Below are 57,671 nucleotides of genomic sequence, written 5' to 3' on the forward strand. Positions count from 1 at the left end.
AACCGCCTGCCCGCGCCCCTGGATGCGCGCGCAGCCGGCCCCTCCAGCGCCGAGCGCCAGGACTGGGCGCGGCAGGTGCGCGAGAACCTGCACGATGCGGACTTCGACCTGCTGCGCGCGGGCGACGGTCCCGGCGAGGGCGCAGGCCCGGTCAAGCGCTGGCCGGGCAACCGCATCGGGTGGAACACGCCCGAGCCGGATGCCGATGGAGCCGGCAGCAATGGCAGCAATGGCAGCGACGGCAAGGGCATCCTGATCCGCTACCGCTACGACGCCTTCGGCAACCGGGTGCAGGCGCTGCATGCCGACGGCCGGGCGCAGCGGTTGCGCTACGACGCGCTGCACCAATTGCGCGAGGTCTGGCAGCGCGAAGCCGGGGCGGCCGGATGGCGAAGGGTGGCCTGCTACCGCTACGACCCCTTCGGGCGTCGGCTGGCCAAGACCGTCTTCAGGCATGGCAACGACAACAGCAACGCAGCTGCGGAGCCTTCGACCACCACCTACGCCGGCTGGGACGGCGACCGCCTCGTGCACGCCGAAGGCCCGCAGGGACTGCAGCACGTGCTCTATGAGCCTGGCTCCTTCGCGCCGCTGCTGCGCCTGGAGCGTGAGCAAGCCATCCCTACGGCCATGCAGGCCCTGCTCGCCATGGAGGGTAGCGAAGGAAAGGACGATGTGGGCCACATCCATGGCCCGGGCGAAGCGCAGGCGTTCTTCGCGGCGCTGCCACCATCGCAGCGCGACATGCTGCAGGACGCCCTGCAGGGCGCCATGGGGCCGGACCGAGAGGGGCTGATCGCGTGCATGCAGGGCGTGCTGCCCGCCGAGGTGGCCAGGCTGCTGGCATCCGGACTGCAGGAGGTCGGCAGGCGGCGGCAGTCCGCCGCCCGGTCCGCATCCACGCGCATCCGCCATTTCCTGTGCGACCACCTGGGCACGCCCATCGCCCTGGTAGATGCCAACGGCCCGCAGGCGGGCCTGGTCACCTGGGCCGCCACGTACCACGCCTGGGGTGCCGTGCGCGAGGAATACGACCCGCATGGCATCGGCCAGCCGATCCGCTTCCAGGGCCAGCAGTTCGATGCCGAGACGGGACTGCACTACAACCGTCACCGATATTACGACCCCCTGTTGGGGCAGTATGTGACGCAGGATCCGATCGGGCTGGAAGGTGGATTGCATTCGTCGATCTACCCGCTGTCTCCGACAACGGAAGTCGATCCGCTCGGCTTGTTGGCATCGTCAACGGTCGACATGAATTTCTTTCCACACAATGAACCCATCCGGGCCGCCGCGAACAAGCTCCGTGGTTCCGACACCCTGTACCTCATCGCTGGACACGGAAACAGGCATGGTCTCCATGACGAACATGGCAAACTCATCCCGGTTGACAAGCTGGCTCAGATGATCCGCCGCGATCCGAATTACAAGCCTGGCATACCCATCGCATTGCTTTCCTGCAATACCGGATGGAAGAACAGTGCCTACGCGCAGGGGCTGGCCAACGCCATGAAGGCGATTGTCGTGGCGCCAGACCAATACGTCTGGTACGACCTCCAAACGGGGCGCATGACGGAAATGGGGGGAAACATCATCACCACGCATAGTTTCGGCTTCGAATTCCAGAAGCTGGTGAAAGATCCGTCCCGGCCAGGCAAATACAACGCATTCTTCCCGGAGCGCCCCTCACAGCCCCAGCTTTGACGGCGCCACACCAATGCGCCCGCGCCAACCTTCGTTGATGCCCGCCGATATTCACCGCTATTCATCCAAGGAATAGCGAATGCCTCCCTCCTCCGCCTCCCGCCCGGCCACCCTCAGCCTCGCCCACATCTGTGCCCTGCTGGCCGCCGCGGTCCTCGCACTGGCCTGCGCCACCGCCCGCGCGGGCGAGGTACCGGTAGCCGCCGCGTTCGAGCAGGACAGTGGCCACAAGGCGGTGCTGTCGTTCGGCTCCACCGGCAAGTTCTACGCCCAGATCCTCAACGGTGCGCCGTTCCAGGTCTTCCTGGCGGCGGACGACACCACGCCCCGGCGCATGGAGAGCGAAGGCCTGGGCGTGCAGGGCTCGCGCTGCACCGATACCGTCGGCAGGCATGCGATGCACGAACCCATCCGCCAGGACGCGGTCCTGCTCGCCACCGGCAAGGACAACGCGGCTGCCGCGGCGCTGATGCAGTACCTGCGCGGCGACAAGGCGCGCGAGATCATCCGCCGGTACGGCTGCGGCTTCTGACGCCGGGGCGTGCCGCTGTCGTCCAAAGACCTCGCCGCCCTCGGGCTGACGCTGCGGCTGGCGGGGCTCACCACGCTGCTGCTGCTCGTGCTCTGCAAGCCCCCTGCGCGGCGGCGGGTGCCGCTGGAGTAGGCGGTGGAGTTGCTGGGCATCGGCCACCTGCCCGGGCGGCGCACCCATGCGCTGTCGGGCGGCGAGCGCCAGTGCGTGGCGATCGCGCGCGCCCTGGCCGCCAGCCCCCGGTGCTGTTCATGGACGAGCCCCAGGCCGACGGCTACGCCGCCGCCGACCGCATCGCGACCGTGCGACTGCCGGGCGGCCAGGCCCTGCTGCTGGCAGTCGGGCGTGCACTGCCCCCGGGCACGCCGGTGCGGTTGCGCGTGCAGGCGCGCGACGTGAGCCTGGCGCTGGCGCCACCGGCGGCGGCCAGCGTGCTCAACCTGCTGCCCGCCCGCGTGCTGGCCCTGCACGGCGAGCCTGCGGGCCAGGTGCTGGTGGCCCTGGACGCCACGGGTATGCCGCTGCTGGCGCGCATCACCGGGCCGGTCCGCCCGCACGCTCCGGCCTGGCGCCGGGCCTGGAGGGGGTGGCACGGGTCAAGGGCGTGGCCCTGCTGGGCTGAAAAACGCCCCGCAGCCGGTACCCAGGCAATCGGGATTCAGGTGACCGGGATTCATGGCAGGAATAAATGGAAGCAGCGGCGGCAATGCCCGCAAAGCCCGGTTGCGCCATGAGAATTTCGCGCTTCGCCATCGCCGAGAATTCGCTCCATGCCCGTTTCCGTTTTCGACATGCAGTCGCTCCAGCATCTCTGGTGCACGGACGAAGTCCGCACCATCTTTGGCGAGGAGAACCGCGTGCAGAAGTGGCTCGACGTCGAGGCCGCGCTGGCGTCGGCCCAGGCCGACATGGGGATCATTCCCCAGGACGCGGCCCGCGAGATCGCCGACAAGGCCAGGGTCCGGCATATCGACATCGGCAGGATGTCTGCCGATATCCGGCGCATCAAGCATTCGCTGGTGCCGGCGCTGCGGCAGTTGCAGGCCGCATGCTCCGGCGACCACGGCGAGTGGATCCACTACGGTGCCACGACCCAGGACGTGATCGATACCGGCGTCGCGCTGCAGCTCAAGGAATTCCACGCGGTCGCGCTGCGCGACATGCGGGCCGTGGGACGGGAACTGGCCCGCCTGGCGGTGGAGCACCGAGACACGCCGATGGCCGGCCGCACGCATGGCGTGCAGGCGCTGCCGATCACCTTCGGCCACAAGTGCGCCGTGTGGCTCGACGAACTCGGCCGCCACCACGAGCGCCTCGTCCAGGCCGCGCCGCGCGTGCTGGTGGGCATGCTGGCCGGCGCGGTGGGAAGCCAGGCCGCCTTCGGCCCGAAGGCCGCGGAGCTCGAGGAGCGCATGCTGCGCAGGCTGGGCCTGGGCGTGCCATCGATCAGCTGGGCGCCGGCGCGCGACCGCTTCGCGGAGTACGCCAACCTGCTGGCGCTGATCGGCAGCACGCTGTCGAAGATCGGCAACGAGCTGTTCAACATGCAGCGCGACGAGTGCGCCGAAGTGGAGGAAGGCTTCCCCGAGGGCAAGCTGGGCTCGTCCACGATGCCCCACAAGCGCAACCCCGTCTCGGCCGAGAACCTCGCCGGACTCTCGCGGCCGCTGCGCTACAGCGCCGCCATGATGGTCGAGGGCATGGTGCAGGAAAGCGAGCGCGACGGCATCGCCTGGAAGGTCGAATGGAAGGCGCTTCCCGAGGCCTGCATGATCGCCGGGGCCATGCTGCTCCAGGCCAGGCACCTGCTGGCGGGTCTGAAGGTGAACGCCGCCGCGATGGCGGCCAACCTCGACCGGATGCACGGCTATCTGCTCTCCGAACGGGTGATGCTCGAACTCTCCAGCCGCGTGGGCAAGCAGACCGCCCACGAGTGGATCTACGAGGCATCGATGCACGGCATCACCCACAAGCTCGGCTTTGCCGAAGCGATGCGCCACCACGAAAGCCTGGGCCGGCTCCTGACGGAGGACGAGATCCACGACATGACCGATCCCGCCGGCTACCTGGGCCAGTGCGGGCCCTCGGTGGACCGTGTGGTGGCGGCGCACGGGGCGTGGTTGCAGGGCTGAATTCCCGCCCGGGCCTGGCGCCCCCGGGCTCATCCGTTTCCGGCTTCGGCTGACAGACCGGGGGCCTGCCGTCGCACACACTGCGCAGATGCACTCCTCATCCGTGCCACCGCCGCCGCCAGGGCGCTCCTCACCGCTCGTGCGCGCCCGGAACGCGGCGCTCGGCAACCTCCAGCTCACGGTCTCGGCCGGGGTGATCGCGGCCGTGGTGCTCTGGGGGCTGGCGTCCCCTGCCAGCCTTGGCGCCTTCTTCGGCATGCTGCTGTCGGACATCACGCGGAACTTCGGATGGCTGTACCTGTGGGTGGTGCTGGGGCTGGTCGTGCCGGCCCTCTTCCTGGCCCTGAGCCGCTACGGTGATCTGAGGCTGCGCGACGAGGACGGCGAGCCCGGGTTTTCCACCCCCACGTGGTTCGAGATGCTGTTCGCCGCCGGTGGGGATCGGCCTGGTGTTCTGGGGCGTGGCGGAGCCGGTCTCGCACTACGGCCTGCCGCCACCCGGCATCCAGCCGCAGACGCCCGAGGCCGCGGGCGCCGCCATGCGCTATGCCTTCTTCCACTGGGGGCTGCACCCCTGGGCCATCTACGGCATCGTCGGGCTGGCGATAGCCTTCTTCCAGTTCCGCCGGCAGGCGCCGGCGCTGGTGAGTTCCGCCACCGAATCGCTGCCCTGGCGCGGCATGCGCCGGCTCTCGCCGGTGGTCAACGTGCTGGCGGTGGTCGCCACCGCCTTCGGCGTGGCGGCCTCGCTCGGCATGGGCGCGGCGCAGATCAACGGCGGCCTGCAGGCGGTGTTCGGCGTTCCCGTCGGTCCGTGGTCGCAGGCAGCGATCATCGTGGTGACCACGGCGCTGTTCATCACCTCCGCCGTCAGCGGCGTGGACCGGGGCATCAAGTGGCTCTCCAGCGTCAACGTGCTGCTCGCGGCCTTTCTGGCGCTGGTGGTGTTCCTGCTGGGGCCCACGGTATCGCTGGTGAACACCTTTACCAACACGCTGGGCGCCTACCTGAGCGAATTCGTGCGCACCAGCCTGCGCATGTCGCCGTTCCGGGACAGCAGCTGGGTGGGCGGCCGGACCATCTTCTACTGGTCGTGGTGGATCGCATGGTCGCCATTCGTGGGCCTTTTCATCGCGCGCGTCTCGCGCGGGCGCACCATCCGCCCGTTCGTGCCCGGCACAGTGGTCGCCCCCACGCTCCCGGGCTTCCTGTGGTTCTCCATCTTCGGCGGCACCGCGCTGCACCTGGAGATCTTCCAGCAGTTGCCCCTGGCGGCGGCCGCGCAGGCCGATCCGGCCACCGCGATGTTCACGATGTTCGACACCATGCCGCTGGGGCTGGCGATGACCATCATGGCCACGGTGCTGGTGGTGGTGTTCTTCGTCACCTCGGGCGACCCGGCCACACTGGTGCTGGGCACCATGAGCACGCGCGGCGATCCCGATCCCTCCGCGCGCGTGAAGATCGTCTGGGGCCTGCTAGCGGCGCTGCTGCGCGCTGTGCGCGAAGACTGCGAGGCGGAACGCCAGCGCGAGCGTGCCCTGCGCCGCCGCATGCGCGAGATGGTGATGCGCGATTGACGGGCACGGTGGGCGGGCCGCCGCCATGCGGCCCCGTCCTACAGCTCCAATCGCCGCCGCCGCGCGAGCTCGACCGGGCAGGCCGTGCGCCAATGGCTTTCAGCCGACGCGGTCATGCGGAAGCCATGCCGTTGCCCCTTCTTTCCCTCCACGACCTATCCAGGATTCCACCGTGCCGTCCAACGATTCCACCCTGCTGACCGCCCATGATGCCTACCTGCTGCGCGAAGGAACGCATGCGCGGCTCTACCAATCCCTCGGCTGCCACCTGCGGCGCGAGGCAGGCACCGCGGCCCGCGACGCGCGCGGCGCCGATTTCTCGGTCTGGGCGCCCAACGCCGCCTCGGTCTCGGTGATCGGCGACTGGAACGGCTGGAACGGCGATGCCGACACGCTGGCCGCACGCAACGACGGCAGCGGCGTGTGGGAAGGCTTCGTGCCCCATGCCGCGCACGGACAGGCCTACAAGTTCCGCATCGTCTCGCGCAACGGCGGCCGCGTGCTGGAGAAGGCCGACCCGCTGGCCATCTGCTCCGAACTGCCGCCGCGCACCGCATCCCGCGTCTGGGACCTCGACTACACCTGGAACGACGGCGAATGGATGGCGTCGCGCGGTCCGCACAACGCGCTCGATGCACCGATGTCGATCTACGAGGTGCACGCGGGCTCCTGGCGCCGCAAGGACGGACAGTTCATGGACTACCGCGAACTCGCCCACGCGCTGGGCGAGTACGTGCAGTCGATGGGCTTCACGCACGTCGAGCTGATGCCCGTCACCGAGCACCCGTTCTACGGCTCCTGGGGCTACCAGACCACGGGCTATTTCGCGCCGACCGCTCGCTACGGCACGCCGCAGGATTTCATGTATTTCGTAGACCACCTGCACCAGCTGGGCATCGGCGTGCTATTGGACTGGGTGCCCTCGCACTTTCCCATGGACGGCCACGGGCTCGCCGAATTCGACGGCACGCACCTCTACGAGCATTCGGACCCGCGCCAGGGCTTCCACCCCGAATGGAACTCGGCCATCTTCAACTACGGCCGGCACGAAGTGCGCAGCTTCCTCATCTCGTCGGGCCTGTTCTGGCTCGACAAATACCACCTGGACGGCCTGCGCGTGGACGCGGTGGCTTCCATGCTCTACCTCGACTACGCGCGCAAGCACGGCGAGTGGATTCCCAACCGGCACGGCGGGCGCGAGAACCTGGAGGCGATCGAGTTCATGCGCCTGCTGAACCGCTCGCTCTACCGCGACCATCCCGACACCGTGAGCATCGCGGAAGAATCCACCGCCTGGCCGATGGTCTCGCGGCCGCTGGAGATGAACGGCCTCGGGTTCGGCATGAAGTGGAACATGGGCTGGATGCACGACACGCTGGCCTACTTCAAGGAAGACCCGGTCAACCGCCGCTACCACCACCACAAGCTCACGTTCTCGCTGGTGTATGCCTTCAACGAGAACTTCGTTCTGCCGCTCTCGCACGACGAGGTGGTGTACGGCAAGGGCTCGCTGATCAACAAGATGCCCGGCGACGACTGGCAGCAGTTCGCCAACCTGCGCGCGCTCTTCGGCCTGATGTGGGCCCACCCCGGCAAGAAGCTGCTCTTCATGGGCGGCGAATTCGGCCAGCGCCGCGAATGGACGCACGAGGGCGAGCTCGAATGGTGGGTGTGCGACGGCCCGCTGCACGGTGGCCTGCAGCGCATGGTGCGCGAGCTCAACCGCGTCTACCGCAGCGAGCGGGCCCTGCACGATCTCGACTTCTCGCCCGAGGGCTTCCAGTGGGTCGAGGCCGACGATGCCGACCGCAGCGTGTTCGCCTTCCTGCGCAAGCCGGGGCCCGAGGCCCAGCGCCAGGGCGCCGGCCCGGTGCTGGTGGTCTGCAACCTGACGCCCGTGCCGCGCGAGAACTACCTCGTCGGCGTGCCCACCGCCGGCTACTGGCAGGAGCTGTTCAACAGCGATGCCCGCGAATTCGGCGGCGCCGGCTGGGGCAACCTGGGCGGCCTGCAAGCCGCGCCGGTGCGTTCGCACCACTGGGAGCAGTCGATCTGCCTCACGCTGCCGCCGCTGTCCACCCTCATCCTTCGACAGGAGCCCGCACGCCATGCCCTCACCCCGTGAATCCGCGCCCTCGTCCTCGCCGCCTTCCTCCCGCGCCCCGGCTTCTGTGGCTCCTGCGCCATCGGCACTGCAGCGCGCCGCGGCGGCTCCTTCCGGGCAGAGCGCGGAGAGCCGCCAGCCCGCGGTGACGGCATCCGCCACCGCACCGCAAGCCGGCTCCCGGGGGGATTCCGGCGCCATGCCGCCCGGTGACGAAGGCCGCGGCCGCGCCGTGATCGATGCGGTGCTGCCGGCCGTGAACGGCGGGCGCTTCCCCGTCAAGCGCGTGGCCGGCGAGCCGGTGCGCATCACCGCCCACTGCTTCACCGACGGGCACGACGTGCCGCGCGCGATGCTGCAGTGGTGGAAGGATCCCGAGGACGGATCGCCAGCCCCGGAGGCGCCTGCCGAGGTGCCGATGCAGCCGGAGGTGAACGACGAGTGGTGGGCCGAGTTCACGCCCGAAGAGCCGGGCCTATACCGCTACACCGTGGCGGCCTGGGTGGACACCTTCGAATCCTGGCGGCACGACATGGAGCGCCGCGTGGATGCGGCCGACATCCGCGTGGCGGGCCGCGTGGGCGCCGCCGAGGCGCGAGCCGCCGCCATGCGCGCGGCGTCGCACACCGCCCCCGCCGACGCCCGGCTGCTGGAGGCCTGGGCCGCGGACCTGGAACAGGGCGCGCAGGGCCCGGACAACGGCGCGGAGGCGCTCAAGGCGCTGGCGCTGCAGGACGATGCCGCCGAGGCGATGCGCCGCCACCCGGACCGCAGCCTGCAGACCGTCCACCCCGTGTCCCTGCCGCTGCGCGCGGACCGGGAGCGTGCCCGCTTCGGCAGCTGGTACGAGCTCTTTCCGCGTTCGGCCTCGCCCGTGCCCGGCATGCACGGCACCTTCCTCGACGTGGAGGAGCGCCTTCCCGGCATCGCCGAAATGGGCTTCGACGTGCTGTACCTGCCGCCCATCCACCCGATCGGCCGCGTGCAGCGCAAGGGCCCCAACAACGCGCTCACCGCCGGCCCCGACGACGTGGGCAGCCCCTGGGCGATCGGCGCCGACGAGGGCGGCCACAAGTCGATCCACCCGGATTTGGGCACGGCGGAGGACTTCCGCCGGCTGGTGGCCCGCGCGCGCGAACACGGCATCGAAGTCGCGATGGACATCGCCTTCCAGTGCGCGCCCGACCACCCCTACGTGCGCGAGCACCCGGACTGGTTCCGATGGCGCCCCGACGGCACGGTGCAGTACGCCGAGAACCCGCCCAAGAAGTACCAGGACATCTACCCCTTCCACTTCGAGTGCGAGGACTGGCGCGGACTCTGGCAGGAACTGCGCAGCGTGTTCGCGCACTGGATCGGCCAGGGCGTGCAAATCTTCCGGGTGGACAACCCGCACACCAAGGCGTTCGCGTTCTGGGAATGGGTGATCCAGGACATCCAGCGCGAATACCCGGGCACGATCTTCCTGGCCGAGGCGTTCACGCGACCCAAGGTGATGCACGGCCTCGCCAAGCGCGGGTTCACGCAGTCGTACACCTACTTCACCTGGCGCACCACGCGGCAGGAACTCACCGACTACTTCACGGAACTCAACACCGCGCCGGGCTGCGACTACTTCCGGCCCAACGCCTGGCCCAACACGCCCGACATCCTGCCGGCCCACCTGCAGGGCGGCGAGCCCGCCGTGTTCGCGTACCGCCTGGTGCTGGCCGCCACGCTCTCGGCCAACTACGGCATCTACGGCCCGGCCTACGAGTTGCTGGAGCACGAGCCGCGCGCTCCCGGCGGCGAGGAATACCGCGATTCCGAGAAGTACCAGCTGCGCCACTGGGACCTGGACCGGCCCGGCAGCCTGCGCCCGCTGATCGCCTGCGTGAACCGCATCCGCCGCGAGCATGCCGCGCTGCAGTCCGACCACAGCCTGCGCTTCCTGCCCGTCGACAACGAGATGCTGCTGGCCTACATGAAGCGCTCGCCCGACGGCCGCGAGGTGATCGTGACGGTGGTCAACCTCGATCCGCACCATGCGCAATCGGGCTGGATGCGCCTCTCGCCCGCGGACATCGCCATCGCGGAAGGCGATCCGCCCGCGGCCGACTGGCAGATGCACGACCTGCTGAGCCAGCAGCGCTTCGTCTGGCAGGGCGAGCACCACTACATCCTGCTCGACCCGCGCCGCGCGCCGGCCCACATCTTCGCCGTGCGGCGCCGCGTTGCGGACGCCGGAAGCCTCGACCCTTTCCAGTGATGCCATGAACGCCCCATTGCTGCACACCTCCCCTTCCGGCACGAACGCCACCACGGCGCCCGCCGCTGCCGAGCCGCTGCCCGAACCGGGCCCCGTGGTCATGCCCGAAACCCCGGAGATCGACACCCAGGGCGATCCCCAGTGGTACCGCGACGCCGTCATCTACCAGCTGAACGTGAAAGCGTTCTACGACAGCAACAACGACGGCTACGGCGATTTCAAGGGCGTGACCGCCAAGCTGGACTACGTGAAGGACCTGGGCGTCAACACGATCTGGCTGATGCCCTTCTACCCTTCGCCGCTGCGCGACGACGGCTACGACATCTCCGACTACGAAAGCGTGCACCCGCAGTACGGCACGCTGGAAGACTTCAAGGAGATGCTGGACGCGGCTCACGCGCGCGGACTGCGCGTGATCACCGAGCTGGTCATCAACCACACCTCGTCCGAGCACCCCTGGTTCCAGCGCGCGCGGCACGCCCCGCCGGGCTCGCCCGAGCGCGACTTCTACGTCTGGAGCGACACCGACCAGATCTACCGGGGCACGCGCATCATCTTCACGGATACCGAAACCTCCAACTGGGCCTGGGACCCGGTCGCCAAGCAGTACTACTGGCACCGCTTCTTCAGCCACCAGCCGGACCTGAATTTCGACAACCCGGCGGTGCTGGAGGCCGTGTTCAAGACGATGCGCTTCTGGCTGGACATGGGCGTGGACGGCTTCCGGCTCGACGCCATCCCCTACCTGGTGGAGCGCGACGGCACGAGCAACGAGAACCTGCCCGAGACGCACGCGGTGATCAAGCAGCTGCGCGCGGCGATCGACGCCGAGTACAAGAACCGCTTCCTGCTCGCCGAGGCCAACATGTGGCCCGAGGACGTGCGCGAATACTTCGGCGACGGCGACGAGTGCCACATGGCCTACCACTTCCCGCTGATGCCGCGCATGTACATGGCGATCGCCCAGGAGGACCGGCACCCGATCGTCGAGATCATGCAGCAGACGCCGGACATCCCCGACGGCTGCCAGTGGGCGATCTTCCTGCGCAACCACGACGAGCTCACGCTCGAGATGGTGACCAGCAAGGAGCGCGACTACATGTACAGCATGTACGCGGCCGACATGCGCGCGCGCATCAACCTCGGCATCCGCCGGCGGCTCTCGCCGCTGATGGAGAACGACGTCGACCGCGTGAAGCTCATGAACGGCATGCTGCTGTCGATGCCGGGCTCGCCCATCATCTACTACGGCGACGAGATCGGCATGGGCGACAACGTGTTCGTGGGCGACCGCAACGGCGTGCGCACGCCCATGCAGTGGTCACCCGACCGCAACGGCGGCTTCTCGCGCGCCGATCCACAGCGGCTCTACCTGCAGCCCATCATGGATGCGGTGTACGGTTACGAGGCGCTGAACGTCGAGGCCCAGTCGGGCGACCAGAGTTCGCTGCTGCACTGGACGCGGCGCATGCTGGCCGTGCGCAAGACCAGCCGCGCCTTCGGCCGCGGCCGCCGCACCTTCCTGAAGCCCGGCAACCGCAAGATCCTGGCCTACGTGAGCGAGCACGAGGACGACATCATCCTCACCGTGTTCAACCTCTCGCGCGCCGCGCAGCCCGTGGAGCTGGACCTGTCCGCCTACCGGGGCCGCACGCCGATCGAGATGCTGGGCCGCGTCACCTTCCCGCCGATCGGCGACCTGCCCTACCTGCTCACGCTGCACTCCTTCGGGTTCTACTGGTTCCGCCTCTCCAACGAAGCGCCCGTGCCCTCCTGGCACCAGGAAGGGCTGGATCTGCAGGAGCGCCCGGTGCTGGTGCTGTTCGACGGCTGGACCAGCTTCTTCCGCGAACGCGTCATGCCCTGGCGCATCGGCATGGCCGAGCGCATGCGTGCGCAGTTCGAGGGCGACACCCTGCCGCGCTTCATCGAACTGCAGCGCTGGTATGCCGACAAGGGCGCGGCCATCACCGGCGCGCGCATCGTCGATCACACCGTGTGGAAGGCCGGCGATGCCTGCGAATGGATGCTGCCCCTGGTCGCCGTGGACACGAACGCGGGCGCCGGCAGGACCGCCGAGGCCCAGGACGGCGCGGCGGCCGGCGTGCCGTACTTCGTGCCGCTGGCGCTCGCCTGGGAGGAAGGCAGCGAGGAACGCATGCGACGCATCTCCCCGGCCGGCGTGGCGCGCGTGCGCCAGCAGGCGCAGGTCGGCGTGATGGGCGACGCGTTCCACGACGAGTCCTTCTGCCGCGCCGTGGTGCGCGCACTGGGCGAGAACACCGCCCTGCCGACGGACCGCGGCGGCAGCGTACGCTTCTCGCACACGTCGGCCTTCGCTGCGCTGGCCGAGGGCCTGGACGCCCTGCCCGTGGCACGCCCCGGCGCGCAGAGCAGCAACACGGTGGTGTCGCTCGGCGAGACGCTGTTCCTCAAGGGCTACCGCCGGCTGCGCGAGGGCATCAACCCCGAACTGGAGGTGGGCCGCTTCCTGACCGAGGTGGCGCACTTCCCGCACTGCGTGCCGGTGCTCGGTGCCGTGGAGTACATGGCCCCCGGCGGTGGCACCATGACGCTGGCGCTGGTGCAGGCCTACGTCTCCAACCAGGGCGACGGCTGGGAATACACGCTCGGCTACCTGGAGCGCTTCCTGGAGAACACCCGCACCGTGCCCGATGCGGTGCTGCCCGAAGCGCACGGCGGCTTCCTCGCGCTGATCCGCACGCTCGGCCGGCGCACCGCGGAGCTGCACCAGGCGCTCGGCCTGCGCACGGGCGACGCGGCCTTCGACCCCGAGCCGATCACCGCGCAGGACGTCACGGCCTTCCGCGACCGGGCCCGCGCCGAGGCGGAAGAGACGCTCGCGCTGCTGGAGCGGCGCCTGCACGACCTGCCGCCCGCCACGCAGAACGACGCACAGGCGGTGCTGGCGCGGCGCAGCGCGATCCTGGAGCGCCTCGCCGCCGACCGCGGGCAGGCGCCCACGGGCCACAAGAGCCGCTACCATGGCGACTACCACCTGGGCCAGGTGCTGGTGACGGGCAACGACTTCGTGCTCATCGACTTCGAGGGCGAGCCGGGCCGCAGCTTCGGGCAGCGCCGCGCCAAGGGATCGCCGCTGCGCGACGTGGCCGGCATGCTGCGCTCGTTCAACTACGCCCGCTGGGCGGCGCTGCGGCACATGACGCAGTCCACCGAAGAGATGGTCCGCCTGGACGAGGCAGCACGCGACTGGGAGCACCATGCCCGCGACGCGTTCCTGGAGGCGTATGCCACCGCCGGCACCCACCCGGACCTCGACCTGGTGGCGCTGTTCGAGCTGGAAAAGGCCCTCTACGAACTGCGCTACGAGCTGGGCAACCGCGTGGACTGGGCGCAGGTACCGCTGCAGGGCATCCTCGCGCTGATCGGCGCGGCCGCCGCCCCGACGCCCCGCCCCGCCGTGCCCACCCTGCCGCCCCCACCCGGAGGTTCCACGGAAGCGCCCTGACCGCACGGGGGCCGGCCTCCCGGCGGTCCCCCGTTTCTGCCGCCTTCCCACCCGATAGCCCCCTTGCGGGCCCCACTCCTTTCGCCGAGGCTTCATCCATGGAACATTTCGCCTTTCCCCTCGAGCCCGTCCGCGCCATGCTGTTCCAGCTCGGCGCCTTCCTGCCACGCCTGCTGGTGGCCCTGGTCGTCGTCGCGGTGGGCTGGCTGGTCGCCAAGGCCGCGCGCTTCGCGGTGACGCGCGGCCTGCGCGCCATCAACGTCCAGGTGCTCGCCGAGCGCGCGGGCCTCGACGGCTTCCTGCGGCAGGCCGGCTCCAAGACCGACACCATCGGCCTCTTCGGTTTGCTGGCCTACGGCATCGTGCTGCTCGCCGCGCTGCTGATCGCCTTCAACGGCATGGGCCTGAGCTACGTCACGGCCCTGCTCAGCCGGGTGCTCTGGTTCATCCCGAACCTGTTCATCGCGCTGCTGATCCTTGCGCTGGGCGCATACTTCGCGCGCTTCGTGGGCGACATGGTGTCGGCCTACTGCCGGCGCGCGGGCATGGCGGACACCGTGCTGCTCGGCAAGGTCGCGCAGTACGCGATCGTCATCTTCTCGGTGCTGATCGCGCTCGACCAGCTCGGCATCGGCGGCGACATCGTGCGCCAGAGCTTCCTGATCCTGCTGGGCGGCATTGTCTTCGGCCTGGCGCTCGCCTTCGGCCTGGGCGGGCGCGAACGCGCCGCCGAATGCATCGAACAGTGGTGGCCGCGCCGCCGCGGCGATGCGCCCGCCAGCCGGGAGCCGCTGGTTCCGCCGCGCGATCCCCGTGATCCGCGCGATCCGGGGTTCTGACGGCTGCGCTGCCCCTTTCCTTTTTTCTGCGCTTTCCCTGCCTGAACGGCCCGTGTCTTCGGACGGCACGGGCCGTTTCCTTTTCTCTCACGCACTTCCACGCACGGGAAAACCCCAGGCCCCCGCGTCAGCCTTTTCTCAGCCCGGGCGCCGTACGATCCGCTCTAATGCCGGGCGGACGCGGCGCCAGGTTTTTTGTCGCGCGCGTCTACCCACAACACCAACGAACGACAGGAGACAGCAAGCGTGACAGGACTCCTCCAACTGGCCCGGGGCATGGACTGGGTTTCCACCAAGCTCAGCAAGGTCGCGGGCTGGGCCGTGCTCGCCGCCGCCCTGATTTCCGCCGGCAACGCCCTCGTGCGCTACGGGCTCGACATGAGCTCGAACGCGTGGCTCGAGATCCAGTGGTACCTCTTCGGCACCACCGTGATGCTCGGCGCGCCCGTGGTGCTGAAGCTCAACGAACACGTGCGCGTGGACATCATCTACGGCAAGCTGCGCGGCCGCGGCCCGGTGTTCGTCGATCTCTTCGGCCTCATCTTCTTCCTGCTGCCCGTGATGGGCCTGCTCACCTGGCTCACCTGGCCCTTCTTCTGGAACATGTATGTCACCAAGGAGATGTCCGGCAACATCGGCGGCCTGATCCGCTGGCCCGCGGCGCTGCTGCTGCCCGTGGGCTTCGGCGCGGTCTTCCTGCAGGGCCTGGCCGAGATCGTCAAGCGCGTGGCCTACCTGACGGGCCACCTGCAGATCAGCACGCATTACGAGAAGCCGGTGCAGTAAACGCATCGACAAAAAAGCGCCGACCGACCCGACTTCTCCAGGAAGACTCTCCCCATGCACATGGAAAACTTCGCCCCGATCATGTTCGCGGGGCTGATCGTGATCATGCTGATCGGCTTTCCGGTCGCGTTCTCGCTCGCGGCCCTGGGCCTGTTCAGCGGCTTCTTCGCCATCGAGATGGGCTGGTTCCCGGCCAACTTCATGGCCAACCTGCCGATCAACATGTTCGGCATCCTGTCGAACGATCTGCTGCTGGCCATTCCGTTCTTCACGCTGATGGGCGCGGTGCTCGAGAAATGCGGCCTCGCCGAGGACATGCTCGACTCCATGGGCCAGCTGTTCGGCCCCGTGCGTGGCGGCCTGGGCTACTCGGTCATCATCGTGGGCTTCATCCTCGGCGCCATCACCGGCACCGTGGCCGGCCAGGTGATCGCCATGGCCATGATCTCGCTGCCGGTGATGATGCGCTACGGCTACAACATGCGCTATTCCACCGGCGTGCTGGCCGCCTCGGGCACCATCACGCAGCTCGTGCCGCCTTCGCTGGTGCTGATCGTCATGGCCGACCAGCTCGGCCGCTCGGTGGGCGATATGTACAAGGGCGCCTGGGGCCCGGCCATCCTGCAGGTGCTGATCTTCGCGATCTACACTTTCATCCTGGGCCGCATCCGCCCGGAATACGTGCCCGGCCTGCCCCGCACGGCGCGCACGCTGCACGGCTGGGCCCTGTGGGGCAAGTGCCTGCGCGGCATCATCCCCTCTGCCATCCTGATCTTCGCGGTGCTCGGCTCCATGGGCGGCCTGCCGTTCATGGACCACGCCATCGCCACGCCCACCGAGGCCGGCGCCATGGGGGCCGTCGGCTCGCTGATCCTCGCGGCCATCCACAAGCGCCTGACGTGGCAGCTCATCAAGGAAGCCATGGACGGCACCATGCGCCTCACGGCAATGGTGGTGTTCATCCTGATCGGCTCGCGCGTGTTCTCGCTGGTGTTCCAGGGCGTCGATGGCGCCATCTGGATCGAGCACATGCTCACCGACCTGCCGGGCGGCCAGATCGGCTTCCTGATCGTGGTGAACATCTTCATCTTCTTCCTGGCGTTCTTCCTCGACTTCTTCGAGATCGCCTTCATCATCCTGCCGCTGCTGGGCCCCGTGGCGCACAAGCTGGGCATCGACCTCGTGTGGTTCGGCGTGCTGCTGTGCGTGAACATGCAGACCAGCTTCATGCACCCGCCCTTCGGCTTCGCCCTCTTCTACCTGCGCGGCATCGCCGACACGCTCTTCAAGGAAAAGCGCATCGACCGCCCGGTGAAATCGAGCGACATCTACCTGGGCTCCATCCCCTGGGTGGTGATGCAGCTCATCCTCGTGGCGATCGTGATTTTCTTCCCGCAGACCGTGACCGTGTTCCTCGACAAGGAAAAAGTGGTCGACCTCGACAAGGTGCAGCTCGACATGCCCGCGGACAGCTCGGCCGAGCCCTCCATCAACATGGACGATCCCTTCGGCACCGGCAAGCCCGCGGACGGTGCCTCCGCCGCCCCGGGCGCGGAGCCCGCCATGCCGATGCCGGAACCGATGCCCGAGCCGGCGATGCCTGAACCCGCACCGGAAGGCGCGGCCAGCACGCCGCAATGAAGGACCATGGACTGCTCCCGCCCGAGGCCGGCGGGGCCGCCATCGACATCGAAAGCGCCGCCTTCCCGCCCCTGGTGCGGCTGCTCGCCGTGGCCATCGTGGGCGGGCTGGCGGCCTTCGCGCTCTGGTCCATTCCCGCACTGCGCGGCGCGCAATGGACCTTTCCTGCCCTGGCGACCTTCGGCCTTGCGGCCGTGCTCATCGGCTGGGTGGGCTGGTGGATGGTCTTCAGCCGCACGCGCTTCTCGGACGCGGAGGGCGGCGTGATCGTGCAGACCTGGCTCTGGGACAAGCGCGTGCGCGCGGCCGACGTGGCCAGCTTCAAGATCGTGCACTGGCCATGGTTCCAGGCCGTCATCGCGCCGCGGATCCTGCTGCGGCGCAGGGGCGGCGGAATCACGTGGGTGCATGCGGCGGATGCGGGGTTGCTGGTGGCGTTCGGGGAGAGTGTGGTGAGGGCGGGGGCTGTGAATGGGCTTTCACGGGAGCCTTCTTCTGCATCTGCATCTGCACCTGCACCTGCTTCCATGCACTGATTCATTGGCGGGTTGGGTTTGCTTTCCGGAGCCGGGATTTCGCCCCGGCGGGCGAGTCACTTTCTTTCGCTTCGCCGAAAGAAAGTAACCAAAGAAAGGGCGACCCTGCTGTCTGCGACCCCGTTCGCCCGCGGGGCGAACGGGGCAACCTGGGGTGCTCGGGGACGGGGTGTGCCGTGGAACTCACTGCGCGCTTGCGCGCTACGTTCGGACAGCCACGGCAGATCAGTTCACGATGCAGGCGTGTCCTGCGGCACGCCCGCCACCCCGCCCCCTGCGCGCCCCAGGCGCATCCAGAAGGGAGTGACTCGGGCCATTGCTTCGCTCGGCCTTAGGGAAGACAGGCCGTCGCTGCGCTCGGCCAAAGACCAGCAGCGCTCCGCCCACCAGTCGGGTGCGCGGTGCGAAGCACTCGCGCACCAAAGGCCGAGCAAAGCAATGGCCCGTCTGCTGCCCCCCGCCCTTGTGTCTGCGCCGAGGAGCGCAGGGCGCGGGGCGGGCAGGCGTGCCGCAGGACACGCCTGCTTCGTGATCTGACTCGCCGGGGATGTCAGAGCGCAGCGCACACCGTGCGCGAAGCGAGTTCCACGGCGCCGCCCCGCGACCGAGCACCACAGGCTGCCCCCTTCGCCCCACAGGGGCGAAGGGGGACGCAGACACCAGGGCTCGCCTTTTCTTTGCCTACTTTCTTTTGGCGAAGCAAAAGAAAGTAGGTGCGCCGCCGGGCGCACATCCCGGCCCCGGGAAACAAACCCACCCCGCCCCAAAAAACAAAAAGGGAACGGCCCCAAAGGACCGTCCCCCAACCAAAACGCAGCTTCTTCTTATGCCAAAGAAAAGCCCATACCAGACATCACAGCTTCTGCGCCTGCATGAACCGATCGAACGTCCCTTCCGTGAACCGGAACCACGCGTTCTCGTCCGCCAGGAACTTCGCGTAATCCGTATAGACCTTCTTCCACTCCGGATTGGTATTGTTCAGGTCCGCATAGATCTGCTGCGCGGACTTGAACGCCGCATTCATCACGTCCTGCGTGAACGGCCGCAGCTTGGTGCCCGAGCCCACGAGCTGCTTGATCGCCACGGGGTTGCGCGCGTCGTACTTGGACAGCATCGTGACGTGGGCGTGCGAGGCGGCAGCCTCCACCACGGCCTTGTACTCGGCCGGCAGGCCTTCCCAGGCCTTGGTGTTGATGTAGAAGTCCAGCTGCGGGCCGCCTTCCCACCAGCCGGGGTAGTAGTAGAACGGCGCGACCTTGTTGAAGCCCAGCTTCTGGTCGTCGTAGGGGCCCACCCATTCCAGCGCGTCGATCGTGCCCTTCTCCAGCGCGGGATACAGGTCGGCTCCGGGGATGGATTGCGGGATCACGCCGAAGGGCTCGAGCACCTTGCCGGCGAACGGGTTGGTGCGGAACTTCAGGCCCTTGAGGTCGGCGACGGACTTGATCTCCTTGCGGAACCAGCCGCCCATCTGCGCGCCCGTGTTGCCGCCGGGGAAGCTGATGATGTTGTACTTGGCGTAGAACTCGCGCATGAGCTTCAGGCCGTTACCCTCATACATCCATGCGTTCATCTGGCGTGCGTTCAGGCCGAAGGGCACGGCGCAGCCGAGGCAGAACGTGGGGTCCTTGCCGTAGAAGTAGTAGGGCGCCGTGTGCGCCATCTCGACGGAGGCGTTCTGCACGCCGTCCACCACGCCGAAAGCAGGCATCAGCTCACCGCCGGCATGCACCGAGATCTGGAACTTGCCGCTGGTGGCTTCGCTGACCTTCTTGGAGAACACTTCCGCCGTGCCATAGATGGTGTCCAGCGATTTCGGGAAGCTGGACGCAAGGCGCCAGCGGATGCTGGCCTGGGCATGCACAGCGGGGGCTGCGCCGGCCGCCAGCACGCCGGCGATGCCTGCGTGCCTGAGGATGGAACGACGATCCATGGGTGGTCTCCGGTAATTGATTGCGAGCGAACGGCCGCGGGGCTCCGGATCACGGGGCGCCGGGACGGACTGTTTCAGCCGGAAACGATTGTAGGAATGGGCCACTCCGGGCCGTTGGGGGTTTTCCCGCGAAAGAAAAACGCCGTACGCGCAGCCCTCAGCCTTCTGCAAGCTTGCCGCGCGGTCCGGGCCCGGCCGTGCGGCCGGGCGCCCTGCGTCAGCCTGCGGCGGGACCGAAGCGCGCGGTGATGGACCGCACGAGGCCCTCTGCGTCGAGGCCCTGCAGCGCGAGCAGGCGGGCAGGGTCGCCGTGTTCGATGAACATGTCGGGCAGGCCGAGCTGCAGCACGGGTTTCTGGATGCCCGCGGCGTTCAGTGCCTCGCACACGGCGCTGCCGGCACCGCCCAGCACGGCGCCCTCTTCCACCGTCACCAGGGCGTCGTGCCCGGCCGCGATTTCCAGCAGCAGCGCGGTGTCCAGCGGCTTGGCCCAGCGCATGTTGGCCACCGTGGCGTCCAGCGTGTCGCCGGCCTGCAGCGCGGGGTACAGCAGCGTGCCGAACGCCAGGATCGCGATGCGCTGCCCGGTGCGGCGCACTTCGCCCTTGCCGAAGGGAAGCCCCTCCAGCCCCGGCAGGGGCGCCACGCCCGCGCCGCTGCCGCGCGGATAGCGCACGGCCACGGGATGGTCCTGCCCGAAGGCGGTGGACAGCAGCTGCCGGCACTCGCGCTCGTCCGCCGGACAGGCGATGCTCATGTTGGGAATGCAGCGCACGAAGGGGATGTCGTAGGCACCCGCATGCGTGGCGCCGTCGGCACCGACAAGGCCCGCGCGGTCCAGCGCGAACACCACCGGCAGGTTCTGCAGCGCCACGTCGTGGATCAGCTGGTCGTAGGCGCGCTGCAGGAAGGTGGAATAGATCGCCACCACGGGCTTCACGCCCTCGCAGGCCATCCCTGCGGCGAAGGTCACGGCATGCTGCTCGGCGATGCCCACGTCGTAGTAGCGGCCGGGAAAGCGCTTTTCGAACTCCACCATGCCCGAACCCTCGCGCATGGCCGGCGTGATGCCCACGAGCCGGTCGTCCTGCGCGGCCATGTCGCAGAGCCACTGGCCGAACACTTGCGTGAAGGTCTGCTTCGGCGGCGTGGCGGGAGGGGTGATGCCGACGCTGGGGTCGAACTTGCCCGGGCCGTGGTAGGCGACGGGATCGGCCTCGGCCAGCTTGTAGCCCTGCCCCTTCTTCGTGACCACGTGCAGGAACTGCGGCCCTTTCAGGCCCTTGATGTTCTCCAGCGTGGGAATGAGCGAATCGAGGTCGTGCCCGTCGATCGGGCCGATGTAGTTGAAGCCGAACTTCTCGAACAGCGTGGCGGGCACCACCATGCCCTTGGCCTGCTGCTCGAAGCGCTTGGCGAGTTCGAGCAGCGGCGGCACGGGTTTGAGCACCGTCTTGCCGACGTTCTTCGCGGCGGCGTAGAAGTGCCCGCTCATGAGCTGCGCCAGGTAGCGGTTGAGCGCGCCCACGGGCGGGCTGATGCTCATGTCGTTGTCGTTGAGGATGACCAGCAGGTCGGCATCGGCCACGCCCGCGTTGTTCAGCGCCTCGAAGGCCATGCCGGCGGTCATGGCGCCGTCGCCGATGATGGCCACGGCGCGGCGGTCCTCGCCCCGCTGGCGTGCGGCCAGCGCCATGCCCAGGGCCGCAGAGATGCTGGTGCTCGAATGCGCGGTGCCGAACGTGTCGTATTCGCTCTCCGTGCGCAGGGGAAAGCCCGAGAGGCCGCCCAGCTGGCGCAGCGTGGGCATGCGGTCGCGCCGGCCGGTGAGTATCTTGTGGGGATAGGTCTGGTGGCCGACGTCCCACACGAGCCGGTCGCGCGGGGTGTCGAACACGGCATGCAGCGCCACCGTGAGCTCCACCGTCCCGAGGTTGGAACTGAGATGTCCCCCCGTCTTGGACACACTGTCCAGCACGAACGCGCGCAGTTCCGCGGCCAGCTCTTTCAGCTGGGCGCGCGACATGCGGCGCAGGTCGGCCGGGTCGTTCACGGTCTGCAGGAGAGGGAAGGAATTCGTGGACATATTGCTCTTGGTTGGGTGGCGCCGGCACGCATGCGCCGGGGAACGGGGCGGGACACGGCGCGGTCCGGCCCCAGTCTCAGCGGGATCGGTCGATCACCATGTCGGCCAGCGCCGCCAGCACGCGCGTGCCTGCCAGGCCGCTGACCTGCAGGGCGGCATGCGCCTCGTCGCGCAGCGCGGCCGCGTAGGCGCGTGCGCGGCCCAGCCCCAGCAGCGAGACGTAGGTGGGCTTGTCGCTGGCCGCGTCCTTGCCGGCCGTCTTGCCCAGCGTGGCGGAATCGGCCACCACGTCGAGCACGTCGTCCACCACCTGGAAGGCGAGCCCCAGGGCCGCGCCGTAGCGCGACAGGGCATCCCGGGCGGCGGGCGCCACCGCCCCGCAGGCCGCGCCCATCAGCACGCTGGACTGCAGCAGTGCCCCGGTCTTGAGGCGGTGCATGCGGCGCAACTCTTCTTCCGAGAGGGCAACGCCCACGCTGGCCAGGTCGATCGCCTGGCCGCCCGCCATGCCGTCGGCGCCCGCGGCCCGTGCCAGCAAGCGGCACAGCCGGGCCTGCATCGCCTCGGGTACGTCGTCCTCGGGCGTGAGCAGTTCGAAGGCCAGGGCCTGCAGCGCATCGCCCGCGAGCAGGGCCTGGGCCTGGCCGAACTGCACGTGCACCGTGGGCTTGCCGCGGCGCAGCACGTCGTTGTCCATGCAGGGCATGTCGTCGTGCACCAGCGAATAGGCGTGGATCAGCTCCACCGAGCAGGCGGCACGCAGGGCCGCGCCGGCATGGCCCGACACGGCCTCGGCCGCGGCGAGCAGCAGCAGCGGGCGCAGGCGCTTGCCGGCGCCCAGCACCGCGTAGCGCATGGCATCGCCCAGGCCGCCCGGCGCATCGGCGGGCACCCAGGCCTCCAGGGCCTCCTCCACGCGCTGCAGCGCCTGTGCGCTCCAGGCGGAAAGGTCGAAGCCGGCGTCGCCGACGTGCGGGGAAAGCGCAGCGGTGCCCATCAGTCTTGCGTCCACGGTTGCAGCGTGCCGTTCTCCAGCACCTTGATCTGGTCCTGCACGGCCTCCAGGCGGCCGCGGCAGAACGCCAGCAGCTCCGCACCGCGCTGGTAGCCGGCCAGCATCTGCTCGAGCGGCAGCTGGCCCGACTCGATGCGGCCCACCAGCTGTTCCAGTTCCTCGAGCGCGGCTTCGTAGCTTGCGGGCTCGGCGGACGGGGGGGCGGAAGCGGGAGGGGAGGCCTTGGGCATGGAAAGCAGCCGCGCCGGCGGGCGCGGGTAAAACAGGCCATTTTAGGCGCATGGCCGCGACGGCAGCGTCGCGCATGCGGCCGTCACGCGCCGGCCACGGAAACCCAATACACGCACGCGGGGCGCGGAAATAACCCCATTGGCTACAATCCCATTTCTTCGTCGAACCGGCTGTGGGTACTTTGCTCGGCCGGTTTCGTTTTTTCCACGTCCCCGCGCACGCGCGCACCCTCCCTGTGGGGAGTCTTTAGGTCAGGTCACCCATGTCTGATTTAAGTCTTCAACTGCAGCAGGCCGCAAGCCAACTACCAGTTTCAAGCTACTTCGATGATGCGCTGTTCCGGCGCGAGCTGGACACCATCTTTCAGCGCGGGCCCCGCTATGTGGGGCACCAGCTGAGCGTGCCCGAGCCGGGCGATTATTACGCGCTGCCGCAGGAAGGACAGGGCCGTGCCCTGGTGCGCAACGCGCAGGGCGGCATCGAACTGGTCTCCAACGTGTGCCGCCACCGCCAGGCGGTGATGCTGCAGGGCCGGGGCAACCTGCGCACGAACGGCAAGGGCCACGCCGCGGGGAACATCGTCTGCCCGCTGCACCGCTGGACTTACTCGCCCCAGGGCGAGCTGCTGGGCGCGCCGCACTTCTCGCACGATCCCTGCCTGAACCTGAACAACTACGTGCTGCGCGAGTGGAACGGCCTGCTCTTCGAGGACAACGGCCGCGACATCGCCGCCGACCTCGCCGGCATGGGCCCGCTCGCGGAGCTGTCGTTCGACGGCTACGTGCTCGACAAGGTCGAGCTGCACGAGTGCAACTACAACTGGAAGACCTTCATCGAGGTCTATCTGGAGGACTACCACGTGGGCCCGTTCCACCCGGGGCTGGGCAACTTCGTCACCTGCGACGACCTGCGCTGGGAGTTCCAGAAGCACTATTCCGTGCAGACCGTGGGCGTGGCCTCCACCTTCGGCAAGCCCGGCTCGGATGTGTACCGCAAGTGGCACGAGGTGCTGCTGAACTACCGCGAGGGCCGCATGCCCGAGCGCGGCGCGATCTGGCTCACCTACTACCCGCACATCATGGTCGAGTGGTACCCGCACGTGCTGACGGTGTCCACGCTGCACCCCGTGAGCCCGACGAAGACGCTCAACGTGGTGGAGTTCTACTACCCCGAGGAGATCGCCGCCTTCGAGCGCGAGTTCGTCGATGCGCAGCAGGCCGCCTACATGGAGACCTGCATCGAGGACGACGAGATCGGCGAGCGCATGGATGCGGGCCGCCGGGCGCTGTTCGACCGCGGCGACAACGAGGTCGGCCCCTACCAGAGCCCGATGGAAGACGGCATGCAGCACTTCCACGAGTGGTACCGCGACGCCATGGGCGCCGCCGTGCCGCGCGGCTGACCGGCACGGCGGCGGCACGGGCGCCCGGAGTCCGGCCGCCGCGAATCCCGGAAGGTGGGCTTTCGCGGCCCATCTTTCCGGACCGGGCCCTGCGGCCTGGCCTAACATCGGCGGGACTCCCCGCCCGCCCCTCATCTTCCGCCCTCACGCCCCATGCAAGCCCTCTGGATGGTCCTCGCCGCATTCCTCTTCGCGAGCATGGGGGTCTGCGTGAAGCTGGCGTCGGCCTATTTCAACGCGGCCGAACTGGTGTGCTACCGGGGCATCATCGGCATGGCCATCCTGTGGGCGCTGGCGCGGCGCCAGGGCGTGGGGCTGGGCACGCGCTACCCGGGCATGCATGCCTGGCGCAGCCTGATCGGCGTGGCCTCCCTGGGTGCCTGGTTCTACGCCATCGCGCACCTGCCGCTCGCCACCGCCATGACCCTCAACTACATGAGCAGCGTGTGGATCGCCGCCTTCATCGTGGGCGGGGCCCTGCTGGCCTGGCGGCCTTCGGGCGGCGACGGCGGCACCCGTCCGCCTTTGCAGGCGCCGCTCGTGATGACCGTGATGGCCGGCTTCGCGGGCGTGGTCATGATGCTGCGCCCCAGCCTGGACGCCCACCAGATGTTCGCGGGCCTCATCGGCCTGCTGTCGGGCCTGTCCGCCGCCTTCGCCTACATGCAGGTGATGGCGCTGTCGCGCATCGGCGAGCCGGAAACGCGCACGGTGTTCTATTTCGCGGTGGGCTCGGCCGTGGCGGGCGGCGCGGCCATGCTGCTCACGGGCGCCTCGGCGTGGCCGGGCTGGCCGGGCCTGTGGCTGCTGCCCATCGGATTCCTAGCCGCCGCCGGCCAGCTCTGCATGACGCGGGCCTACGCGCGGGCGGGCTCGCAGCGCGGCACCCTGGTGGTCGCCAACCTGCAGTACTCCGGCATCGTCTTCGCCGCTGTCTACAGCGTGGTGCTGTTCGGCGACGACATCCCGCCCATCGGCTGGACAGGCATGGCACTCATCATCGCCAGCGGCATCGTCGCCACCGTGCTGCGTGCCCGCGCGGCCCCCGGCGCACCGGCCGAAGAGCACTGACGCCCTGGGGCCGAAGCGCACCGGCGCCCGCGTCCTCGGGCAAGATGGAGGCCCTGCGCGTCCGTGCCGCCGGCCGGGCAACGCACTTTCCACGCCACCTTCCTCCTTTCGACGCAACATGGCCTACACGACCCTCATTTCCGCCGACGAACTGAAGGCGCTGCGCGCGAGCGGCGCGCCGCTGATGGTCTTCGACTGCAGCTTCGACCTGGCGCACCCTTCGCGCGGGCAGCAGCAATACCTCGAATCGCACATTCCCGGCGCGGTGTACGCGCACCTCGACGAATCGCTCAGCGCCCGGCACGGCGCGCCCGGCGCGGGCGGCACGATCGTGGCGACGGAGGGCGACATGCCGGTGTCCGGCGGACGCCATCCCCTGCCCCACCCCGAGCGCTTCGCGGCCTGGCTCTCCTCGGTGGGCTTTTCCAACGCGATGCAGGCCGTGGTGTACGATCGCAACGGCACCAATTTCTGCGGGCGCCTGTGGTGGATGCTGCAGTGGGTCGGCCACGAGGCCGTGGCAGTGCTCGACGGCGGACTGCAGGCCTGGGAGCAGGCCGGCGGCGAACTCGCGCATGGCGAAGAGCCCGCGCACTTCCAGGCGAACTTCGCCCTGGGCGAGCCCCTGCAGCGGCTGGCCACGGCCGCCGAGGTTCGGGCCGCGCTGGGCCGGCCGGACCAGACGGTGGTGGATGCGCGCGCGCCCGCGCGCTACCGCGGCGAACTGGAGCCGCTCGATCCCGTCGCCGGGCATATTCCGGGCGCGCTCAACCGTCCGTTCTCCGACAACCTCGGGCCCGACGGCCGCTTCAAGCCGGCCGCGCAGTTGCGGGCCGAATTCGAATCGCTGCTCGCGGGCCGCGACCCTGCCACCGTGGTGCACCAGTGCGGCAGCGGCGTGAGCGCCACGCCCAATGTGCTGGCCATGCAGGTCGCCGGGCTGGGCGGCACCGCGCTCTTCGCGGGCAGCTGGAGCGAGTGGTGCAGCGATCCGTCCCGCCCCGTCGAACGCGGCTGACGGCACCGCGGCGGCGGGCCTGAGCCGCCGCCGCGTTCGCGGAAAAAACGCATAAGCTAGTCCGCAAATCTTCGTTCCCGCACGGTGGAGCCGGTCCCGAGAATGGCCGCATCACTTGCCCGAGGACCGAAGAATGACCGCATCCGTTTCCCGCCGCCGCCTGCTCGCGGCCGCCGCCTCCGCGCCGCTGGGCCTGGGCGCGCTCCCCCTCGCGTTCGCGGCCGACCGCCTGCGCATCGGCGTGGTGCCCGGCGCCTATGCCGACTCCGTCGGCGTGGCCGCCAAGGAGGCCCGCGCCCAGGGGCTGCAGGTCGAAGTGATCGAATTCACCGACTGGACCACGCCCAACGTGGCGCTGAACGCGGGCGACATCGACATCAACTATTTCCAGCACCAGCCCTTCCTCGCCAACGCGATCAAGAAGCAGGGTTTCCAGCTCGCGAGCGCCGGCACCGGCATCCTGGCCAACGTGGGCCTGTATTCGCTGAAGCACAAGAAAGTGGAGGACGTGCCCGCCGGCGGCAAGGTGGGCATCGCCAACGATCCGGTCAACCAGGGCCGGGGCCTGCTGCTCCTGCAGAAAGTGGGCCTCATCCGGCTCAAGCCCGACGTGGGCTACCTGGGCACCCTGGCCGACATCGTGGACAACCCGAAGAAGCTCCGCTTCGTGGAGGTCGAAGGCCCGCAGCTGGTGCGCATCACGCCCGACGTGGACATCGCCCAGGGCTATCCGCATTTCATCGTGGCGGCCAAGGCGTTCGATCCGTCCAGCGGGCTGGCCTACTCGGGCATCGAGGACGCGCAGTTCGCGATCCAGTTCGTGGTCCGGCAGGACCGCGTGAACGATCCGGTGGTGCAGCGTTTCGTGCGCCTCTACCAGAACTCGCCCGCGGTGAAGAGCGAGACGCGGCGCGCGTTCGCCAACGACGACCGGCTCTACACGCTGGCCTGGGCGCGTTCGTGAGGCAGGAGGTGCTCCGCATGGCCTTCGCCTCCGTGCTGCGCCGCGCTCCAGCGTTCCCGGGGCCTGGCGGGCCTGCGGCCACCGCGCTGCTGCGCACCGGCGTCGCGGCATCGGCCGCCGTACCCTCCTTTCCCGCCGCGGACGCAACTCCTGCGGCCGACGGCACGGATACGCCGCGAGGCACCGTCGCCCTGCGCGGCGTCGGCAAGATCTATGCGTCTCCCGCCGGCGACGTGGCCGCGCTGCAGGACATCGACCTGGACATCCCGGCCGGCAGCATCTTCGGCATCATCGGCCGCAGCGGCGCAGGCAAATCCAGCCTGCTGCGCACCATCAACCGGCTGGAGACGCCGTCGCACGGGCAGGTGCTCATCGACGGCGTGGACATCGGCACGCTCGACGAGGACGGCCTCGTCACGCTGCGCCGCCGCATCGGCATGGTCTTCCAGCACTTCAACCTGCTGTCCGCGAAGACGGTGTTCGACAACATCGCCCTGCCGCTGCGCGTGGCGGGCGCGCGCCCCGCGCAGATCACGCGGCGGGTGAACGAACTGCTGGAACTCGTGGGCCTGCAGGACAAGCACCGCAGCTACCCGGGCCGGCTGTCCGGCGGACAGAAGCAGCGCGTGGGCATCGCGCGCGCCCTGGCCACCGACCCGGAGATCCTGCTGTGCGACGAGGCCACGTCGGCCCTGGACCCCGAAACCACGCACGCCATCCTGCAACTGCTGAAGGACATCAACCGGCGCCTGGGCATCACCATCATCCTGATCACGCACGAGATGCGCGTGATCCGCGAGATCGCCGACCAGGTGCTGGTGCTCGAGCAGGGGCGCATCGCCGAGCAGGGCCCCGTCTGGCAGGTGTTCGGTGCGCCGCGCCACGATGCCACGCGGGCGCTGCTGGCCCCGTTGCGCCAGGGCCTGCCCCCCGACCTGCGCGCGCAGTTGCAGGCGCATCCGCCGCAGGGCGGCCCGTTCGCGGCCATCGTGCAGCTGGGCTACAGCGGCGAAGGCGGCCTCGAGCCCGAACTCGCGCGCATCGCCGCGGCCCTGCCCCCCGGCGCACGGCTGGTGCACGGCGGCGTGGACCGCATCCAGGGGCACGCGCAGGGCGAGCTGTTGCTGGCCGTGGACGGCGGCGCCGCGCTGGCCGACCTCGCCCCGCTCACCAGCGGCCCCGGCGCGATCGCCCACTCCATCCAGGTGATCGGCTACCTGCCCCACGGCCCGTGGCAGCCTCCGGCAGCACATCCATCCACGCATCCATCCGCCCACCCATGAGCCTTTCGCTGTCCATTCCCGCCGAACGCTACGGCCAGGCCCTGGCCGACACCCTGCTGATGGTCGGGGTCTCCGGCACGGCCGCGTTCCTCGCCGGCATTCCGCTGGCCCTGCTGCTCATCGTGACCGCTCCCGGCGGCTTTCTCGCCTCGCCCCGCGTGCACCGCGTGGCCGGCAGCGTGATCAACGGCTTCCGGGCCACGCCCTTCATCGTGCTGCTGGTGGCGCTCATTCCCTTCACGCGCATCGTGGCCGGCACCACCATCGGCGTCTGGGCGGCGATCGTGCCGCTGTCGATCAGCGCCACGCCGTTCTTCGCGCGCATCGCGGAAGTCAGCCTGCGCGAGGTGGACCACGGCCTGATCGAGGCCGCGCAGGCCATGGGCTGCCGCAAGTGGCACATCGTGCGGCACGTCTATCTGCCCGAAGCGCTGCCCGGCATCGTGGGCGGCTTCACGATCACGCTGGTGGCGCTGATCGGCGCGTCCGCCATGGCCGGCGCGGTGGGCGCGGGCGGCCTGGGCGACCTGGCGATCCGATATGGCTACCAGCGCTTCGACACGCAGGTGATGGTGGTCGTGATCGCCGTGCTGATCGCGCTGGTCACCGTGGTGCAGTCCACCGGCGACATCTGCGTGCGGCGCCTGCGCGAGCGCTGAGCCCGTCCCCTGACCGACCGAGGAGCCCACACGCCCATGGCACATCCTTCCGCCGAAGGCCGCGCGGCCGCCACCCGCCTGCCCCTGCCGCCGCGCACGCCGCACCGCATCGCCAGCGAGGCCGAAGCCATCGACACCGCCCGCTCCCTGGCGCTCGAATTCCGCCAGGACGCGGCATCGCGCGACCGCGAGCGCCGCCTGCCCTGGGACGAGATCGAGCGCTACACCGCGAGCGGCCTTGGCGGCATCGGCGTGCCGCGGACCCACGGAGGCATCGGCGCCTCGTTCCGCACGCGGATGGAGGTGTTCGCCATCCTGTGCGCGGCCGATCCATCGCTGGGACAGATCCCGCAGAACCACCATGCGCTCATCCATCACCTGGTGGAGTTCGGAAACCCGCCGCTGCAGCGCCGCATCTTCGCGGACGTGCTCGCGGGGCACCGGCTGGGCAATGCCGGCCCGGAACGCAAGGCCCGCGCGGCCGCGGTCCACCACGCGACGGCGCGGCTGCGGCGGGACGCGCAGGGAACGCTGCGCGCCAGCGGCACGCGCCACTATTCCACCGGGGCGCTGTTCGCGCACTGGGTGCCGTTCCGCGCCGAGGACGAACTCGGCCGCCCCGTGCAGGTCTGGGTGCGCCGCACGGCGCCCGGGCTGCAGGTGATCGACGACTGGGACGCCTTCGGCCAGCGCACCACGGCCAGCGGAAGCGTCGTGCTGCAGGACGTGCCCGTGGAGGAAGACAACGTAGTCGCCCTCCACGCCGCGCCGGACCGGCCCACGCTGACGGGGCCGTTCTCGCAGCTGCTGCAAGCCTCCATCGATCTGGGGATCGCCGAGGGCGCGCTCGCCGACGCGCTCGCCTACGTGCGCGAGAAGACCCGGCCCTGGGTGGATTCCGGCGTGGAGCACGCCCACGACGATCCGCACATCCTGCGCGAGGTCGGCGAACTGGCCATCGACGTGCACGCCGCGCGCGAGATGCTGGCCGAGGCCGCGGACCTGCTGGATGCACTGGCCCGGGCGCCCCTCACCGACGCCGGGAGCGCCGAGGCCTCGGTGGCGGTCGCACGCGCGAAGGTGCTCACCACGGAGGCCGCGCTGCGCGCCGGGGAACACCTGCTGGAACTGGCCGGCACCTCGGCGTCGCGCACCGTGCACAACCTCGACCGGCACTGGCGCAATGCGCGCGTCCACACTCTGCACGACCCGGTGCGCTGGAAATACCACCTCATCGGCCGCTACGTGCTGAACGGCCAGGCGCCCCGGCGCCACCAGTGGAACTAGAAGAACCGCCCATGACCGCCCATACCCTCCAGGAACGACACTCCCTCCAGCAGGCCCGGACCATCCCGCCCGTACTGGCCACGGCTGCGGAGATCCTCCAGACCGCCTCCGCACTCGCCCGCGAATGGGCGCCACAGGCATTGGCGCGCGACCGGGAGCGCCGACTGCCCTGGGTGGAAATCGAGGCCTACAGCGCCAGCGGGCTGTGGGGCATCACCGTGCCGCGCGCTCACGGCGGCCCGGGCGCCGACGCCTGGACGCTCGCGCAGGCCATCGCCACGGTCTCGGCGGCGGACGGATCGCTGGGCCATATCCCGCAGAACCATTTCTACGCCCTCGAAGTGCTGCGCGTGGGCGGCACCGAAGCCCAGCAGCGCTTCTTCCACGGGCGGGTGCTGCAGGGCGAGCGCTTCGGCAACGCGCTCTCCGAAACCGGCCACCGCGACTACCGGCGTCGCACCCGGCTGGAGCGCTCCGGCGGCGGCTGGGTGCTGCAGGGGCGCAAGTCCTATTGCACCGGCGCGCTCTTCGCGCACTGGATTCCCACGCAGGCCATGCAGCAGCGGGACGACGGCAGCGAGACGGGCGTGATCGTCTTCGTGCCGCGCCATGCGCCCGGCGTCACGGTGGAAGACGACTGGGACGGCATGGGCCAGCGTGTGACGGGCAGCGGATCGGTGGCGCTGGACGGTGTGCGGGTGGAGCCCGAATGGATCGTGCCGTTCCAGGCCAGCTTCGAGCGGCCCACGGCCATCGGGCCGTTCGCCCAGATCATGCATGCCGCCATCGACCTCGGCATCGGCGAGGGGGCGCTGCAGGCCGCCCTGCCCTTCATCCGCACCCGGGCGCGCCCCTGGATCGACGCCCAGGTGGAACATGCCACGGACGACCCCCTCACCCTGCATGCAGTGGGCGACGTGGACCTGCGCCTGCGCGCGGCCCGGGCGCTCGTGCGCCGCGCAGGGGCCTTCGTCGATACCGCACGGCAGGCACCCGATGAAGACACCGTGGCCGCCGCCTCGGTGGCCGTGGCCGAGGCGCGCGCCATGGCGCACCGCGCCGGCCTGCTCGCGGCCAACAAGCTGCTGGAGCTGGGCGGCACTTCCGCCACCGCGGCGGAACACGGCTTCGACCGCTTCTGGCGCAACGTGCGCACCCACACGCTGCACGATCCCGTGCGCTGGAAGTACCACGCCGTGGGCAACTACCTGCTCAACGGCATCCGGCCGCCGCGCCACGGAGCCCTGTGATGCCCGGCACGCAACGCAACCGGCCGATCATCCTCAACGCGTTCAACATGAACGCGGTGGGGCACATCAACCATGGCCTCTGGACGCATCCCCGCGACCGGTCGAGCGATTACCACTCGCTGGACTACTGGACCGGGCTCGCGCGCGAACTGGAGCGCGGCCTCTTCGACAGCCTCTTTCTGGCCGACATCGTCGGCGTATACGACACCTACGGGCAGTCGGCGGACGTCACGCTGCGCGAATCGGTGCAACTGCCGGTGAACGACCCCCTGCTCGTCGTGCCCGCCATGGCCGCCGCCACGCGGCACCTGTCGTACGGCGTCACCGTGAACCTGAGCTACGAGCAGCCCTACCTGCTGGCCCGCCGGTTCTCGACGCTGGACCACCTCACGCGGGGCCGCGTGGGCTGGAACATCGTCACCGGCTACCTCGATTCGGCCGCGCGCGCCATGGGCGTGGCGCAGCAGATCCCGCACGACGAGCGCTACGACCGGGCCGACGAATTCATGGACGTGGCCTACCAGCTCTGGGAAGGCAGCTGGGACGACGACGCCGTCCTGCGCGACCGCGCCCGGCGCATCTATGCCGACCCGGCCCGCGTGCGCCCGGTGCGCCACCACGGCACGCACTACCGGGTCGAGGGATACCACCTCTGCGAGCCGTCTCCGCAGCGCACGCCGGTGCTCCTGCAGGCCGGCAGCTCCGGCCGCGGACTGCGCTTCGCCGCCCGGCACGCGGAGTGCGTGTTCATGTCCACCCAGGACAAGGCCTCCACGCGGGAACTGGTCCGCGCCCTGCGCGCGGAGGTGGTCCGCGCGGGCCGCCATCCCGATGACGTGAAGGTGGTGGTGGGGCTCACCGCCGTGCCCGGCGCCACCCGCCGCGAAGCCGAAGACAGGTACCAGGAATACTGCCGCCATGCCAGCCCGGAGGCGGCGCTCGCCCACCTCTCGGCCGGCGCAGGCATCGATTTCTCCACGTACCGGCAGGGCACGCCTCTGCTGGGCCAGCACCGCAGCAACGGCATCGAGAACAGCCTGCGGCGCCTGGCCAACGGCCGCGACCACTACACCCTGGGCGACCTGCTGGAGGAACTGGCCCTGGGCGGCCGCTACGCCACCGTGGTCGGCTCGCCGCAGGACATCGCGGACGAGATGCAGTCCTGGCTGGACGAGGCCGGGGTGGACGGGTTCAACCTCGCGCGCACCGTGGTGCCCGAGAGCTACACGGACTTCATCGACCTCGTGGTGCCCGAACTGCAGAACCGCGGCCTGCACAAGACCGCCTACGCCGAAGGCACGCTGCGCCACAAGCTCGCCGGCCGGGGCGACCGGCTGGCACCCACGCACCACGGGGCGGGCTTCCGCCCTGCCGCAGGCACGCCCGCCATGCGCGCGGCGTAAGGCGGCCCCTCTTCCCGCAGAGCATCCGGCCGGCGGCGCGTTCGCCGCAACCTCCCTGGCGGATGCCCATCCAGGCCATGGCCGAGCTGCGGCCGAGCCATAGGCAGCCCATATCCAGCCGATAGCCGTGCCTGCCCCCCGACCGCGGCCGGCGCCCCCGCGCAGCACGCGGCCCCTCGCATTCCCGTTCCAACGCTGGCGCGCCTGTAAGGCAAATTCCTACAAGCCCGGCTTGCCGGCGAGACACGACGCACCTCCAAACCCCGACTTAATTTCCGATTGGACCGAATTCACAATCCATTTCAACGGATCGCGACACACCTGCACACCGCCAGGGCCCCCGCGATCTGCTAACGGAAAAGGAATGCACCATGACCTCGGAACAACTTCTCGCTGAAATCCGCGAAGCCAACCTCACCTACCTGATGCTGGCCCAGACGCTGATCCGCCAGGACAAGGCCGAAGCCGTGTTCCGCCTGGGCATCAACGAAGACGCCGCAGACATCCTGGCCTCCCTCTCGGCGGCGCAGGTGCTCAAGCTGGCCTCCCGCAACACCCTGCTGTGCAGCTTCCGCGTGGACGACAACCTCGTCTGGAGCCTGCTCACCAACCACAACACGCCCAAGAAGGTCGGCAACGAAGCCACCAATACGCTGCACGCCAACATCCTCATGGCCAGCCGCGTGTCGGAAGTGCTCTGAGCCTTCTCCTCCGCAGTCCGACCTTCCCGCCCCTTCCGCCTCCGAAAGACCGCCATGACCGCAGCTGCCGCCCCCGTGAAGAGCGTCCTGAACGAATCCAAGCAGATCGAGCGCGCCGCCATGCTGATCCAGATGGGCGCCCGCATGCAGGTGCTGGAGTCGGAAACCTCCCTGTCGTACGAGCGGCTGATCCGTCTCTACAAGGAAATCGCGGGCAAGTCGCCTTCCAAGGGCCAGCTGCCGTTCTCCACCGACTGGTTCCTCACCTGGCAGGAGAACGTCCACAGTTCCCTGTTCCTGAACATCTACGAGTACCTGTCCAAGGGCGTGAGCCTGGATTCCGTGGAACTGCTGACCAAGGCCTACCGGCTCTACAGCGAGCAGGTCGCCACCGCAGAGATCGAACCCCTGCTGTCCTTCACCCGCGCATGGCGCCTCGTGAAGTTCGTGGATGCCGGTATGCTCACGCGCACCAAGTGTTCGCAGTGCGGCGGCCATTTCGTCACCGAAATGTATGAAAATCCTCGCGCTTACACCTGCGGACTGTGCAATCCCCCGGCGCGCGCCGGCAAGAGCAAGTCGGCCGGCGCACTGATGCTGCACTGATCCCTTCCCGGGGCCCGAGCCCCCGGCACCATTTTTCCAACCGCGAGTTCCCCTTGTCCCGGCCCTGTGCCGGGATTTTTTTGGGCGGCAGCCCGCGGGGGAGGTCAGCGCATGGACAGCAGGATGCGCACGTTGTCGTCCACGGGCACCACGTAGTCGTGGGCGGCCAGCACGGCATTGCCCTCGGGCCCCACCAGCTTCAGGCTCACGAACACCGATTGCGCCGTGGCGGCATAGGTGCCCACGACCACGGCCTGCGCGGCCTGCGCGCGGCTCACGTCCCGCACCTCGCGCGACAGCAGCAACTCGCCCTGCCCGGGCACCATCACCAGGTTCTGCCGCAGCTTCAGCTCCGTCACCCGCACGCCGCGCTGCACCAGGCGCCCGGCGATCTGCTCGGAGAAAAGGCGGCCCAGGCGCGACGCCTCGTCCAGCCGGTCGATGTGCACCAGCGTCGCCACCAGCACGGGCTGGCGCGGATCGAGCTGCGGCACCTGCCGCAGCAGCGCATCGGCCGCGGCCTGGTTGGTCTCCAGCAGCGACTCCGCCGGCGAGCCGCCCATGCCCAGCGCGCCCATCACGCCGCTGCCGCCAGCGGACGGAGCGGCCGCGGCGCCATAGTAGTAGCGGGCACAGCCCGGCAGGCAGGCCGCGGCGGCCACCGCCAGGCCCATGCGCAGCCAGGCGCGCCGTGGCGCCTGCCGCAGGATGGAATCCGAGTTCTTCATGGCGCCACCACCTGCCAGGTCTTGACCGCCGGCGCGGGGCCGGCAAGGGACGGGGAAGCCAGCGGCGCGGGCGGCGGCAGGTACAGGGCCGCGTCGGCCTGGTCGATGAAATAGACGTCGCTCGTGCGGGCGAGGTAGCGGCCTTCGCTCTCCAGCGAGGTGGTAACGAGGATCTCGGTCCGCGCCGGCCCGCGCGCCAGTCCCTGAGGTGTGGTGCCCGCGGCCACCGGAGCCGGCTGCGCAGCCAGCAGGTAATCGCCGTTTTCCATGGAGGCATCCCGTGCGACGCGCACGCCGTCGCCGAGCAGCACCGGCCGCGCGCCGTCGCCAGGGGGCGCCACGTGCTGCACCAGTTGGACGCCCACGGCGAGCCGCACGCCGGAAGGCTGCGTGGACAGCGCGAGGCCGCGCTCGACCAGATGGGTGATCAGCAGCGTCCGGAATCCGGCGACGAAGCCCGCCACGTCCGGGCCATCGGCCGCCGGCACCACATAGATCGGATGCGCCCCGGCGGGCCATTCGCGCAGCTTCACGGCCGTGCGCTCCGCGACGTCGGCGGCCAGCACGTCCCAGTGGTGCACGGCCCGCGCGGTCCTCTGCATGGACGGGGCATGCGCCGCGGGCTGCGGCAGGTCCGGGGGCGCCACGCAGCCGGCCAGCCCGGCGGTGCACAACAGCGCCGCCACCAGCGACGGCCCGCTGCGGCGGGCGTTCGAAAATGGCGGAAATTCCGCAACGGGGGTCATGCGCGCGCACCTTTCCTCGGAATGCATGGGCTGGATGCTAACGGCCCCGCGCCGGGCAAATGGCCCGAACAAAGGCGCTTTCCCTGCCCAGTCCTGCGCCTGCCGCCACAACGCCGGCTGCGGCGCCGGACGAGCGGCGTTTCTGGGTTCGCCGACGGCGTCCTGCCGATGCCATGGCCGGGTGCCCGCCTACGCCCGGACGGGCTCCGGCCGCGCCACAATCCGCGCATGCAGCTTTCCGCCCCCGCTCCGGACTCCCCGCCCGATACCACTGCCACGCGTGCCTCGGCGGCGCCGCCGCCTCCGGCAGGCGACCCTCCCGCCGAACCACCACCCGCGGGAGATCCCCCGCCCGCGTCGCCTCCCTCCGGCGATCCGCCCGCTCCCGCCCCGGGCCCCGCGGAGCCGCCCCCGCCGCCGTCCGGCGTCTCCGCCCCGCCCCTGGTGCTGCACATGCCGGTGGACGTGCGCAACCTCTCGCTGGCCCTGCTGGCCCTCTTCGCCGCCGTGGCCCTGCTCCACTGGGCCAGCGCCGTCTTCATTCCGCTGATGCTGAGCGTGCTGCTCACCATCGCGCTGCAACCCATCGTGACCGCGCTGCGGCGCTGGTATGTCCCGCGCTGGCTTGGCGCCGGCGTGCTGCTGCTGGGCATCGTGGGCGGCCTCGGCGGCACGGCCTGGTCGCTGTCGGACGGCGCGGCCGAACTGGTGGATTCGCTGCCCGTGGCCGCCCGCAAGGTGCGCGATGCCATGCGCTTGAACATGCGCGGCCCGAGCCCGCTCGACACCATGCAGAAGGCCGCCAGCCAGATCGAGCAGGCCGCCACCGAGAGCATCCCGCCCCAGACGCGGCGGGGCGTGCAGCGCGTGGTGATCGAACGTGCGCCCTTCAACATCCGGGACTACGTATGGACCGGCACCATGGGCCTGGCATCGGCCGCGGGCCAGCTCACCGTGGTGGTCTTCCTCACCTTCTTCTCGCTCGCCTCGGGCAACCTCTTTCGCCGCAAGCTGGTGCGCATCGCGGGCCAGAGCCTCGAGCGCCGCAAGATCACCATGGAAGTGCTCGACGACATCACCGGGCAGATCCAGCGCTACCTGCTCGTGCAGGTGGCCACCAGCGTCCTGGTGGGCATCGGCACCGGCGTGGCCTATGCCCTGCTCGGGCTGGAAAACGCGGCCGTCTGGGGAGTGGTGGCCGGCGTGCTCAACCTCGCTCCGTATGTCGGCTCCATCGTCGTCACGGGTGCCTCCGCCCTCGTCGCCTTCCTGCAGTTCGGCACCGTGGACATGGCCCTGGCGGTCGGCGGCGCCTCCCTGCTCATCCACACCATCGTGGGCAACCTGCTCACCCCCTGGCTCACCAGCCGCACCAGCCGCATGAGCCCCGTCGCGGTGTTCGTCAGCGTGCTGGCCTGGGGGTGGCTGTGGGGCTTGTGGGGGGTGTTGCTGGGGATACCAGTGATGATGGTGGTGAAGGCTGTGTGTGATCGGGTGGAGGATCTGAGGCCTATCGGGGAGTTGTTGGGGGATTGAGGTTTTGGTTTTTGTTTTGGGGCGGGGGCCGGGTCTCGCCCCGGCGGGCGAGTTACTTTCTTTCGCTTCGCCGAAAGAAAGTAACCAAAGAAAGGGCGACCCTGCTGTCTGCGACCCCGTTCGCCCGATGGGCGAACGGGGCAACCTGGGGTGCTCGGGGGTGGGGTGTGCCGTGGAACTCGCTGCGCGCTTGCGCGCTACGCTCGGACAACCACGGCAAGTCAGTTCACGAAGCGGGCGTGTCCTTCGGCACGCCCGCCACCCCACCCCCTGCGCGCCCCAGGCGCATCCAGAAGGGGTGACCCGGGCCTTCGCGTTGCTCGGCCCCAAGGCCGTCGCTGCGCTCGGCCAAAGCCCCAGCGCTCCGCCCCAGGAAAAACGGTGCGCGGTGCAACGCACTCGCGCACCCCGGGCCGAGCGAAGCAATGGCCCGTATGCGGCACCCCGCCCTCGTGGCTGCGCCGAGGAGCGCAGGAGGCAAGGCGCGCAGGCGTGCCGCAGGACACGCCTGCTTCGTGATCTGACTGGCTGCGGTTGTCCGAGCGCAGCGCGCCAGCGCGCAGCGAGTTCGCAGCCGCGCCTTGCCTCCGAGCACCGCAGGCTGCCCCCTTCGCCCCCAACGGGGCGAAGGGGGACGCAGACACCAGGGCTCGCCTTTTCTTTGCCTGCTTTCTTTTGGCGAAGCAAAAAAAAGCAGGTGCACCGCCGGGCGCACCCCCCGGCCCCCGGCCAAAAATCACCCCAACAACGCCCGCGCAGCCCCCTCGATCACCCCGATCTGCCGGCACACCAGCGCCAGCTGCGTCTGCAGGATCCGCAGCGTTTCCGCAGAGACGTCCGCCACGCCCCCATCCCCCCGCAGCGCCATGGCATCCGCCGCCTGCTCCAGCGACTCCGCCAGCGCCCGCGCGCGTCCGGCATCCTCCAGCGCCGCGCCTTCCTGCCGGCGCAGTGCAGCCGCCAGCGCCTCCAGCCGCCCGGCCGCATGCGCCCCGGCCTCCTGGGCCAGGTCCGCGGCAGGCCCTGCAGGCCCCGCCCGGTGCGCGCCCAGTGCGGAGAGATAGCTCAGCAGGGTGTGCGAGGCCACCAGCATGCGCATGCCGGCCAGCGAATGCGAGCGCACGTGGCGCGGCTCCTGCAGCAGGTGCGAGAGGGTGGTGGAAAACGCCGCATCCGCGTTGTGCGCGTTGCGCCGCGCGAGCCGGTAGTCCAGGTCGTCGGCCTTGCCGGCGGCGTACTGCGAGAGGATCTCGCGCAGGTAGTGGGCATGCGCGGCCAGGGCCTGGGCCGCCACGGCCGCCAGGCGGCGCCCTTGCCAGTCCGGCAGCACCCACAGCATCGCCACCGCGGCGATGGCGCTGCCGATCATGGTGTCCATCAGGCGCGGCAGGATCAGCCCGTGCGCCGCGCCGGTGGCCTGGTTGAAGCACATGAGCACCAGCAGCGTGATGGCGGCCGTGGCCGTGAGGTAGTGGCTGGTGCGGGTCACGAAGAACAGCACCCCCGCCGCCACGGCGAAGAGCGCCTGCAGCGGCAGGCTGGGGAACAGGCGCAGCAGCGCCCAGCCCACGACCAGGCCGACGGCCGTGCCGGCGATGCGCTGCGCCACGCGCGACAGCGTCGCGCCATAGGTGGGCTGGCACACGAACAGCGTGGCCAGCGGAATCCAGTAGCCGTGCACGGGATCGATCAGCTGCATCACGCCATGGCCCGCCGCCAGGGCCAAAGACAGCCGCGCTGCGTGCCGGAAGAGCGGCGAGCCGCGGTGCAGCTGTGCCCGCACGCGGCCCCACGCATCGGCCAGCGAGCGCGGGGAGCGGTCCAGCAGGCTGCTGTCCCCCGCCCGCTCCCCGCCGTCGGGATGGGTCGCGGCGTCGAACTGCGCATCCAGCGTGGCGAGGTTGCGCGCCAGCGCGCGCAGGCTGCGCAGGGGGCGCTGCCATTCGGCCCGGTCCTGGGCTTCCAGGTAGGCGATGGCGTCGCGGAGATCGGCCATGGCCCGCGCCACGGCCCCGTCCCGCTCGAAAGGCTGGTGCATCTGCAGCGCATGGGCGATGCGCGCGCATTCCACGCCCTGCAACTGCAGGACGCGCTGGCAGCGGTAGAGCACGTCGCTATGGAACAGCACGTCCGCCCACTCGTTGTAGTGGTGGTGCGAGGAGCTGGCGCGCTCGTGGATGTCCTGCGCGATGAAATAGAGATTCAGGTGCCGCAGCATCCGCCCCGTGGGCAGGGCACGCGCGCCGGCGCCCCAGCGGCTGAAGATGCTCTCCTTCGTGGCGTTGAGGGCCGCCACCAGGCGGCCGTTCGTCTGCGCCAGCGCCAGGCGCCGCCGCTCCACGTCCACGCCGCGCACCGGCTCGAACAGGCTGGCCTTGAGCCGCAGGTAGGCCCCCAGCTGGTCGTAGAGCCCCGCCAGGTTCTGCCGCACCCGCTGGTGCGGGAACGCCGCGCACCACAGCAACGACAGCAGCGCATACCACGCGGCGCCGGACAGCAGCAGCAGCGGCACCTGCCACGGGCCGCCGGCCGGCACATGCCCGGCCACCGAGCCGGGCGAAGCGCTGATGGCCGCATAGAGCGCCAGGATCACGGTCGCCGAGGCGATGGCCCGGTAACGCTCGCCGATGGCACCCAGCATGGTGAAGCCGAACGTCGAACATGCCAGCCCCGCCACGAACCACGCCGGATGGGGAAGCAGCAACTGCACCGAGAACGCCGCGAGCGCGAAGCACGCGAGCATGACCAGCGCCGCGCGCAGGCGCCCGCGCCAGCTGTCGTCGGTTTCGGCGATCGCGCTGGCGATGATGCCCAGGAAGATCGGCGTCACCAGCGCCACCTGGTCGCGCCACCAGCACAGCGCCATCGCGCCGCTCAATGCGATGAAAACGCGCAGGCTGTAGACGAAGGCATCCTGCGCCCACAGCCGGCGCAGCCAGCCGGCACGGCCGCGCTCCGCCGCCGGCCCGGGCGCCGCGGCCATCGTGGTTGTCGTTGTTCTCGGTTCCATTCACGCTGCCTTCGCCGCCAGTGTCCATGCACGGCGCCATCGCGCGCCGGCACCATCGCGAGCAAGAAGCAGGCCCGCGTCCTCAGCCGGTATTGCGCAGCCCCGCGGCGATGCCGTTGATGCAGATGTGGATACCGGTCTGCACGCGCTCGCTGCCTTCGCCCGCGCGCCAGCGCCGCACCAGTTCCACCTGCAGGTGGTGCAGCGGATCGATGTAGGGAAAGCGGTGCCGGATCGAGCGCGCCAGCGCCGTGTTGTGCGCCAGCCGCTGCCGGTCGCCCGTGATGCGCGCCAGCGCGTCCACCGTGCGCTGCCATTCGGCCTCTATCGCGCCGAACACCTTGCGGCGCAGGCGCGCATCCGCCACCAGTTCGCTGTAGCGCGACGCCAGGGCCAGGTCGCTCTTGGCCAGCACCATGTCCATGTTGGACAGCAGCGTGCGAAAGAACGGCCACTGCCGGTACATCTTCTGCAGCAGCGCCATGCGCGCCTTCGGATCCTCGCCTGGCGCCTTCACGAAGGCCTCCACGGCCGCGCCGAAACCGTACCAGCCCGGCAGGGTGAGCCGGCACTGCCCCCAACTGAACCCCCAGGGAATGGCGCGCAGGTCCTCGATCTTCTGGCTCGGCTTGCGCGAGGCCGGGCGCGAGCCGATGTTGAGCTCGGCGATCTCCCGGATCGGCGTGGAATTGAAGAAATAGTCGGCGAAGCCCGGGGTGTCGTACACCAGGGCGCGGTAGGCCGCCATGCTCGCCTGCGAGAGTTCGGCCGCGGCATCGTGGAAGGCCTTGGTGGCAGGCTTGGTGGGCTGCAGCAGCGTGGCCTCCAGCGTGGCCGCCACCAGGGTCTCCAGGTTGCGCCGGCCGATCTCCGGGTTGGCGTATTTGGAAGCGATCACCTCGCCCTGCTCCGTCAGGCGGATCTGCCCGCGCACCGTGCCTGGCGGCTGCGCCAGGATGGCCTGGTAGCTCGGCCCCCCGCCGCGCCCCACCGTGCCGCCGCGCCCGTGGAAGAGCCGCAGGCGGATGCGGTGGCGCGACTCCAGCACATCGAACAGTTCCACCAGCGCGATCTCGGCGCGGTAGAGCTCCCAGTTGCTGGTGAAGATGCCGCCGTCCTTGTTGCTGTCGGAGTAGCCCAGCATGATGTCCTGCTCGGCCCCGCCGCGCTGCACCATGGCCGCGAAGCCCGGCACCTCGTAGAGCGCGCTCATGATGGGCCGGGCATTGCGCAGGTCGCCGATGGTCTCGAAGAGCGGCACCACGATCAGGTCGGCGCGTGCATCGGGCCCGTCCAGCGTGCCATGCATCAGGCCCACTTCCTTCTGCAGCAGCAGCACCTCGAGCAGGTCGCTCACCGTCTCGGTGTGGCTGATGATGTAGTGCCGGATGGCCTGGGCGCCGTAGCGCTCGCGCATGTGCCGCGCGGTCTCGAAGATGGCGATCTCGCCGCGTGAGTGCTCCGAATATTCCGCCCCTACCACGCGCAGCGGACGGGCGTCGCACAGCAGGCGCACCAGCAGCGCCTGGCGCGCGTCCTCCGGCAGGGCCGCGTAATCGGCCTCGATCCGGGCCGTGGCCAGCAGTTCCGCCACCACGCGCTCGTGCTGGTCGGAGCTCTGCCGCAGGTCCACCGTGGCCAGGTGGAAGCCGAACACCTCCACGGCCCGCACCAGCGGATGCAGCCGCTGCGCCGCCAGCGGCGCCCCGCGGTGCGACCGCAGCGAGGCCTCGATGACGCGCAGGTCCGCGAGAAACTCCGAGGCGTCGCCATAAGGGTTCTGGGGCGCCACGGCATGGCGCGCCGCCTCGCCGCCCGTCAGTTCGCGCAGCGTGGCCGCGAGCCGCGCATAGATGCCGGTGAGCGCGCGGCGGTAGGGCTCGTCCTGGCGGTGCTCGCTGGTGTCGGGTGAGCGCTCGGCGAGCTGCTGCATCTCGGGAGAGACCTGCACCAGCCGGGCCGACAGCGACAGTTCGCCGCCCAGGTAATGCACCTCGGTCAGGTAGTGGCGCAGGGCCACCTCGGCCTGGCGACGCAGCGCCAGCTCCAGCGTTTCGGCGCTCACGTTGGGGTTGCCATCGCGGTCCCCGCCGATCCACTGGCCCATGCGCAGGAAGCTCGCCACCGGCTGGCTGCCCAGCGCCCGCTCCAGGTCCTCGTACAGGCGCGGGATCTCGCGCAGGAAGGTCGATTCGTAATAGGAAAGTGCGTTCTCGATCTCGTCGGCCACCGTGAGCTTCGTGTAGCGCAGCAGGCGGGTCTGCCACAGCTGCGCGACTCGGGCGCGCAGCCGCGCCTCGTTGGCCGCCAGTTCGCGCGGCGTGAGCGCGTCGCGCGTGGACTTGTAGAACAGCCCCCGCGCCTGGATCTCGTCGCGCTCGGCCAGCAGTTCGGCGATGTCGCGCTCCGCATCCAGGATGCTCTTGCGCTGCACCTCCGTCGGGTGCGCGGTCAGCACCGGCGAAACGTAGCTGCGCGCCAGCGTCTGCGCCACCGCGCGCGGCGCGATGCCCGCCCAGCGCAGCCGGGCCAGCGCCACTTCGATGCTGCCCTCCTGCGTGCTGCCGGCCCGCTCGTGCACGGTGCGGCGCCGGATGTGGTGCCGGTCCTCGGCCAGGTTCGCCAGATGGCTGAAATACGTGAAGGCGCGGATCACGCTCACCGTCTGGTTGCCCGACAGGCCCTTGAGCAGCTTCTTGAGCGCCTTGTCCGCCTCCTGGTCCGCATCGCGGCGGAACGCCACCGACAGCTTGCGCACCTGCTCCACCAGGTCGTAGGCAGCCACGCCCTCCTGCTCGCGGATCACATCGCCCAGGATGCGCCCGAGCAGGCGGATGTCCTGGATCAGCGGCTGGTCCTTGTCGGCGCGGCGTCCGGGCGACGGGGCGGCCTGCGGCTCGGACACGGAATCGGTCTTGCGGGAAGGCGTCGCATTCATGCGGAAAAGTCTCCTGGAGGCGCCCCGGCGGAAGGACGGGTGCTGCGGCGCAGCATGCTAGCATCCCCGCCAGGCCCGCCGAGCCTTCCGCCCGCCCGGCCTGGAACACTGCGATGCATCCCTCTTCCCCCCCCACGACCCCCGCCTCCTCCGGCCTTCCCCCCATCGTCATCGCCACGCGCGAAAGCCGCCTCGCGCTCTGGCAGGCCGAGCACGTGCAGGCCCTGCTGCGCGCCCGCGGGCACCACGTGGCGCTGCTCGGCATGACCACCAAGGGCGACCAGATCCTCGACCGCACCCTGTCCAAGGTGGGCGGCAAGGGCCTCTTCGTGAAGGAACTGGAAGTCGCCCTGGAGGAAGGCCGCGCCCACGTGGCCGTGCATTCGCTCAAGGACGTGCCCATGGAACTGCCCGAGGGCTTCGAGCTGGCCTGCGTGATGGAGCGCGAGGATCCGCGCGACGCCTTCGTCTCGCCGCGCCACGCCTGCCTCGCCGACCTGCCCCGGGGCGCCGTGGTCGGCACCTCCAGCCTGCGCCGGCAGGTGCTGCTGCAGGCGCTGCGCCCCGACCTCGTCATCCAGCCGCTGCGCGGCAACCTGGATACCCGCCTGCGCAAGCTCGACGAAGGCCAGTACGACGCCATCGTGCTCGCGGCCGCGGGCCTCAAGCGGCTGGGCCTGGAAGGCCGCATCCGCGCCCTGTTCGAGCCCGACGAGATGCTGCCGGCCGCCGGCCAGGGCGCGCTGGGCCTGGAGATACGCTCCGAACGCCATGACCTGCTGCAGGCCGTGGCACCACTCGCCCACCAGGCCACCTGGCTCTGCGTGGCCGCCGAGCGCGCCGTGAGCCGCGCACTGGGCGGCAGCTGCTCCGTGCCGCTCGCGGCCCACGGCCGGTGGACGGACGCCAGCACGCTGCGCCTGGACGGTGCCTGGGGCGATCCCGAAGGCATCCGTCCCCTGGTGCGCGTGCAGGTGTCCGCGCCGGTCGCCTCCCTGCCCGAAGCCGAGGCGCTCGGCTCCGCCGTCGCGGCGCAGCTGCGCGCGGACGGCGCGCAGATCCCGGCCTGACCGCAGCGCCCCCCACCGAGCCCGCATCACCCCGTGCACCGCTCCCCCCCGCCTCCGGCCCCGCGCCGCGCCATCGTCACCCGCCCGGAGCGCGACGCCACGCAGTGGGTCGTGCACCTGCATGCGCGCGGCATCGACGCCGTGGCCCTGCCCCTCATCGCCATCCACGGATGCGCCCATCCCGAAGCCCGCGCAGCGCTGCAGGCGGCCCGCGAAGCCTGGCACCGCTGGCGGGCGGTCATGTTCGTGAGCAGCAACGCGGCCCACTATTTCCTGGATCCGCCAGGAACCGGCGCCACGCTGTTCGCGGGCGATCCGGCCGCGCTTCCGCGGATCTGGGCGCCCGGCCCCGGCACCGCCCAGGCGCTGCGGCAGGCCGGCGTGCCCGCCGAGGCCATCGACCGGCCCGCGCCCGACGCCACGCAGTTCGACTCCGAATCCCTCTGGACGCAGGTGGGGCCACAGGTGCGGCACGGCGACCGCATCCTCATCGTGCGTGGCGCGCAGGCCGACGGCGACGGCACGGACACCGTCGCGGGCACGGGCCGCGAATGGCTCGCGCAGCAGATCGCCGCCGCCGGCGGGCAGGCCGAATTCGTCGCAGCCTACGAACGCGGCGCCCCCGACCTCGGCACGGAGCAACTGGCCCTCGCCCGCGCCGCGGCCACGGACGGATCGCTCTGGCTCTTCAGCAGCTCCGAGGCGGTGGCGCACCTGAGTGCAGCGCTGCCGGGGCAGGACTGGTCCGGTGCGCGCGCGCTTGCCACCCACCCCCGCATCGCGCAGGCCGCGCAGGACGCCGGCTTCGGGGCCGTGCGCCAGTGCCGCCCGGCCCTGAACGACGTGGTGGCATCGATAGAATCCCACCCATGAGTTCCGAGCCCCACCAAGCACCTTCCGCGCCTCCCGCAACCCCGGCGCCCCAGGCCTCCGGCGTGCAGCGCGCCGTGCTGGCGCTGCTCGGCGTCGTGGCCGTCGCCGGCCTCGCAACCAGCGTCATGCTGTGGCAGCGCCTCGGCAGCATCCAGGAACAGCTCGCACGCCAGTCGGCCGATGCGGGCGCGCAGTCCATCGAGGCCCGCACCCTCGCCAACCAGGCGCTGGACATGGCGCGCGACGTCTCGGCGCGCATCGCCGTGAACGAAACCCGCGTGAGCGAAGTCGCCCTGCAGCGCAGCCAGCTCGAGGAACTCATGCAGAGCCTCTCGCGCTCGCGCGACGAGAACCTCGTGGTGGACATCGAATCCGCGCTGCGCCTCGCGCAGCAGCAGGCCCAGCTCACCGGCAGCCTGGAACCCGTCATGGCCGCTCTCAAGAGCGCCAGCCAGCGCATCGAGCGGGCCGCCCAGCCGCGCCTGGCCCCGGTGGCGCGCGCCATCGGCCGCGACCTCGACCGCGTGGGCTCGGCGCAGGTCACCGACACGGCCGGCCTGCTGGCCCGCCTGGACGACCTCATGCGCCAGGTGGACGAGCTGCCCCTGCAGAACGCCGTCGCGCAGGCCGCGGCCACGCGCCGCATGAATGCCGCCGCCCGCCCGTCCGAGGGCCCGGCGGCAGCCGGCGCGGACGGCACCCTGCCCTGGTGGCAGGCCACGCTGCAGCGCGCCTGGGAAGTCGTGCGCGACGAGGCCCGCCAGTTGCTGCGCGTGACCCGCATCGACCGCCCGGAGGCCATCCTCATCGCGCCCGACCAGGCCTTCTTCCTGCGCGAGAACCTCAAGCTCCAGCTGATGAACGCCCGCCTCGCGCTGCTCGCGCGCCAGTACGAATCGGCGCGCGCCGACCTCTCCGCCGCGAACAACGCCCTGGGCCGGTACTTCGATCCCGCGTCGCGCCGCACGCAGACGGCGGCCGCGGTGCTGCAGCAGGCACAGGTCCACCTCAAGGGCGCGGCCCTGCCCACGCTGGACGAAACCTTCGCCGCGCTGGCCACCGCCGCCGCCGGCCGCTGACCCGCGCAGGAGACCACCCACCCATGCGCGCAGCACTCTGGTTCCTGGTACTTTTCGGCACGGCCGTGGCCGCCGCCCTGTTCGCGGGCAACAACCAGGGCACCGTGACCCTGTTCTGGCCACCCTACCGCGTAGACCTGTCGCTCAACTTCGTGCTGCTGCTGTTCTTCGGCGGCTTCGCGATCCTCTATGCCGCACTGCGCGCGCTGTCCGCGCTGCTCGAGCTGCCGGGCCAGGCGCGGCGCTGGCGCGTGCAGCAGAAGGAGCGCTCCATGCATGCGGCCCTGCTCGACGCGCTCTCGCAGTTGCTGGCCGGGCGCTTCCTGCGCTCGCGCAAGGCCGCCATGGCCGCCCTCGCCCAGGAAAACGCCCTGGAAGCCGCCGGAGAAGCCGTGCCACACGGTCGCCAGCTGCGCACGCTGGCCCACCTCGTCGCCGCCGAAAGCTCCCACGCCCTGCAGGACCGCGCCACCCGCGAGGCCCACCTGCGCAATGCCCTGGACAACATCCCGGCTCGCGCCCCCGTGAGCGAGCTGGAACTGCGCGAAGGCGCGCAGCTGCGCGCCGCCCGCTGGTCGCTCGACGAACGCGACGCGACCACCGCGCTCGAGCACCTCGCCGCCCTGCCACAAGGCGCGGCACGGCGCACGCTGGCACTGCGGGCGCGCCTCAAGGCCACACGCCTTTCGCACCAGACCCAGGAGGCGCTGGAAACCGCCCGCCTGCTCGGCAAGCACCGTGCCTTCTCGCCCGCCGCGGCGCAGAGCATCGTGCGCGGCCTCGCCATCGAACTGCTCAACGGCGCACACGACCCCGCCCAGCTGCAGCAGACCTGGATGGCGTTCGAGCCGGCGGAGCGTGCCATGCCCGAACTGGCCATCCATGCCGCGCAGCGCCTCACCGCCCTCGGCGGCGACCACGGCCAGGTGCGCACCTGGCTGCTGCCCGCCTGGGAACGCATGGTGGACATCGCCAACCCGCTACCCGACGCCCACGCATTCAAGCTCGTGCGCGTGCTGGAAAGCAACCTCGACGCGCTCGACGCGGCCTGGCTGGCACGCATCGAATCCGCCCAGCAGGCCAACCCGCGCGACGCGCGCCTGCAGTACCTGTCCGGCATGGCCTGCCTGCGCCGCCAGCTCTGGGGCAAGGCCCAGCAGCTGTTCACCCAAGCCACGCAGCAGCTCGACGAAGGCCCGCTGCGCTGCCGCGCCTGGCGCCACCTCGCCGACCTCGCTGAACAGCGCGGCGACACGGAAGCCGCGGCCACGGCCTGGAAGCACGCCGCACTCGCCTCCTGAGCCGCGGTCTGGCAGCCGCCGCGGATGGCGGGCGGGGCTCTCTTGCACCCGTCAGCGCGCGGCCTCCGGCGCACCGTCGAGATGCCAGCACCCGTCCTCCCAGGTCCAGGCCACCTGCGGCGCCAGCGCCTGCAGGAAATGCCGGTCGTGCGACACCACCACCATCGCCCCGGTGAACGATGACAGCGCTTCCTGCAGCGCCTGCACCGCGCGGGCATCCAGGTGATTGGAGGGCTCATCCAACAGCAGCAGCTGCGCCGGCGCTCCACCCCACAGGGCACAGGCCAGCGCCGCCCGCACGCGCTCGCCGCCGCTGAGGCTGCCGGACGGGCGCAGCACGCGGTCCGCCCCCAGGCCGAGCTGCGCCAGGCGCGTGCGCAGTTCCGCCGTGGGCAGCGGCGATTCCGCCAGCGCGAGCGCTTCCATCACACTGTGCTCCGGCGGCAGCAGGGCCCCGGCATCCTGGTCCAGCCAGACCGCACGCACCAGACAGTCAACGCGGCCCGCCGCCGGCGGCACGTGCCCGGCCAGCATGCGCAGCAAGGTGCTCTTGCCGCAACCGTTGGGCCCGGTCACGGCGATGCGCACCGGCCCGCTCCAGACCCCGTCGAGCGGCGCCTGTGGCCCGAACGGCGGCACCGCCCCCTCCAGCCGCAGCACCGGCTTGCCCGCCGGGACAGCGCTGGCAGGCAGCGGCAGCGCCACGGTGGCCTCCGCGCCCACCCGGGCGAATGCCTCGCGCACGGTGTCCTGCAGTTGTTCACGCGCCTGCTGCCGGCGCACGTCCTCCCGCCCCGCATGCGCTTCGGCCTGGTCCTTCATGCGGTCCAGCACCAGGGGCGACTGGTTCGCCACCCGGCGTGCCGCGTCCCCGAGCGCATTGCGCCGCGCCTGGGCCTCCTGCTGGCGGCGCAGGTCCCGCAGCGCGCCATCGCGCTGTGCACGCGCCTGCCGCAGCGCTTCGTGCGCGGCCTGGGTCTCTGCCGCCTTCTGCGCGGCATACGCGCTCCAGCCGCCACCGTGCAACCGCAGGCCGCGCGATGACAGTTCCGCGATGCGGTCCGCGCCCTCCAGCAGCACCCGGTCATGGCTTGCCACCAGCACGGCGCGCGGCCCGCCACGCCCGACATCCAGCGCCTGCTGCAGCCAGCGCCGTGCTTCGCCATCCAGGTGGTTGGTGGGCTCGTCCAGCAGCAGCACCTCGGCCTGCGAAAAAAAGGCCCCGGCCAGCGCCACGCGCACACGTTCTCCGCCGCTGAGGTGGTTGGCATCGGCATCGCCCTGCAGGTGGCCGAGCCCGGCATCCTCCAGCGCCTGTCGCCAGCGGGCCGGCCAGTCCCAGCGGCCGTCCGCCAGAAGCAGGTCCTCGGCGGTGCCCTGGCCGCACTCCAGCCGCCACAATGCCTCCAGCTCGCGGTCGAGGCCTGCCAGCGCGGCCAGGGTCGCGCCCGGCGGATGCTGGCCCACGGCCCGCAATGTCCCCGTGCACAGCACATTGCCGGAAGACGGCTGCACAGCGCCGGCCGCGATCGACAGCAGCACGCTCTTGCCCACGCCGTTGTCCCCCACCAGGCCGGTGACGCCGGGCGGCAGGCTCAGCGTCGGCGGCTCGGCCCACAGCGGTTCGCCACCTGGAGTGCACCACTGCACCTGGCGCAACTGCAGCCATGCGGCCGCCCCCTCCACGCCACGGGAGGACAAGGTCGGGTCGGAAAAGGAAGAGGCAGCGCGCGCTGCGCTGCGGGAAGAAAGCGGGCGTCTGCCCGCGTTGAAGGTCGCCATGCCGGGCACTCCAAACCATCGTGATCGGCCACCCCGCAACGAGCAAGGGGTGGAACGGATGGGAAGGGGCTCACAGGCGCATCGGCGGATACCTCGACAGAAAAGCGAAAAGGAAGGCAGGCGGCCTCGACAGCCTCGAGCGAGGACTATACGTCGGCACCAGGGACTTCAGCAAGTTGCTTTATATGAAACTGATTACGGATAGTACAATTCAGATATCCATTCCAAGGAGACAGCCATGAGCGCACTGCCCCGCCCCGATCTGGCCACCCTGCCCGCGCCTGCCGCGGTGCAGCAGCTGCACCACTACGCCTACCGGGCACGCGACGCCGAGGAAACGCGGCATTTCTACGAAGACATCCTCGGCCTGCCGCTCTACCACATCATCCAGAGCGACTACGTGCCCAGCACCGGTGAGTACTGCCCCTACACCCACTTCTTCTTCCGGCTGCGGGACGGCTCCTTCATTGCCTTCTTCGACCTGGGCGACGACGTAAAGCCCGAGCCCTCCCCCAACACACCTGCCTGGGTCAACCACATCGCCTTCCGCGTCGATACAGTCGAGGAACTGGAGAACACGAAGGCCCGCCTGCAGGCGCACGGCGTCGAGGTGCTCGGCGTGACCGATCACCACATCTTCAAGAGCATCTATTTCTTCGACCCGAACGGCATCCGGCTCGAACTGGCTGCCCAGCTGGCCGACGAAGAGCACATGGCCAAGGACAGCAAGGTGGCCCATCAGCGCCTTGCCGAATGGGCGGCCCGCAAGGAACAATGGCGCCGTGAGCGCGCCGAAGGCAGGTCGGCAGCCCCGCTCAAGCCCCAGTCCAACGACCGGCCGGAGTACGTGCCGGGCACCTCCACCTGAAACAGGCACCCAGGCCGGCCTGCCGCACGGCCGGTGCGGTACCGTAGACGGGACGCAGCCGGAACTCAGCCTTCGGCCTGGTGCATGCGCATCACCTGGTGGCGCTGCCAGTAGGCACCCACCACGGCCTTGAACCGGTCCTTCTCGGACCGCATGCCCGCCAGCGCGATCCTGGTCGTGCGGTGCCGCAGCAAGTGCTTTTCAGGGTGCGTGACCACCAGCGCGTTCGTGAACGCGCTCTCGCTGAACCGCAGCGCCTTCACGGCGTCCCAGGGCACATGCTGGTCGCCCCGCGTGGCACGGATGCCGTCGATGCTGACCTCCCCCGTATTGCCGCCCCTGACCCCGAGAGACTACGGTGGAAAGTACTGCAGCACGATCGCCCGCTCCGCATCGTTCGCGGGCTCGTAGCGGTAGGCCAGGCTGCGTTCGTGGTTTTCCGCGAAAGCCGCCTCGTACTCCGGCCACAGCCGCGCCTCGATCGCCTCCACCGTGAGGATCTCCTGTGCCCAGGTGGATGCCGGCGCACGCTGCACGATGGCGCCGTAATCGGCCTCGTCCAGCAATACTCCCACGCGCCCGATGCGCTCGGGAATGGGCGGATGCGAATCGAAGGGATGCAGCACGAGGGCCGAGCGCATGGCCTCGGCAAAACCGGGCGACTCCGCATAGGGCCCCAGCCCCTGCGCGATGAAGCCCGCGATGCCGAGCGCCTGGCCGTGGCGCTGGTCCCGGCCGAACAGGTCCTCCTCGATGCGGTGCCGGTACTGCGCGTAGGCGGCAATCTTCACGAGCGACCGGGCGATGCCCTCGGGCGACACCGCCTCCGCGGCCGTGCGGTCGGCCCGGAATTCGCGCTCGCGGCTGTCCCGCGCGAGGGCAATCTCGAAGATGGTTCGGTAGAGGATGAGCAGCGGCGACGCCAGCGCCGACAGGCCACCCTCGCGCACCGCATGCAGGTAGTGGTCGAACTGCACCAGCTTGGGGCCCAGCCGGGCGCTGCTGCGCGTATCGCCGCCGCCCAGGTGGGCCAGCTCGTGCGCCAGCACCGCATCGGCCTCGTGCTGGTCCAGCACCCGCAGCAGCGGAAGGCTGATGAACAGCGAGCGGCCCGTGAGTTCGCGCCCCTGCACCGTCAGCGGCGCCTCGGTCACGAAGAAATTGGCATCGATGCCGCCCACGATGTGGCGAGGAGGCTCCGTGCCCAGGCGCGCGGCCAGGGCACGCACCCGCTGCCGGAGCTGCGGCGCATCGGCTTCGGCGATGGTCTCGCCCGTCACCGCATTGTCCCGCGGCAGCCTGCGGAAGATCGCCGCCACGGCCAGGTAAACGGCCACGGCCATGCCCAGCGCCACCACGAGGATGAGCTTGGGCGAGTACCTGTGGAAGAAGACCGCCGGCACCCAGAACGCCAGCCACGTCAGCATGGCGCCCTGCACGACCAGCGACATCGCGATCGCCCACGTGGTGAGCCGCCATACCGCCACGAAGCTCGCATGCTGCAGCGGCCGGTTCACGAACGCCAGCGCCCCCAGCCCGAGCACGGCGAACAGCAGGGCGCCGCCAGCCGCGAGCGTCGCGGCTGAAAGACGGCCGGCCAGGTCGGGCGGCCCCCTCCGGGCCGCCGCCGGTGGCGGAGCCGCGAATTATTCGCAGCCGGTGCGGCGCGGTCCACCGCCAGCACGTAACAAAACGAGACACCGCCCGCCGCACGCTCCGGAGCCGGCCCGTAGAATCCCCCGTTCAGCCCATTCCCCACGCGACAGCGCCTCTTTCCGGAGGCGCCGCACCTCCCTCGTTTCCACGCCCATGAGCTCGCCCCTGCACCAGCCCGGCCTTGAAAGCCTGTCCAAGTCCTTCGAACCCTCCGCCCTGGAAGCCCGCTGGGGCCCCGAGTGGGAGCGCCGGGGCTACGGCGCGGCGGGCTACCGCGGCACCGGCGCGCCGGACGCCGGCGCCGCGGCCCGCGGCGAGAACTTCGCCATCCAACTGCCGCCGCCCAACGTGACCGGCACGCTGCACATGGGCCATGCGTTCAACCAGACCGTCATGGACAGCCTGGCGCGCTACCACCGCATGCGGGGCCACAACACGCTGTGGGTGCCGGGCACCGACCACGCCGGCATCGCCACGCAGATCGTGGTGGAGCGCCAGCTGCAGGAACAGGGCGTGAGCCGCCACGACCTGGGCCGCGAGGCCTTCACCCGCAAGGTCTGGGAATGGAAGGAAAAGAGCGGCAACACCATCACCACGCAGATGCGCCGCCTGGGCGACAGCGTGGACTGGAGCCGCGAATACTTCACCATGGACGACAAGCTCTCGAAGGTCGTCACCGACACCTTCGTGCGCCTTTATGAGCAGGGCCTGATCTACCGCGGCAAGCGGCTCGTGAATTGGGACCCGGTGCTGCAGTCCGCCGTGTCCGACCTGGAAGTGGAAAGCGAGGAAAAGGACGGTTCGCTCTGGCACATCGCCTACCCGCTCACGGATGGTTCCGGCAGCCTCACGGTGGCCACCACGCGGCCCGAGACCATGCTGGGCGACGTGGCGCTGATGGTCCACCCCGAGGACGAGCGCTACACGGCCCTGGTCGGCAAGACCGTCACCCTGCCCCTGGTGGGCCGCGAGATCCCCATCATCGCCGACGCCTACGTCGACAAGGAATTCGGCACCGGCGTCGTCAAGGTCACGCCCGCGCACGACCCCAACGACTACCAGGTAGGCCAGCGCCACGGCCTGGCCATGATCGTGGTGCTGACCCTGCAGGCCACCATCAACGAGAACGCCCCCGAGAAATACCGCGGCATGGACCGCTTCGTGGCCCGCAAGGCCATCGTGGCCGACCTGGAAGCGGCAGGTGCCCTGGTCGAGACCAGGAAGCACAAGCTCATGGTCCCCATCTGCACCCGCACCGGCCAGGTCGTGGAGCCCATGCTGACCGACCAGTGGTTCGTCGCCATGGGCGAGGTGGGCAAGGGCGACCCGACGGGCAAGTCGATCGCGCAGAAGGCCATCGATGCCGTGGCCTCCGGCCAGGTGCAGTTCGTGCCCGAGAACTGGGTCAACACCTACAACCAGTGGATGAACAACATCCAGGACTGGTGCATCAGCCGCCAGCTCTGGTGGGGCCACCAGATCCCCGCCTGGTACGACGAGGCCGGCAAGGTCTACGTGGCCCGCAGCGAGGCCGACGCCCAGGCCCAGGCCGGCGCGGGCGCCAGGCTCACGCGCGACGCCGACGTGCTGGACACCTGGTACTCCTCCGCGCTCGTGCCCTTCTCGTCGCTGGGCTGGCCCGAAGCGCTGGACGACACTTCCGCCACGAAAGACTACGACCTCTACCTGCCCTCCTCCGTGCTGGTCACGGGCTACGACATCATCTTCTTCTGGGTCGCCCGGATGATCATGATGAGCACGCACTTCACGGGCCGCGTGCCGTTCAGGCACGTGTACATGCACGGCCTCGTGCGCGATGCCCAGGGCAAGAAGATGTCCAAGTCCGAGGGCAACGTGCTCGATCCGGTGGACCTGATCGACGGCATCGCGCTCGAGCCCCTGCTGGAAAAGCGCACCACCGGCCTGCGCCGCCCCGAGACCGCTCCCCAGGTGCGCAAGAACACGCAGAAGGAGTTCCCCGAAGGCATCCCCGCCTACGGCGCCGACGCGCTGCGCTTCACCTTCGCCGCGCTCGCCAGCCTGGGCCGCAGCATCAACTTCGACAGCAAGCGCTGCGAGGGCTACCGCAATTTCTGCAACAAGCTCTGGAACGCCAGCCGCTTCGTGCTGATGAACTGTGAAGGCCATGACTGCGGCCTCTCGGACCACACCCAGGCCGACTGCGACGGCGGCTACCTGCAGTTCAGCCAGCCCGACCGCTGGATCGTCTCCGTCCTGCAGAAGGTGGAGGCGGAAGTCGCCAGGGGCTTCGAGGACTACCGTCTCGACCACGTCGCCCAGGCCATCTACGAATTCGTCTGGAACGAGTTCTGCGACTGGTACCTCGAGATCGCCAAGGTGCAGATCCAGACCGGCAGCGAAGCACAGCAGCGCGCTACCCGCCGCACGCTGATCCGCACGCTGGAAACCATCCTGCGCCTCGCGCACCCGCTGATCCCGTTCATCACCGAGGAACTCTGGCAGAAGGTCGCGCCGGTGGCCGGACGCGAGGGCGCGTCGGTCAGCGTCGCACCCTATCCGCAGGCGCAGCCCGAGCGCATCGACGAGGCCGCCATCGCCCATGTCGGCCGCCTCAAGGCCCTGGTCGATGCCTGCCGCACGCTGCGCGGCGAAATGAACGTGTCCCCGGCCACGCGGCTGCCGCTCTACGCCGTCGGCGACGCCGATTTCATGCGCGCGGCTGCCCCGGCACTGCAGGCCCTGGCCAAGCTCAGCGAAGTCAAGGTGTTCGACGACGAAGCCACCTGGGCCGTCGCCGCACAGGCCGCGCCCGTGGCCGTGGTCGGCGAGGCCCGCCTGTGCCTGCACATGGAAATCGACGTGGCCGCCGAGAAGGCACGTCTTTCCAAGGAGATCGGCCGCATCGAGGGCGAGATCGCCAAGGCGCGCGGCAAGCTCGCGAACGAAGCCTTCGTCGCCAAGGCACCGCCGGCCGTCATCGAGCAGGAGCAAAAGCGCGTCGCGGACTTCGGCGCCACGCTCGAGCGCCTGCGCGACCAGCTCGCGCGGCTCGGATGAGCCGGGAAACCGCACGTCGTGGTGCTCCGCGCTGGCGGGGCGCCATGGGTACCCATGGGTGTAACCAGGTGCAGTTTCGGTTGAAGGCCTGCGGTGGCGTCCCCACCCTCCTTCGACAATGATCCAACTTCGAACCGAGGAATCTTCAATGAGCGACAACTCCGCGATCCGCAAAGCCGTCTTCCCCGTGGCCGGGCTGGGAACCCGATTCCTGCCCGCCACGAAGGCATCCCCCAAGGAGATGCTGCCGGTGGTGGACAAGCCGCTGATCCAGTACGCCGTCGAGGAAGCCTATTCGGCCGGCATCCGCCACATGATCTTCGTCACCGGCCGCAGCAAGCGCGCCATCGAGGATCACTTCGACACCGCCTACGAACTCGAGAACGAACTGGAAACCGCCGGCAAGAACGACCTGCTGCAGCTCGTGCGCTCGGTCGCGCCCAACGACATGGACTGCGCCTTCGTGCGCCAGCCCCGCTCGCTCGGGCTGGGCCATGCCGTGCTCTGCGCCGAGCCGCTCGTGGGCCGTGAGCCCTTCGCCGTGCTGCTCGCCGACGACCTCATGGTGGGACCTCCCGGCGGCCAGCCCGTCATGGCCCAGATGGCGGCCGCCTTCCGCAAGCAGGGCCGCTCGCTGCTGGCCGTGCAGGAAGTGCCGCAGGACCAGGTGCGCCGCTACGGCATCGTGGCCGGCGAGCCCGCCGGCGGCCCGCTGATCCGCATCGAGCGCATCGTCGAGAAGCCGGCCCCTGAAGACGCGCCCTCGCGCATGGGCGTGGCCGGCCGCTACATCCTCACGCCGGGCGTGTTCGACGAGATCCGCAACCAGCCCCAGGGCGTGGGCGGCGAGATCCAGCTCACCGACGCCATCGCGCGCCTCATGTCTCGCGAAGCCGTCTATGCCTTCCGCTACGAAGGCAAGCGCTACGACTGCGGCAGCAAGGAAGGCTTCCTGGAAGCCACCGTCGAACTGGCCCTGCAGCATCCCCAGGTGGGCGCCGCCTTCCGCGAATACCTCAAGACCGTGGAAATCTGAGGCTCGGACTGGGCCGGCACCCGCTGCCATCGGAAAAAAGGCGCTCCCGGGGAGCGCCTTTTTGCTGGTCTCGCCGCCCCGTCCGCGGGGCGTGGCCGCATCCCGGGCAGCCCGACTCAGCGCCGCCGCAGCACGTGAGTGTATTCCTCGCCCGCCGTGCTCTGGTCCAGCAGTTCGTTGCCGGTCTGCTTGGCGAACGCCTGGAAGTCGCGCAGCGAGCCGTTGTCGGTGGACACCACCTTGAGCACCTCGCCGCTGGCCATGGAAGCGAGCGCCTTCTTGGCTTTCAGGATGGGCAGCGGGCAGTTGAGCCCGCGGGTGTCGATTTCCTTGTGGATGTGCATCGTCGTCGGCTTCCTGGCGAAGAGAGAAAGAATTCTAGAGCGGCCCGGGCCGCGCTACGCCTGCCGCCGGGTCTGAGGCAGCATCTGCTGTCACCGAGAGGATAGGTGCAGGCGCAGTCACGGGCGCCTCGCTGCGCTGGCCCGGCCATTCCATGAAGGTGGGTTCGATGCCGAGTCCGCGCAGCCAGTCGGCCAGCGCCTGGCCCGTGCCGGCGGGCCAGCACCGCAGGTTCTCCGGCGCGATCAGCCGGTAGTCCACCAGTTCGGGCGAGAGCCGCACCGTGCCGTGCGCCACCGCATGGTAGGCCACGATGACCTGGTTCATGCGCTGGAAGTCATACACCCCGATCAGCGAGAGCTCGCTCACGTCGAGGTTCGTCTCTTCCTTCACCTCGCGCACGATGCCTTCCTGCGGCGTCTCGCCGGCCTCCATGAAGCCGGTGATGAGCGCAAACGCCTTGTGCTCCCACGCGGCATTGCGCGCCAGCAGCACGCGCCCGTCCAGCTCGACGACCGCAGCCAGCACCGGCGTGGGATTGTTCCAGTGCGTCCAGCCGCAGGCCGGGCAGCGCAGGCGCTGCCGCTCCCCGCCGTCCTCCAGGGCCGTGACCCAGGCCAGCGGCGTGGCGCACTGGGTGCAGAAACGCGGTTCGGAGTGCATGGTGCAGTTGCCGGCCGGGCCGCTCAGGCGGGAAACACCCCGGTGGACAGGTAGCGGTCGCCCCGGTCGCACACGACGAAGACGATGGTCGCATCCCGCTCGCGCCGCGCGATCTCCTGCGCGGCCCAGCAGGCGCCCGCCGCGGAGATGCCCGCGAAGATGCCCTCCTCGCGCGCGAGGCGGCGGCACATGTCCTCGGCATCGTCCTGGCCGACATTGATCGTCTCGTCCACCGCGCGCGGATCGTAGATCTTGGGCAGGTATTCCTGCGGCCACTTGCGGATGCCCGGAATGCGCGACCCTTCCTTGGGCTGCGCACCGATGATCTGGATGGCGGGGTTCTTTTCCTTCAGGAAGCGCGACACGCCCGTGATCGTGCCGGTCGTGCCCATGGCGCTCACGAAGTGCGTGATGCGCCCGCCCGTCTGCTCCCACAGCTCGGGCCCGGTGGTTTCGTAATGGATGCGCGGATTGTCCGGGTTGGCGAACTGGTCGAGCACCAC

At 70.0% G+C, this 57,671-nt stretch carries 45 protein-coding genes and 1 pseudogene (1 of these 46 running past the window's edge); 32 read left to right on the plus strand and 14 right to left on the minus strand.

Features of this window, described 5'->3' with window-relative positions:
* The 13 genes and pseudogenes from BLR05_RS05130 to BLR05_RS05185 all read left to right on the plus strand — a co-directional run.
* Positions 1–1,704: RHS repeat-associated core domain-containing protein (locus tag BLR05_RS05130; RefSeq protein ID WP_143015862.1), on the plus strand; the 1,704-nt coding region annotated here is incomplete at its 5' end.
* A gap of 79 nt (positions 1,705–1,783) precedes the next feature.
* Positions 1,784–2,236 (plus strand): substrate-binding domain-containing protein, encoded by a 453-nt coding sequence (locus BLR05_RS05135; protein ID WP_092832756.1) that lies wholly within the window; start codon positions 1,784–1,786, stop codon positions 2,234–2,236.
* A gap of 9 nt (positions 2,237–2,245) precedes the next feature.
* A complete protein-coding gene (locus BLR05_RS27725) occupies positions 2,246–2,368 on the plus strand; it encodes a hypothetical protein (RefSeq protein ID WP_377777562.1) in 123 nt (40 codons plus the stop codon).
* Between the two features lie 119 nt (positions 2,369–2,487).
* A complete protein-coding gene (locus tag BLR05_RS27730) occupies positions 2,488–2,970 on the plus strand; it encodes a hypothetical protein (RefSeq protein WP_167361199.1) in 483 nt (160 codons plus the stop codon).
* Positions 2,971–3,006: 36 nt separating this feature from the next.
* Positions 3,007–4,368, plus strand: a complete 1,362-nt coding sequence (gene purB / locus BLR05_RS05145) for an adenylosuccinate lyase (protein ID WP_092832757.1) — start codon at positions 3,007–3,009, stop codon at positions 4,366–4,368.
* Between the two features lie 88 nt (positions 4,369–4,456).
* A pseudogene (locus tag BLR05_RS05150) lies at positions 4,457–5,948 on the plus strand (BCCT family transporter).
* Positions 5,949–6,120: 172 nt separating this feature from the next.
* Positions 6,121–8,073, plus strand: coding sequence for a 1,4-alpha-glucan branching protein GlgB (glgB, locus tag BLR05_RS05155; RefSeq protein WP_092832758.1), 1,953 nt, complete (start codon positions 6,121–6,123; stop codon positions 8,071–8,073).
* Positions 8,057–10,300 carry an alpha-1,4-glucan--maltose-1-phosphate maltosyltransferase gene (locus BLR05_RS05160; protein ID WP_377777565.1) on the plus strand — a complete coding sequence of 748 codons (2,244 nt, stop codon included), beginning with the start codon at positions 8,057–8,059 and terminating at the stop codon, positions 10,298–10,300. The genes glgB and BLR05_RS05160 overlap by 17 nt, the downstream gene beginning before the upstream one ends.
* Positions 10,301–10,304: 4 nt before the next feature.
* Entirely contained in the window at positions 10,305–13,790 is a 3,486-nt protein-coding gene (gene treS / locus BLR05_RS05165; RefSeq protein ID WP_092832759.1) for a maltose alpha-D-glucosyltransferase, read from the plus strand.
* 98 nt (positions 13,791–13,888) lie between these two features.
* Positions 13,889–14,629 (plus strand): mechanosensitive ion channel family protein, encoded by a 741-nt coding sequence (locus BLR05_RS05170; protein ID WP_092832760.1) that lies wholly within the window; start codon positions 13,889–13,891, stop codon positions 14,627–14,629.
* Between the two features lie 246 nt (positions 14,630–14,875).
* Entirely contained in the window at positions 14,876–15,415 is a 540-nt protein-coding gene (locus BLR05_RS05175; RefSeq protein WP_092832926.1) for a TRAP transporter small permease subunit, read from the plus strand.
* Between the two features lie 54 nt (positions 15,416–15,469).
* Entirely contained in the window at positions 15,470–17,056 is a 1,587-nt protein-coding gene (locus tag BLR05_RS05180; RefSeq protein WP_092832761.1) for a TRAP transporter large permease, read from the plus strand.
* A complete protein-coding gene (locus tag BLR05_RS05185; protein ID WP_225978927.1) occupies positions 17,053–17,592 on the plus strand; it encodes a hypothetical protein in 540 nt (179 codons plus the stop codon). The genes BLR05_RS05180 and BLR05_RS05185 overlap by 4 nt, the downstream gene beginning before the upstream one ends.
* A gap of 853 nt (positions 17,593–18,445) precedes the next feature.
* Here the strand turns inward: BLR05_RS05185 and BLR05_RS05190 are convergent.
* From BLR05_RS05190 to BLR05_RS05205, 4 genes are all read right to left on the minus strand, one after another.
* Entirely contained in the window at positions 18,446–19,525 is a 1,080-nt protein-coding gene (locus BLR05_RS05190; RefSeq protein WP_013595534.1) for a TRAP transporter substrate-binding protein, read from the minus strand.
* Between the two features lie 217 nt (positions 19,526–19,742).
* Positions 19,743–21,611, minus strand: a complete 1,869-nt coding sequence (dxs, locus tag BLR05_RS05195; RefSeq protein ID WP_092832762.1) for a 1-deoxy-D-xylulose-5-phosphate synthase — start codon at positions 21,609–21,611, stop codon at positions 19,743–19,745.
* Positions 21,612–21,687: 76 nt separating this feature from the next.
* Positions 21,688–22,608, minus strand: coding sequence for a polyprenyl synthetase family protein (locus BLR05_RS05200; protein ID WP_092832763.1), 921 nt, complete (start codon positions 22,606–22,608; stop codon positions 21,688–21,690).
* Entirely contained in the window at positions 22,608–22,856 is a 249-nt protein-coding gene (locus BLR05_RS05205) for an exodeoxyribonuclease VII small subunit (protein WP_013595537.1), read from the minus strand. Before BLR05_RS05205 ends, BLR05_RS05200 begins: the two co-directional genes overlap by 1 nt.
* Positions 22,857–23,119: 263 nt before the next feature.
* Here BLR05_RS05205 and BLR05_RS05210 point away from each other — a divergent pair, with 263 nt between their 5' ends.
* The 11 genes from BLR05_RS05210 (at position 23,120) to flhC (ending at position 34,501) form a co-directional block, all read left to right on the plus strand.
* Positions 23,120–24,259, plus strand: a complete 1,140-nt coding sequence (locus BLR05_RS05210; RefSeq protein ID WP_092832764.1) for an aromatic ring-hydroxylating oxygenase subunit alpha — start codon at positions 23,120–23,122, stop codon at positions 24,257–24,259.
* A 153-nt stretch (positions 24,260–24,412) separates the two neighbouring features.
* Complete coding sequence (locus tag BLR05_RS05215; protein ID WP_092832765.1) at positions 24,413–25,330, plus strand: DMT family transporter; 918 nt, start codon at positions 24,413–24,415, stop codon at positions 25,328–25,330.
* A 118-nt stretch (positions 25,331–25,448) separates the two neighbouring features.
* The gene (locus BLR05_RS05220; protein WP_092832766.1) at positions 25,449–26,348 is read left to right on the plus strand and encodes a sulfurtransferase; all 900 of its coding nucleotides are present in this window, start codon (positions 25,449–25,451) and stop codon (positions 26,346–26,348) included.
* A gap of 133 nt (positions 26,349–26,481) precedes the next feature.
* Positions 26,482–27,312, plus strand: a complete 831-nt coding sequence (locus tag BLR05_RS05225; protein WP_192883787.1) for a MetQ/NlpA family ABC transporter substrate-binding protein — start codon at positions 26,482–26,484, stop codon at positions 27,310–27,312.
* Between the two features lie 17 nt (positions 27,313–27,329).
* Entirely contained in the window at positions 27,330–28,595 is a 1,266-nt protein-coding gene (locus tag BLR05_RS05230; RefSeq protein WP_092832928.1) for a methionine ABC transporter ATP-binding protein, read from the plus strand.
* The gene (locus tag BLR05_RS05235; protein WP_092832767.1) at positions 28,592–29,254 is read left to right on the plus strand and encodes a methionine ABC transporter permease; all 663 of its coding nucleotides are present in this window, start codon (positions 28,592–28,594) and stop codon (positions 29,252–29,254) included. The genes BLR05_RS05230 and BLR05_RS05235 overlap by 4 nt, the downstream gene beginning before the upstream one ends.
* Positions 29,255–29,290: 36 nt before the next feature.
* Positions 29,291–30,541 carry an SfnB family sulfur acquisition oxidoreductase gene (locus tag BLR05_RS05240; RefSeq protein WP_092832768.1) on the plus strand — a complete coding sequence of 417 codons (1,251 nt, stop codon included), beginning with the start codon at positions 29,291–29,293 and terminating at the stop codon, positions 30,539–30,541.
* A gap of 11 nt (positions 30,542–30,552) precedes the next feature.
* Positions 30,553–31,791, plus strand: a complete 1,239-nt coding sequence (locus BLR05_RS05245) for an SfnB family sulfur acquisition oxidoreductase (protein WP_092832769.1) — start codon at positions 30,553–30,555, stop codon at positions 31,789–31,791.
* Complete coding sequence (locus BLR05_RS05250) at positions 31,791–33,194, plus strand: LLM class flavin-dependent oxidoreductase (RefSeq protein ID WP_092832770.1); 1,404 nt, start codon at positions 31,791–31,793, stop codon at positions 33,192–33,194. Before BLR05_RS05245 ends, BLR05_RS05250 begins: the two co-directional genes overlap by 1 nt.
* Positions 33,195–33,565: 371 nt before the next feature.
* Positions 33,566–33,895 carry a flagellar transcriptional regulator FlhD gene (flhD, locus tag BLR05_RS05255; RefSeq protein WP_013595547.1) on the plus strand — a complete coding sequence of 110 codons (330 nt, stop codon included), beginning with the start codon at positions 33,566–33,568 and terminating at the stop codon, positions 33,893–33,895.
* A 54-nt stretch (positions 33,896–33,949) separates the two neighbouring features.
* Entirely contained in the window at positions 33,950–34,501 is a 552-nt protein-coding gene (gene flhC, locus BLR05_RS05260; protein WP_013595548.1) for a flagellar transcriptional regulator FlhC, read from the plus strand.
* A gap of 104 nt (positions 34,502–34,605) precedes the next feature.
* On the opposite strand, the gene BLR05_RS05265 is transcribed toward flhC, so the two are convergent.
* Positions 34,606–35,229 carry a FlgO family outer membrane protein gene (locus tag BLR05_RS05265; RefSeq protein ID WP_092832771.1) on the minus strand — a complete coding sequence of 208 codons (624 nt, stop codon included), beginning with the start codon at positions 35,227–35,229 and terminating at the stop codon, positions 34,606–34,608.
* Positions 35,226–35,975 (minus strand): hypothetical protein, encoded by a 750-nt coding sequence (locus BLR05_RS05270; RefSeq protein WP_092832772.1) that lies wholly within the window; start codon positions 35,973–35,975, stop codon positions 35,226–35,228. The genes BLR05_RS05265 and BLR05_RS05270 overlap by 4 nt, the downstream gene beginning before the upstream one ends.
* Before the next feature lie 228 nt (positions 35,976–36,203).
* Between BLR05_RS05270 and BLR05_RS05275 the strand changes: the two genes are divergently transcribed.
* Entirely contained in the window at positions 36,204–37,511 is a 1,308-nt protein-coding gene (locus tag BLR05_RS05275; protein WP_092832773.1) for an AI-2E family transporter, read from the plus strand.
* Between the two features lie 736 nt (positions 37,512–38,247).
* On the opposite strand, the gene yccS is transcribed toward BLR05_RS05275, so the two are convergent.
* Together yccS and ppc are read right to left on the minus strand one after the other, a co-directional pair.
* Entirely contained in the window at positions 38,248–40,494 is a 2,247-nt protein-coding gene (yccS, locus tag BLR05_RS05280) for a YccS family putative transporter (protein ID WP_092832774.1), read from the minus strand.
* Between the two features lie 109 nt (positions 40,495–40,603).
* Positions 40,604–43,459: a phosphoenolpyruvate carboxylase gene (ppc, locus tag BLR05_RS05285; RefSeq protein ID WP_092832775.1), complete on the minus strand. Its 2,856-nt coding sequence runs from the start codon at positions 43,457–43,459 to the stop codon at positions 40,604–40,606.
* Positions 43,460–43,572: 113 nt separating this feature from the next.
* On the opposite strand from ppc, the gene hemC reads away from it, so the two are divergent.
* From hemC to BLR05_RS05305, 4 genes are read left to right on the plus strand one after another with little or no spacing between them, the layout of a single operon-like run.
* Positions 43,573–44,529: a hydroxymethylbilane synthase gene (gene hemC / locus BLR05_RS05290; RefSeq protein ID WP_092832776.1), complete on the plus strand. Its 957-nt coding sequence runs from the start codon at positions 43,573–43,575 to the stop codon at positions 44,527–44,529.
* Between the two features lie 33 nt (positions 44,530–44,562).
* Positions 44,563–45,402 (plus strand): uroporphyrinogen-III synthase, encoded by an 840-nt coding sequence (locus BLR05_RS05295; protein WP_092832777.1) that lies wholly within the window; start codon positions 44,563–44,565, stop codon positions 45,400–45,402.
* Positions 45,399–46,481, plus strand: coding sequence for a uroporphyrinogen-III C-methyltransferase (locus BLR05_RS05300; RefSeq protein ID WP_092832778.1), 1,083 nt, complete (start codon positions 45,399–45,401; stop codon positions 46,479–46,481). The genes BLR05_RS05295 and BLR05_RS05300 overlap by 4 nt, the downstream gene beginning before the upstream one ends.
* Before the next feature lie 23 nt (positions 46,482–46,504).
* On the plus strand, positions 46,505–47,782 hold the full coding sequence (locus tag BLR05_RS05305; RefSeq protein WP_092832779.1) for a heme biosynthesis protein HemY: 1,278 nt from the start codon (positions 46,505–46,507) through the stop codon (positions 47,780–47,782).
* A 51-nt stretch (positions 47,783–47,833) separates the two neighbouring features.
* Here BLR05_RS05305 and BLR05_RS05310 read toward each other — a convergent pair whose 3' ends face one another.
* Entirely contained in the window at positions 47,834–49,483 is a 1,650-nt protein-coding gene (locus tag BLR05_RS05310; RefSeq protein ID WP_225978929.1) for an ABC-F family ATP-binding cassette domain-containing protein, read from the minus strand.
* A 319-nt stretch (positions 49,484–49,802) separates the two neighbouring features.
* Between BLR05_RS05310 and BLR05_RS05315 the strand changes: the two genes are divergently transcribed.
* A complete protein-coding gene (locus BLR05_RS05315; RefSeq protein ID WP_092832780.1) occupies positions 49,803–50,432 on the plus strand; it encodes a VOC family protein in 630 nt (209 codons plus the stop codon).
* Between the two features lie 65 nt (positions 50,433–50,497).
* Here BLR05_RS05315 and BLR05_RS27825 read toward each other — a convergent pair whose 3' ends face one another.
* Together BLR05_RS27825 and BLR05_RS05320 are read right to left on the minus strand one after the other, a co-directional pair.
* Entirely contained in the window at positions 50,498–50,710 is a 213-nt protein-coding gene (locus tag BLR05_RS27825; RefSeq protein ID WP_491896660.1) for a hypothetical protein, read from the minus strand.
* A gap of 75 nt (positions 50,711–50,785) precedes the next feature.
* Positions 50,786–51,976: a M48 family metallopeptidase gene (locus tag BLR05_RS05320; protein WP_491896661.1), complete on the minus strand. Its 1,191-nt coding sequence runs from the start codon at positions 51,974–51,976 to the stop codon at positions 50,786–50,788.
* A gap of 265 nt (positions 51,977–52,241) precedes the next feature.
* Between BLR05_RS05320 and BLR05_RS05325 the strand changes: the two genes are divergently transcribed.
* Positions 52,242–55,127, plus strand: coding sequence for a valine--tRNA ligase (locus tag BLR05_RS05325; protein WP_092832781.1), 2,886 nt, complete (start codon positions 52,242–52,244; stop codon positions 55,125–55,127).
* 148 nt (positions 55,128–55,275) lie between these two features.
* Positions 55,276–56,163: a UTP--glucose-1-phosphate uridylyltransferase GalU gene (gene galU / locus BLR05_RS05330; RefSeq protein ID WP_092832782.1), complete on the plus strand. Its 888-nt coding sequence runs from the start codon at positions 55,276–55,278 to the stop codon at positions 56,161–56,163.
* A 116-nt stretch (positions 56,164–56,279) separates the two neighbouring features.
* Here the strand turns inward: galU and BLR05_RS05335 are convergent, their stop codons facing one another.
* The 3 genes in view from BLR05_RS05335 to cysM are tightly spaced (at most 34 nt apart) and all read right to left on the minus strand, a layout consistent with a single transcriptional unit that may run on beyond the window.
* Positions 56,280–56,507, minus strand: a complete 228-nt coding sequence (locus BLR05_RS05335; protein WP_011795115.1) for a sulfurtransferase TusA family protein — start codon at positions 56,505–56,507, stop codon at positions 56,280–56,282.
* 34 nt (positions 56,508–56,541) lie between these two features.
* Complete coding sequence (locus BLR05_RS05340) at positions 56,542–57,168, minus strand: NUDIX hydrolase (protein ID WP_092832783.1); 627 nt, start codon at positions 57,166–57,168, stop codon at positions 56,542–56,544.
* 23 nt (positions 57,169–57,191) lie between these two features.
* On the minus strand, positions 57,192–57,671 hold the 3' portion of the coding sequence (gene cysM, locus BLR05_RS05345) for a cysteine synthase CysM (RefSeq protein WP_092832784.1). The gene runs 441 nt beyond the window's last position; only the last 480 of its 921 coding nucleotides appear in the window; its start codon lies off the right edge, out of view; its stop codon occupies positions 57,192–57,194.

This window comes from Paracidovorax cattleyae (assembly GCF_900104515.1).
GTDB lineage: Bacteria > Pseudomonadota > Gammaproteobacteria > Burkholderiales > Burkholderiaceae_C > Paracidovorax > Paracidovorax cattleyae.

What these genes read in the sequence shown, in the direction of transcription:
- BLR05_RS05135 (WP_092832756.1), top strand. Translation starts at nt 1,784, where the DNA reads ATGCCTCCCTCCTCCGCCTCCCGCCCGGCCACCCTCAGCCTCGCCCAC.
- BLR05_RS27730 (WP_167361199.1), top strand. Translation starts at nt 2,488, where the DNA reads ATGGACGAGCCCCAGGCCGACGGCTACGCCGCCGCCGACCGCATCGCG.
- purB (WP_092832757.1), top strand. Translation starts at nt 3,007, where the DNA reads ATGCCCGTTTCCGTTTTCGACATGCAGTCGCTCCAGCATCTCTGGTGC.
- BLR05_RS05160 (WP_377777565.1), top strand. Translation starts at nt 8,057, where the DNA reads ATGCCCTCACCCCGTGAATCCGCGCCCTCGTCCTCGCCGCCTTCCTCC.
- treS (WP_092832759.1), top strand. Translation starts at nt 10,305, where the DNA reads ATGAACGCCCCATTGCTGCACACCTCCCCTTCCGGCACGAACGCCACC.
- BLR05_RS05170 (WP_092832760.1), top strand. Translation starts at nt 13,889, where the DNA reads ATGGAACATTTCGCCTTTCCCCTCGAGCCCGTCCGCGCCATGCTGTTC.
- BLR05_RS05180 (WP_092832761.1), top strand. Translation starts at nt 15,470, where the DNA reads ATGCACATGGAAAACTTCGCCCCGATCATGTTCGCGGGGCTGATCGTG.
- BLR05_RS05185 (WP_225978927.1), top strand. Translation starts at nt 17,053, where the DNA reads ATGAAGGACCATGGACTGCTCCCGCCCGAGGCCGGCGGGGCCGCCATC.
- BLR05_RS05190 (WP_013595534.1), bottom strand. Translation starts at nt 19,525, where the DNA reads ATGGATCGTCGTTCCATCCTCAGGCACGCAGGCATCGCCGGCGTGCTG.
- dxs (WP_092832762.1), bottom strand. Translation starts at nt 21,611, where the DNA reads ATGTCCACGAATTCCTTCCCTCTCCTGCAGACCGTGAACGACCCGGCC.
- BLR05_RS05200 (WP_092832763.1), bottom strand. Translation starts at nt 22,608, where the DNA reads ATGGGCACCGCTGCGCTTTCCCCGCACGTCGGCGACGCCGGCTTCGAC.
- BLR05_RS05205 (WP_013595537.1), bottom strand. Translation starts at nt 22,856, where the DNA reads ATGCCCAAGGCCTCCCCTCCCGCTTCCGCCCCCCCGTCCGCCGAGCCC.
- BLR05_RS05210 (WP_092832764.1), top strand. Translation starts at nt 23,120, where the DNA reads ATGTCTGATTTAAGTCTTCAACTGCAGCAGGCCGCAAGCCAACTACCA.
- BLR05_RS05215 (WP_092832765.1), top strand. Translation starts at nt 24,413, where the DNA reads ATGCAAGCCCTCTGGATGGTCCTCGCCGCATTCCTCTTCGCGAGCATG.
- BLR05_RS05220 (WP_092832766.1), top strand. Translation starts at nt 25,449, where the DNA reads ATGGCCTACACGACCCTCATTTCCGCCGACGAACTGAAGGCGCTGCGC.
- BLR05_RS05225 (WP_192883787.1), top strand. Translation starts at nt 26,482, where the DNA reads ATGACCGCATCCGTTTCCCGCCGCCGCCTGCTCGCGGCCGCCGCCTCC.
- BLR05_RS05230 (WP_092832928.1), top strand. Translation starts at nt 27,330, where the DNA reads ATGGCCTTCGCCTCCGTGCTGCGCCGCGCTCCAGCGTTCCCGGGGCCT.
- BLR05_RS05235 (WP_092832767.1), top strand. Translation starts at nt 28,592, where the DNA reads ATGAGCCTTTCGCTGTCCATTCCCGCCGAACGCTACGGCCAGGCCCTG.
- BLR05_RS05240 (WP_092832768.1), top strand. Translation starts at nt 29,291, where the DNA reads ATGGCACATCCTTCCGCCGAAGGCCGCGCGGCCGCCACCCGCCTGCCC.
- BLR05_RS05245 (WP_092832769.1), top strand. Translation starts at nt 30,553, where the DNA reads ATGACCGCCCATACCCTCCAGGAACGACACTCCCTCCAGCAGGCCCGG.
- BLR05_RS05250 (WP_092832770.1), top strand. Translation starts at nt 31,791, where the DNA reads ATGCCCGGCACGCAACGCAACCGGCCGATCATCCTCAACGCGTTCAAC.
- flhD (WP_013595547.1), top strand. Translation starts at nt 33,566, where the DNA reads ATGACCTCGGAACAACTTCTCGCTGAAATCCGCGAAGCCAACCTCACC.
- flhC (WP_013595548.1), top strand. Translation starts at nt 33,950, where the DNA reads ATGACCGCAGCTGCCGCCCCCGTGAAGAGCGTCCTGAACGAATCCAAG.
- BLR05_RS05265 (WP_092832771.1), bottom strand. Translation starts at nt 35,229, where the DNA reads ATGAAGAACTCGGATTCCATCCTGCGGCAGGCGCCACGGCGCGCCTGG.
- BLR05_RS05270 (WP_092832772.1), bottom strand. Translation starts at nt 35,975, where the DNA reads ATGACCCCCGTTGCGGAATTTCCGCCATTTTCGAACGCCCGCCGCAGC.
- BLR05_RS05275 (WP_092832773.1), top strand. Translation starts at nt 36,204, where the DNA reads ATGCAGCTTTCCGCCCCCGCTCCGGACTCCCCGCCCGATACCACTGCC.
- yccS (WP_092832774.1), bottom strand. Translation starts at nt 40,494, where the DNA reads ATGGCCGCGGCGCCCGGGCCGGCGGCGGAGCGCGGCCGTGCCGGCTGG.
- ppc (WP_092832775.1), bottom strand. Translation starts at nt 43,459, where the DNA reads ATGAATGCGACGCCTTCCCGCAAGACCGATTCCGTGTCCGAGCCGCAG.
- hemC (WP_092832776.1), top strand. Translation starts at nt 43,573, where the DNA reads ATGCATCCCTCTTCCCCCCCCACGACCCCCGCCTCCTCCGGCCTTCCC.
- BLR05_RS05300 (WP_092832778.1), top strand. Translation starts at nt 45,399, where the DNA reads ATGAGTTCCGAGCCCCACCAAGCACCTTCCGCGCCTCCCGCAACCCCG.
- BLR05_RS05305 (WP_092832779.1), top strand. Translation starts at nt 46,505, where the DNA reads ATGCGCGCAGCACTCTGGTTCCTGGTACTTTTCGGCACGGCCGTGGCC.
- BLR05_RS05315 (WP_092832780.1), top strand. Translation starts at nt 49,803, where the DNA reads ATGAGCGCACTGCCCCGCCCCGATCTGGCCACCCTGCCCGCGCCTGCC.
- BLR05_RS05325 (WP_092832781.1), top strand. Translation starts at nt 52,242, where the DNA reads ATGAGCTCGCCCCTGCACCAGCCCGGCCTTGAAAGCCTGTCCAAGTCC.
- galU (WP_092832782.1), top strand. Translation starts at nt 55,276, where the DNA reads ATGAGCGACAACTCCGCGATCCGCAAAGCCGTCTTCCCCGTGGCCGGG.
- BLR05_RS05335 (WP_011795115.1), bottom strand. Translation starts at nt 56,507, where the DNA reads ATGCACATCCACAAGGAAATCGACACCCGCGGGCTCAACTGCCCGCTG.
- BLR05_RS05340 (WP_092832783.1), bottom strand. Translation starts at nt 57,168, where the DNA reads ATGCACTCCGAACCGCGTTTCTGCACCCAGTGCGCCACGCCGCTGGCC.